General features: G+C 69.2%; 63 protein-coding genes (2 of these 63 running past the window's edge). 39 read left to right on the top strand and 24 right to left on the bottom strand.

Going from position 1 to position 55,238, the window contains the following annotated elements; genetic code table 11:
* The 3 genes from ABFX45_RS10365 to ABFX45_RS10355 form a co-directional block, all read left to right on the top strand.
* A protein-coding gene (locus ABFX45_RS10365; RefSeq protein ID WP_346129630.1) for a DHA2 family efflux MFS transporter permease subunit crosses the window boundary here: on the top strand, positions 1-1,402 show its 3' portion. The gene continues 41 nt to the left of window position 1, outside the view; 1,402 of the gene's 1,443 nt are visible here — the last part of the coding sequence; its start codon lies beyond the left edge, outside the window; the stop codon is at positions 1,400-1,402.
* Complete coding sequence (locus ABFX45_RS10360) at positions 1,362-1,961, top strand: Maf family protein (protein ID WP_112226896.1); 600 nt, start codon at positions 1,362-1,364, stop codon at positions 1,959-1,961. The genes ABFX45_RS10365 and ABFX45_RS10360 overlap by 41 nt, the downstream gene beginning before the upstream one ends.
* 180 nt (positions 1,962-2,141) lie before the next feature.
* Complete coding sequence (locus ABFX45_RS10355; RefSeq protein ID WP_109639165.1) at positions 2,142-3,422, top strand: dicarboxylate/amino acid:cation symporter; 1,281 nt, start codon at positions 2,142-2,144, stop codon at positions 3,420-3,422.
* Between the two features lie 99 nt (positions 3,423-3,521).
* Here the strand turns inward: ABFX45_RS10355 and ABFX45_RS10350 are convergent, their stop codons facing one another.
* Positions 3,522-4,178, bottom strand: a complete 657-nt coding sequence (locus tag ABFX45_RS10350; protein WP_346129251.1) for a hypothetical protein — start codon at positions 4,176-4,178, stop codon at positions 3,522-3,524.
* A gap of 133 nt (positions 4,179-4,311) precedes the next feature.
* Here ABFX45_RS10350 and ABFX45_RS10345 point away from each other — a divergent pair, with 133 nt between their 5' ends.
* From ABFX45_RS10345 to ABFX45_RS10310, 8 genes are all read left to right on the top strand, one after another.
* Positions 4,312-6,078 (top strand): acetyl/propionyl/methylcrotonyl-CoA carboxylase subunit alpha, encoded by a 1,767-nt coding sequence (locus ABFX45_RS10345; RefSeq protein WP_109639163.1) that lies wholly within the window; start codon positions 4,312-4,314, stop codon positions 6,076-6,078.
* Positions 6,079-6,108: 30 nt separating this feature from the next.
* On the top strand, positions 6,109-6,492 hold the full coding sequence (locus ABFX45_RS10340; protein ID WP_211337513.1) for a DUF1707 SHOCT-like domain-containing protein: 384 nt from the start codon (positions 6,109-6,111) through the stop codon (positions 6,490-6,492).
* A complete protein-coding gene (locus tag ABFX45_RS10335) occupies positions 6,471-7,247 on the top strand; it encodes an HAD-IA family hydrolase (protein ID WP_146231708.1) in 777 nt (258 codons plus the stop codon). Before ABFX45_RS10340 ends, ABFX45_RS10335 begins: the two co-directional genes overlap by 22 nt.
* Positions 7,248-7,258: 11 nt before the next feature.
* Positions 7,259-7,825 carry a GNAT family N-acetyltransferase gene (locus tag ABFX45_RS10330; protein ID WP_109639161.1) on the top strand — a complete coding sequence of 189 codons (567 nt, stop codon included), beginning with the start codon at positions 7,259-7,261 and terminating at the stop codon, positions 7,823-7,825.
* Between the two features lie 6 nt (positions 7,826-7,831).
* Complete coding sequence (locus ABFX45_RS10325; RefSeq protein WP_112226890.1) at positions 7,832-8,419, top strand: DUF3558 domain-containing protein; 588 nt, start codon at positions 7,832-7,834, stop codon at positions 8,417-8,419.
* Between the two features lie 157 nt (positions 8,420-8,576).
* Complete coding sequence (locus ABFX45_RS10320) at positions 8,577-8,882, top strand: transcriptional regulator (protein WP_233439982.1); 306 nt, start codon at positions 8,577-8,579, stop codon at positions 8,880-8,882.
* A gap of 1 nt (position 8,883) precedes the next feature.
* Positions 8,884-10,074: a PPE domain-containing protein gene (locus ABFX45_RS10315; protein ID WP_346129246.1), complete on the top strand. Its 1,191-nt coding sequence runs from the start codon at positions 8,884-8,886 to the stop codon at positions 10,072-10,074.
* Entirely contained in the window at positions 10,074-10,883 is an 810-nt protein-coding gene (locus ABFX45_RS10310; RefSeq protein ID WP_109639157.1) for an ESX secretion-associated protein EspG, read from the top strand. The genes ABFX45_RS10315 and ABFX45_RS10310 overlap by 1 nt, the downstream gene beginning before the upstream one ends.
* Here the strand turns inward: ABFX45_RS10310 and ABFX45_RS10305 are convergent, their stop codons facing one another.
* Positions 10,884-11,333, bottom strand: coding sequence for a gamma-glutamylcyclotransferase family protein (locus tag ABFX45_RS10305; protein ID WP_109639156.1), 450 nt, complete (start codon positions 11,331-11,333; stop codon positions 10,884-10,886).
* 110 nt (positions 11,334-11,443) lie between these two features.
* Between ABFX45_RS10305 and ABFX45_RS10300 the strand changes: the two genes are divergently transcribed.
* The 5 genes from ABFX45_RS10300 to ABFX45_RS10280 all read left to right on the top strand — a co-directional run bounded on the left by ABFX45_RS10300 (position 11,444) and on the right by ABFX45_RS10280 (position 15,544).
* Entirely contained in the window at positions 11,444-12,847 is a 1,404-nt protein-coding gene (locus ABFX45_RS10300; RefSeq protein WP_109639347.1) for an NAD(P)H-quinone dehydrogenase, read from the top strand.
* A 52-nt stretch (positions 12,848-12,899) separates the two neighbouring features.
* A complete protein-coding gene (locus ABFX45_RS10295; RefSeq protein WP_346129243.1) occupies positions 12,900-13,487 on the top strand; it encodes a class F sortase in 588 nt (195 codons plus the stop codon).
* 13 nt (positions 13,488-13,500) lie between these two features.
* On the top strand, positions 13,501-14,211 hold the full coding sequence (locus tag ABFX45_RS10290) for a hypothetical protein (RefSeq protein WP_346129241.1): 711 nt from the start codon (positions 13,501-13,503) through the stop codon (positions 14,209-14,211).
* A gap of 21 nt (positions 14,212-14,232) precedes the next feature.
* Complete coding sequence (locus tag ABFX45_RS10285) at positions 14,233-14,937, top strand: hypothetical protein (RefSeq protein WP_346129238.1); 705 nt, start codon at positions 14,233-14,235, stop codon at positions 14,935-14,937.
* Positions 14,938-15,007: 70 nt separating this feature from the next.
* Positions 15,008-15,544, top strand: a complete 537-nt coding sequence (locus ABFX45_RS10280) for a sortase domain-containing protein (RefSeq protein ID WP_346129236.1) — start codon at positions 15,008-15,010, stop codon at positions 15,542-15,544.
* A 29-nt stretch (positions 15,545-15,573) separates the two neighbouring features.
* On the opposite strand, the gene glpK is transcribed toward ABFX45_RS10280, so the two are convergent.
* A complete protein-coding gene (glpK, locus tag ABFX45_RS10275; RefSeq protein WP_109639151.1) occupies positions 15,574-17,082 on the bottom strand; it encodes a glycerol kinase GlpK in 1,509 nt (502 codons plus the stop codon).
* A gap of 13 nt (positions 17,083-17,095) precedes the next feature.
* Entirely contained in the window at positions 17,096-17,839 is a 744-nt protein-coding gene (locus ABFX45_RS10270; protein WP_109639150.1) for an MIP/aquaporin family protein, read from the bottom strand.
* A gap of 284 nt (positions 17,840-18,123) precedes the next feature.
* Here ABFX45_RS10270 and ABFX45_RS10265 point away from each other — a divergent pair, with 284 nt between their 5' ends.
* Positions 18,124-19,833 carry a glycerol-3-phosphate dehydrogenase/oxidase gene (locus ABFX45_RS10265; RefSeq protein ID WP_109639346.1) on the top strand — a complete coding sequence of 570 codons (1,710 nt, stop codon included), beginning with the start codon at positions 18,124-18,126 and terminating at the stop codon, positions 19,831-19,833.
* Here the strand turns inward: ABFX45_RS10265 and ABFX45_RS10260 are convergent, their stop codons facing one another.
* The 7 genes from ABFX45_RS10260 to ABFX45_RS10230 all read right to left on the bottom strand — a co-directional run bounded on the left by ABFX45_RS10260 (position 19,834) and on the right by ABFX45_RS10230 (position 28,324).
* Positions 19,834-20,235: a hypothetical protein gene (locus ABFX45_RS10260; protein ID WP_346129233.1), complete on the bottom strand. Its 402-nt coding sequence runs from the start codon at positions 20,233-20,235 to the stop codon at positions 19,834-19,836.
* A 137-nt stretch (positions 20,236-20,372) separates the two neighbouring features.
* Positions 20,373-21,650, bottom strand: a complete 1,278-nt coding sequence (locus tag ABFX45_RS10255; protein WP_109639148.1) for a M20 family metallopeptidase — start codon at positions 21,648-21,650, stop codon at positions 20,373-20,375.
* Complete coding sequence (locus ABFX45_RS10250) at positions 21,647-22,819, bottom strand: M20 family metallopeptidase (protein WP_109639147.1); 1,173 nt, start codon at positions 22,817-22,819, stop codon at positions 21,647-21,649. The genes ABFX45_RS10255 and ABFX45_RS10250 overlap by 4 nt, the downstream gene beginning before the upstream one ends.
* Positions 22,820-23,035: 216 nt before the next feature.
* Entirely contained in the window at positions 23,036-23,329 is a 294-nt protein-coding gene (locus ABFX45_RS10245; protein WP_109639146.1) for a hypothetical protein, read from the bottom strand.
* 57 nt (positions 23,330-23,386) lie between these two features.
* Positions 23,387-24,379, bottom strand: coding sequence for a methylmalonyl Co-A mutase-associated GTPase MeaB (meaB, locus tag ABFX45_RS10240; protein ID WP_346129230.1), 993 nt, complete (start codon positions 24,377-24,379; stop codon positions 23,387-23,389).
* Positions 24,372-26,507, bottom strand: coding sequence for a methylmalonyl-CoA mutase (scpA, locus tag ABFX45_RS10235; RefSeq protein ID WP_346129227.1), 2,136 nt, complete (start codon positions 26,505-26,507; stop codon positions 24,372-24,374). The genes meaB and scpA overlap by 8 nt, the downstream gene beginning before the upstream one ends.
* On the bottom strand, positions 26,504-28,324 hold the full coding sequence (locus ABFX45_RS10230) for a methylmalonyl-CoA mutase family protein (protein ID WP_346129225.1): 1,821 nt from the start codon (positions 28,322-28,324) through the stop codon (positions 26,504-26,506). The genes scpA and ABFX45_RS10230 overlap by 4 nt, the downstream gene beginning before the upstream one ends.
* 90 nt (positions 28,325-28,414) lie before the next feature.
* On the opposite strand from ABFX45_RS10230, the gene ABFX45_RS10225 reads away from it, so the two are divergent.
* The 3 genes from ABFX45_RS10225 (at position 28,415) to ABFX45_RS10215 (ending at position 32,631) form a co-directional block, all read left to right on the top strand.
* A complete protein-coding gene (locus ABFX45_RS10225; RefSeq protein ID WP_346129223.1) occupies positions 28,415-30,052 on the top strand; it encodes a serine/threonine-protein kinase in 1,638 nt (545 codons plus the stop codon).
* Positions 30,053-30,241: 189 nt separating this feature from the next.
* The gene (locus ABFX45_RS10220) at positions 30,242-31,033 is read left to right on the top strand and encodes a purine-nucleoside phosphorylase (RefSeq protein ID WP_112226878.1); all 792 of its coding nucleotides are present in this window, start codon (positions 30,242-30,244) and stop codon (positions 31,031-31,033) included.
* A complete protein-coding gene (locus ABFX45_RS10215; protein ID WP_346129221.1) occupies positions 31,030-32,631 on the top strand; it encodes a phospho-sugar mutase in 1,602 nt (533 codons plus the stop codon). The genes ABFX45_RS10220 and ABFX45_RS10215 overlap by 4 nt, the downstream gene beginning before the upstream one ends.
* Here the strand turns inward: ABFX45_RS10215 and ABFX45_RS10210 are convergent.
* Together ABFX45_RS10210 and ABFX45_RS10205 are read right to left on the bottom strand one after the other, a co-directional pair.
* Entirely contained in the window at positions 32,624-32,959 is a 336-nt protein-coding gene (locus ABFX45_RS10210) for a hypothetical protein (protein WP_233439981.1), read from the bottom strand. The two genes, ABFX45_RS10215 and ABFX45_RS10210, sit on opposite strands and share 8 nt — an antisense overlap.
* 21 nt (positions 32,960-32,980) lie before the next feature.
* Positions 32,981-33,607 carry a class I SAM-dependent methyltransferase gene (locus ABFX45_RS10205; RefSeq protein WP_346129218.1) on the bottom strand — a complete coding sequence of 209 codons (627 nt, stop codon included), beginning with the start codon at positions 33,605-33,607 and terminating at the stop codon, positions 32,981-32,983.
* Positions 33,608-33,627: 20 nt separating this feature from the next.
* Between ABFX45_RS10205 and ABFX45_RS10200 the strand changes: the two genes are divergently transcribed.
* Entirely contained in the window at positions 33,628-34,095 is a 468-nt protein-coding gene (locus tag ABFX45_RS10200; protein WP_346129216.1) for a hypothetical protein, read from the top strand.
* Positions 34,095-34,547: a flavodoxin family protein gene (locus tag ABFX45_RS10195; RefSeq protein WP_109639138.1), complete on the top strand. Its 453-nt coding sequence runs from the start codon at positions 34,095-34,097 to the stop codon at positions 34,545-34,547. Before ABFX45_RS10200 ends, ABFX45_RS10195 begins: the two co-directional genes overlap by 1 nt.
* Positions 34,548-34,550: 3 nt before the next feature.
* On the opposite strand, the gene ABFX45_RS10190 is transcribed toward ABFX45_RS10195, so the two are convergent.
* From ABFX45_RS10190 to ABFX45_RS10170, 5 genes are all read right to left on the bottom strand, one after another.
* Positions 34,551-34,955 carry a hypothetical protein gene (locus ABFX45_RS10190; protein WP_346129214.1) on the bottom strand — a complete coding sequence of 135 codons (405 nt, stop codon included), beginning with the start codon at positions 34,953-34,955 and terminating at the stop codon, positions 34,551-34,553.
* 101 nt (positions 34,956-35,056) lie between these two features.
* On the bottom strand, positions 35,057-35,974 hold the full coding sequence (locus ABFX45_RS10185; protein WP_346129627.1) for an aldo/keto reductase: 918 nt from the start codon (positions 35,972-35,974) through the stop codon (positions 35,057-35,059).
* Positions 35,975-36,021: 47 nt separating this feature from the next.
* Complete coding sequence (locus tag ABFX45_RS10180; RefSeq protein ID WP_109639136.1) at positions 36,022-36,399, bottom strand: MerR family transcriptional regulator; 378 nt, start codon at positions 36,397-36,399, stop codon at positions 36,022-36,024.
* A gap of 34 nt (positions 36,400-36,433) precedes the next feature.
* On the bottom strand, positions 36,434-36,820 hold the full coding sequence (locus ABFX45_RS10175; RefSeq protein ID WP_109639135.1) for a type II toxin-antitoxin system death-on-curing family toxin: 387 nt from the start codon (positions 36,818-36,820) through the stop codon (positions 36,434-36,436).
* 32 nt (positions 36,821-36,852) lie between these two features.
* Positions 36,853-37,059: a ribbon-helix-helix protein, CopG family gene (locus ABFX45_RS10170; RefSeq protein WP_030470728.1), complete on the bottom strand. Its 207-nt coding sequence runs from the start codon at positions 37,057-37,059 to the stop codon at positions 36,853-36,855.
* Positions 37,060-37,115: 56 nt separating this feature from the next.
* Here ABFX45_RS10170 and ABFX45_RS10165 point away from each other — a divergent pair, with 56 nt between their 5' ends.
* On the top strand, positions 37,116-37,739 hold the full coding sequence (locus ABFX45_RS10165; protein ID WP_109639134.1) for a TetR/AcrR family transcriptional regulator: 624 nt from the start codon (positions 37,116-37,118) through the stop codon (positions 37,737-37,739).
* Positions 37,740-37,763: 24 nt separating this feature from the next.
* On the opposite strand, the gene ABFX45_RS10160 is transcribed toward ABFX45_RS10165, so the two are convergent.
* Together ABFX45_RS10160 and upp are read right to left on the bottom strand one after the other, a co-directional pair.
* Positions 37,764-39,056 (bottom strand): glycoside hydrolase family 18 protein, encoded by a 1,293-nt coding sequence (locus ABFX45_RS10160; RefSeq protein WP_109639133.1) that lies wholly within the window; start codon positions 39,054-39,056, stop codon positions 37,764-37,766.
* A 95-nt stretch (positions 39,057-39,151) separates the two neighbouring features.
* Entirely contained in the window at positions 39,152-39,775 is a 624-nt protein-coding gene (upp, locus tag ABFX45_RS10155) for a uracil phosphoribosyltransferase (protein WP_109639342.1), read from the bottom strand.
* A gap of 33 nt (positions 39,776-39,808) precedes the next feature.
* Here upp and ABFX45_RS10150 point away from each other — a divergent pair, with 33 nt between their 5' ends.
* From ABFX45_RS10150 to ABFX45_RS10100, 11 genes are all read left to right on the top strand, one after another.
* Positions 39,809-40,411 carry a maleylpyruvate isomerase N-terminal domain-containing protein gene (locus tag ABFX45_RS10150; protein ID WP_346129210.1) on the top strand — a complete coding sequence of 201 codons (603 nt, stop codon included), beginning with the start codon at positions 39,809-39,811 and terminating at the stop codon, positions 40,409-40,411.
* Positions 40,412-40,443: 32 nt separating this feature from the next.
* Positions 40,444-41,436, top strand: a complete 993-nt coding sequence (locus ABFX45_RS10145) for a Gfo/Idh/MocA family protein (RefSeq protein WP_109639131.1) — start codon at positions 40,444-40,446, stop codon at positions 41,434-41,436.
* Positions 41,437-41,509: 73 nt separating this feature from the next.
* Positions 41,510-41,872, top strand: coding sequence for a hypothetical protein (locus ABFX45_RS10140; RefSeq protein ID WP_346129208.1), 363 nt, complete (start codon positions 41,510-41,512; stop codon positions 41,870-41,872).
* Positions 41,865-42,344 (top strand): SigE family RNA polymerase sigma factor, encoded by a 480-nt coding sequence (locus ABFX45_RS10135; RefSeq protein WP_346129206.1) that lies wholly within the window; start codon positions 41,865-41,867, stop codon positions 42,342-42,344. The genes ABFX45_RS10140 and ABFX45_RS10135 overlap by 8 nt, the downstream gene beginning before the upstream one ends.
* On the top strand, positions 42,344-43,105 hold the full coding sequence (locus ABFX45_RS10130; protein ID WP_109639128.1) for a hypothetical protein: 762 nt from the start codon (positions 42,344-42,346) through the stop codon (positions 43,103-43,105). The genes ABFX45_RS10135 and ABFX45_RS10130 overlap by 1 nt, the downstream gene beginning before the upstream one ends.
* Positions 43,106-43,207: 102 nt before the next feature.
* Complete coding sequence (locus ABFX45_RS10125; RefSeq protein WP_109639127.1) at positions 43,208-43,405, top strand: hypothetical protein; 198 nt, start codon at positions 43,208-43,210, stop codon at positions 43,403-43,405.
* A 19-nt stretch (positions 43,406-43,424) separates the two neighbouring features.
* Positions 43,425-44,069 carry a DUF1707 SHOCT-like domain-containing protein gene (locus ABFX45_RS10120; protein ID WP_112226866.1) on the top strand — a complete coding sequence of 215 codons (645 nt, stop codon included), beginning with the start codon at positions 43,425-43,427 and terminating at the stop codon, positions 44,067-44,069.
* Entirely contained in the window at positions 44,069-44,278 is a 210-nt protein-coding gene (locus tag ABFX45_RS10115) for a hypothetical protein (protein WP_346129203.1), read from the top strand. The genes ABFX45_RS10120 and ABFX45_RS10115 overlap by 1 nt, the downstream gene beginning before the upstream one ends.
* Before the next feature lie 789 nt (positions 44,279-45,067).
* Positions 45,068-46,024, top strand: coding sequence for a deoxyribose-phosphate aldolase (deoC, locus tag ABFX45_RS10110; protein WP_112226864.1), 957 nt, complete (start codon positions 45,068-45,070; stop codon positions 46,022-46,024).
* Positions 46,025-46,028: 4 nt separating this feature from the next.
* On the top strand, positions 46,029-47,456 hold the full coding sequence (locus ABFX45_RS10105; protein WP_109639124.1) for an aldehyde dehydrogenase family protein: 1,428 nt from the start codon (positions 46,029-46,031) through the stop codon (positions 47,454-47,456).
* Positions 47,449-48,312, top strand: a complete 864-nt coding sequence (locus ABFX45_RS10100) for an aldehyde dehydrogenase family protein (protein ID WP_109639123.1) — start codon at positions 47,449-47,451, stop codon at positions 48,310-48,312. Before ABFX45_RS10105 ends, ABFX45_RS10100 begins: the two co-directional genes overlap by 8 nt.
* A 3-nt stretch (positions 48,313-48,315) precedes the next feature.
* Here the strand turns inward: ABFX45_RS10100 and ABFX45_RS10095 are convergent, their stop codons facing one another.
* Genes ABFX45_RS10095 through ABFX45_RS10085 form a run of 3 tightly spaced genes read right to left on the bottom strand, consistent with a single transcriptional unit; the run spans position 48,316 to position 50,278 of the window.
* Positions 48,316-48,522, bottom strand: a complete 207-nt coding sequence (locus ABFX45_RS10095; RefSeq protein ID WP_109639122.1) for a helix-hairpin-helix domain-containing protein — start codon at positions 48,520-48,522, stop codon at positions 48,316-48,318.
* 2 nt (positions 48,523-48,524) lie between these two features.
* Positions 48,525-49,151, bottom strand: a complete 627-nt coding sequence (locus tag ABFX45_RS10090) for a response regulator (protein ID WP_109639121.1) — start codon at positions 49,149-49,151, stop codon at positions 48,525-48,527.
* A complete protein-coding gene (locus ABFX45_RS10085) occupies positions 49,148-50,278 on the bottom strand; it encodes a sensor histidine kinase (RefSeq protein ID WP_146231704.1) in 1,131 nt (376 codons plus the stop codon). The genes ABFX45_RS10090 and ABFX45_RS10085 overlap by 4 nt, the downstream gene beginning before the upstream one ends.
* A 109-nt stretch (positions 50,279-50,387) precedes the next feature.
* Between ABFX45_RS10085 and ABFX45_RS10080 the strand changes: the two genes are divergently transcribed.
* The 4 genes from ABFX45_RS10080 to ABFX45_RS10065 all read left to right on the top strand — a co-directional run bounded on the left by ABFX45_RS10080 (position 50,388) and on the right by ABFX45_RS10065 (position 54,478).
* Positions 50,388-51,062, top strand: a complete 675-nt coding sequence (locus ABFX45_RS10080) for an ABC transporter ATP-binding protein (protein WP_346129198.1) — start codon at positions 50,388-50,390, stop codon at positions 51,060-51,062.
* Positions 51,059-53,245, top strand: a complete 2,187-nt coding sequence (locus tag ABFX45_RS10075) for an FtsX-like permease family protein (protein ID WP_346129196.1) — start codon at positions 51,059-51,061, stop codon at positions 53,243-53,245. Before ABFX45_RS10080 ends, ABFX45_RS10075 begins: the two co-directional genes overlap by 4 nt.
* Positions 53,246-53,322: 77 nt before the next feature.
* Positions 53,323-53,844 (top strand): VanZ family protein, encoded by a 522-nt coding sequence (locus tag ABFX45_RS10070; protein WP_109639117.1) that lies wholly within the window; start codon positions 53,323-53,325, stop codon positions 53,842-53,844.
* A gap of 37 nt (positions 53,845-53,881) precedes the next feature.
* The gene (locus ABFX45_RS10065; protein ID WP_170155126.1) at positions 53,882-54,478 is read left to right on the top strand and encodes a MarC family protein; all 597 of its coding nucleotides are present in this window, start codon (positions 53,882-53,884) and stop codon (positions 54,476-54,478) included.
* On the opposite strand, the gene ABFX45_RS10060 is transcribed toward ABFX45_RS10065, so the two are convergent.
* The gene (locus ABFX45_RS10060) at positions 54,471-55,007 is read right to left on the bottom strand and encodes an SMI1/KNR4 family protein (protein WP_109639115.1); all 537 of its coding nucleotides are present in this window, start codon (positions 55,005-55,007) and stop codon (positions 54,471-54,473) included. The genes ABFX45_RS10065 and ABFX45_RS10060 overlap by 8 nt on opposite strands.
* 91 nt (positions 55,008-55,098) lie before the next feature.
* Here ABFX45_RS10060 and ABFX45_RS10055 point away from each other — a divergent pair, with 91 nt between their 5' ends.
* Positions 55,099-55,238, top strand: partial view of a type VII secretion target gene (locus tag ABFX45_RS10055; RefSeq protein WP_346129193.1) — the 5' portion only. It continues 187 nt past the right edge of the window; the window shows 140 of its 327 coding nt (coding positions 1-140); the start codon lies at positions 55,099-55,101; its stop codon lies beyond the right edge, outside the window.

Here is a 55,238-nt window from a genome sequence, read left to right as displayed (position 1 = left end):
GATCGCAGCCCTCTGCGTCGGTTTCTTCATGATCCTGCTGGACACGACCATCGTGAACGTGGCGATGCCGGCGATGATCGAGGGCCTGCGGGCGTCGCTCAACGACATCATCTGGGTCAACAGCGCGTACCTGCTGACGTTCGCCGTGCCGTTGCTGCTGACCGGGCGGCTCGGCGACCGGTTCGGGCCGAAGCGCGTCTACCTCACCGGCCTCACGATCTTCGTGCTGGCCTCGCTGGTCTGCGGACTCGCCGGCAGCGCCGAGGTGCTCATCGCCGCGCGCGCCGTGCAGGGCCTGGGTGCCGCGGCCATGACACCGCAGACGATGGCGTTCATCACCCACCTGTTCCCGCCGCACCGGCGTGGGGCGGCGCTGGGCGTGTGGGGATCGGTCGCAGGTTTCGCGACCGTGTCAGGGCCCCTGCTCGGTGGTGTGCTCGTCACCCAGCTCGGCTGGGAGTGGATCTTCTTCGTCAACATCCCGATCGGCGTGCTCGCGCTGGCGCTGGTGGTGCGCCGTGTGCCGGACTGGCGGCCTGGCCGGTCGCACCGGTTCGACGTGCTCGGCGTCGTGCTGTGCTGCCTCGGGCTCGGCCTGGTCGTGTTCGGCGTGCAGAACGGCGAGCACTACGGGTGGGGCAGGGTCGCGGGACCGATCACGATCGCCGAGATCATCGTCGCGGGAGTGGTGCTGCTGGTCGTGTTCGTGCTGTGGCAGGCGGCGCGGCGCAACCCCGAGCCGTTGCTGCCGTTGCGCATCTTCGGCAACCGGAACTTCTCGCTGGGCAACGTCGCCAACGTGATCATCGGCTTCTCGGTCACCGGGCTGTTCGTGCCGCTCGTGCTGTTCGTGCAGACGGTGCCGAAGCTGACGGCGTTCGAGGCGGGCATGCTCACCGCGCCGACCTCGCTGATGTCCGGCGTCGTGGCGTTCTTCGCGGGCCGGTGGTCCAACGGGCCGCGCGCGAAGTTCCTGCCGATCACCGGCTTCGCGCTGCTCGGGCTGGGCATCGGCGTGATGACGCTGCAGCTCGGCGGGTCGCCGTGGGTGCTGCTGCCCGCTCTCGTGGTGGTCGGCGGCGGCATGGGCATGGTCTATTCGCCGCTCACCAACATCGCCACGAAGACGCTCGACCCGCAGCTGATGGGTGCGGGCGCAGGCATCTACAACACCTCGCGGCAGTTCGGCGGCGTGCTCGGCAGCGCGGGCACCGGTGCCGTCCTGCAGATCGTGCTGGCGGCGACGGGCGACTTCACCACGGCGACGCGGGCCGCGTTGCTGATGCTGGTCGTGTCCACGGTCGTCGGGGTGACCGCGGCGGTGCTGATGAGGCGCGAAACGGGCATGCGAGACTCCGGGCGTGCGTCTGATCCTGGCCTCCCAGTCACCCGCCCGTCTTAGCGTCCTGCGGTCCGCGGGCGTCGAGCCCGTCGTCCGCGTGTCCGGTGTCGACGAGGACGCGCTGGTCGCGTCGCTCACCAACCCCACGCCGGAGGAGACCGTCGTCGCCCTGTCTGCGGCGAAGGCGGAGGCGATCGAGCACGACGACGAGTGCGTCGTGATCGGCTGCGACTCGATGCTGCTGTTCGAGGGCGAGCTCGTGGGCAAGCCCGGCACGGCGGAGGTCGCGCGGGAGCGGTGGCGGCGGGTCGCGGGCAAGAGCGGCGTGCTGATCACCGGGCACACCGTGCTGAGGGTCTCCCGGGGCGAGATCGTCGGCCGCGCGTCGGCCGCCGAGTCGACGACCGTGCGGTTCGGCACGCCGTCGGACGAGGAGCTGGAGGCGTACCTCGCGACGGGTGAGCCACTTCACGTCGCGGGCGGCTTCACGATCGACGGGCTCGGCGGCTGGTTCATCGACGGCATCGACGGCGACCACACGTCCGTCATCGGCATCAGCCTGCCGCTGACCCGCCGGCTGCTCGGCGAGGTGGGCGTCTCGGTGTCCACACTCTGGTAGTCCTGGTCACACTTGGCTTGATCAGGGAAGACTGTCCCCAACGGCCGCGTTGGGGGTAGCGGTGAACGAGTACTTGACGCGTCGCAGGCGCATCGACCTGGCACGCAGGACGAGCACGGGCTGTCGGAGCTGACCGCTCCCAGTCCTGTTCCGCTCATCCCTGCAAACGGAGATGTCCCAGTGTCGTTCGTCCAGACCTACCGCAAGCCCAAGGTCTTCGGCCTGACCGTGCTCGCCGGGCTCGTCCTCGGCGCGCTCGCCGGCTGGCTCGGCAAGGGCACGTGGCTCGCGCCCGTGCTCGCCAAGATCGGTTCCACCTTCACGGCGCTGCTGCAGCTGACCGTGATCCCACTCGTGTTCACCGCGATCGTCGTCGGCATCGCGTCGCTGCGGAACCTCGGCGGCGGTCGCACCGCCGCCCGCCTCGGCGGCAAGACGTTCCTGTGGTTCGCCATCACGTCGTTCATCGCCGTGCTGATCGGCCTCGCCGTCGCCGCGATCATCAAGCCCGGCCAGGGCGTGCAGATCGAACCCGCCGCCGGTGCCGTCGACAAGCTGGCCAAGCGCGCGTCCGGCTCGTGGAACGCGCTGCTCGACAACCTGGTGCCCACCAACATCTTCAGCGCCTTCACCGAGGGCGAGGTGCTGCAGGTCGTCTTCATCGCGGTGCTCGTCGGTTTCGCCGCCTACGCGCTCGGTGAGAAGGCCGCGCCGTTCACGAACCTGGTCCGCTCGTTCTTCGACATCGTGCAGAAGGTCGTCGGCTGGATCATCCTGCTGGCGCCGATCGGCATCTTCGGCCTGATCGGCAACGCCGTCGCGTCGTACGGCAACTCGTTCGTGCGACCGCTGTTCTCGCTGATCGTGGCCGTGTACCTGGGTACGGCGATCGTGCTGTTCGCGGTCTACCCGATCCTGCTGAAGTTCGTCGGCAAGACCTCGCCGGCCGAGTTCTTCCGCAAGTCGTGGACGGCGATCCAGTTCGCGTTCGTCTCGCGTTCGTCCGGTGCCACGCTTCCGTTGTCCCGCAAGGCCGCCACGGATCTCGGCGTCTCACCGGAGTACGCGAACTTCGCCGTGCCGCTGGGCACCACGACCAAGATGGACGGTTGCGCCGCGGTCTACCCGGCCGTCGCGACGATCTTCATCGCGAACCTGTTCGGCATCCAGCTCTCGGTGTGGCAGTACGTCGGCATCGTGCTGGTCGCCGTGTTCGGCGCGCTCGCCACGGCGGGCACGACCGGCTGGTACACGATGCTGACGCTGACGCTGAGCGTCGTCGGCCTGCCGCCGCAGGTCATCGCGACCGGTGTGGCCGTGGTCTACGCGATCGACCCGATCCTCGACATGATGCGCACCGCGACCAACGTGGCGGGCCAGATCACCGTGCCGGTGCTGGTGGCGCGCAGTGAGGGTCTGATCGAGGAGCCCGCCGAGGAACGAGAGCTCGTCAACGCCTAGTGCCGTGGCAGTCAGCTTTTGCCCCGTGTTCGGCGGTCAGACGGCCGCGAGGTGGCCCGCTGAGCGGTGAAGACGCGGCGAAGGCTGGCTGTCACGGCACTAGGAGTCAGCGCACGGGCGAAGCTGCGACATCTTCGGCACCGGTGTGGGCCAGCCGGGGAGCTGGTCTCGCGCCGGTGCCGCTGTCGTACAGCCGATGTTCGGCCCCAGCGCGGAGAACACCTGCACGAACGCACTGCTGCACTGCCCGTCGCATGCGAGCTGGGCGGTGACGATGTCCGCGGTGCCGTCCTCGTTGACGTCGTGCAGGCCGAGGTACCCGGCGTTGGCGAGGTAGGCCGCCTGCGCGCGCGACCAAGTGCCGTCCTTGCGGATCAGCACCTCGCCGAGCCAGTTGCCGCCGTGCGACCCGCGCACCAGGCAGACGCTGACCGTCGCCTCCGCGCACTGCAGCGACTTGTCGTTGACGGTTGCGCCGGACTCGGCGATGGTCATCTCGAAGATGAACGGGCCCGACTCGCCGGTCACCCTGATCCGCCCGCCGCCGGTGCCGCCGAGCAGTTCGACCAGGTCCTTGCCGACCGATTTGCCCACGATGGATTGGCAGACGGTGGTGCCGCAGCGCATTCCGGGGTCGGTGCCGGACTGACCTGAATCGGTGTTGTCCGGCCGCCGGAGGAAGGCGAACGTCAGCCCTGCGACCACCACGACGGCGGCCGCGGCCGCGGTCACCAGCACAGACCTGGATCCACCCACATCGCAGATTGTGGCCGATGGCCTCACGATGGATGTGAAGTGAGCCGTCTCTCCCTCTCCGAGTTCACCGATTTCCGTAGACTGCGGCACCAGCCAGAGCCGTAATTGCCGGTCCAGCAGGAGGTACGACGCCGTGTCGCTGCGCAAGGTCCTCATCGCCAACCGCGGTGAGATCGCCGTCCGGGTCATCCGCGCCTGCCGAGACGCCGGCCTGGCCAGTGTCGCCATCTACGCGGACCCCGACCGCGACGCGCCGTTCGTCCGGCTCGCCGACGAGGCGTTCGCGCTCGGCGGCAACACGCCCGGCGAGAGCTACCTGTCGTTCGAGAAGGTGCTGGCGGCCGCAGCGCAGTCCGGTGCCGACTCGGTGCACCCAGGTTACGGCTTCCTGTCCGAGAACGCGGACTTCGCGCAGGCCGTGATCGACGCCGGCCTGACCTGGATCGGCCCGACCCCGCAGGCGATCCGCGACCTCGGCGACAAGGTGACCGCGCGGCACATCGCGATGCGCGCCGGCGCGCCGCTGGTGCCCGGCACCAAGGACCCGGTCGGCGGTCCGGACGAGATCGTGGCGTTCGCGCAGGAGCACGGCCTGCCGGTCGCGATCAAGGCCGCGTTCGGTGGTGGCGGCCGCGGCCTGAAGGTCGCCCGCACGATCGAGGAGATCCCCGAGCTCTTCGACTCCGCCGTCCGCGAGGCCGTCACGGCGTTCGGCCGCGGCGAGTGCTTCGTCGAGCGGTACCTGGACAAGCCGCGCCACGTCGAGGCGCAGGTTCTCGCCGACCAGCACGGCAACGTGATCGTCGTCGGCACCCGCGACTGCTCGCTGCAGCGCCGCCACCAGAAGCTGGTCGAGGAGGCGCCCGCGCCGTTCCTGACCGACGAGCAGCGCGCCACGATCCACAGCTCCGCCAAGGCCATCTGCCTCGAAGCCGGCTACCACGGTGCCGGCACCGTCGAGTACCTCGTCGGCCTGGACGGGTCGATCTCGTTCCTGGAGGTCAACACCCGCCTGCAGGTCGAACACCCGGTGTCGGAGGAGACGACCGGCATCGACCTCGTGCGCGAGCAGTTCCGCATCGCCGCCGGGGAGAAGCTCAAGCACCTCGAAGACCCGACGCCGCGCGCGCACTCCATCGAGTTCCGCATCAACGGCGAGGATGCCGGTCGTGGCTTCCTGCCCGCGCCGGGCACCGTGACGTCCTTCGTGGCGCCGTCCGGTCCGGGTGTGCGCGTGGACGCCGGTGTCGAGAGCGGCTCGGTGATCGGCGGCCAGTTCGACTCGTTGCTGGCCAAGCTGATCGTGACCGGTGAGAACCGCGAGGAGGCGCTCGCGCGTGCCCGCCGGGCGCTGGACGAGATGGTCGTCGACGGCATGGCGACCGTGCTGCCGTTCCACCGCGCGATCGTGCGGGACGCGGCGTTCACCGCCGAGAAGCCCGAGGGCTTCACCGTCCACACGCGCTGGATCGAGACCGAGTTCGACAACCAGATCGCGCCGTTCACGGGTGGCGCCGAGGCGTCCGACGAGGAGACGCCGCGCCAGACCGTCGTCGTCGAGGTCGGTGGCCGCCGCCTCGAGGTGTCGCTGCCGGGTGATCTCGCGGTGGGTTCGGCCCGCCCGGCCGCCGCGGCCAAGAAGCCGAAGGCGAAGCGCGCCGGTGGCGGGTCCGCCGCGGTGTCAGGTGACGCGGTGGCCGCGCCGATGCAGGGCACGATCGTGAAGGTGGCCGTCGAGGACGGGCAGACCGTCGAGGCGGGCGACCTGATCGTGGTCCTCGAGGCGATGAAGATGGAGAACCCGGTGACGGCGCACAAGGCCGGCACCGTGACGGGTCTCGCGGCCGCGCCCGGTGACCCGATCACCCAGGGCACCGTGATCTGCGAGCTGAAGGACTGACCGGTCGGGTCGCTCACCTACGATTGCGTTGTGAGCGACCCGTCGAGGGACATCCGCATCGGTGACACCGAGCGCCAGCAGGCGTTGCAGGTGCTCGGTGAGCACATGAGCGCGGGCCGCATCGACGTCCACGAGTACGGCGAGCGGTCCGCGAAGATCACCATCGCGAAGACCCGCGGCGAGCTCATGGCGTTGTTCCACGACCTGCCGGACCCGCGTCCGCAGTTCGCCACGCCGATGCCGATGTTCCCGGAGCCGACCAAGCCGCCCGCGCGCTGGGAGGGCGCGGTCGTGCCGGCGGTCGGCGTGGCCGTGGTGATCGCGTTCTTCGTGCTCGTGCGGAACCCGCTGATCTTCCTGCTCATCCCCGCGGTCGCGATCCTGTGGGCACAGTGGAACGGACGCCGGCGCTGAAACCGTTGCTGCTGCTCGATCTCGACGGCGTGCTGCGCCGGTTTCCTCCCCTGCCGACGGAGATCGCCGAGATCGCTTTCGAACCGTCGCTGCTGCGCCGCGCCGTCACCGGTGAGATCACCGACGAGCAGTGGCGGCACGAGGTCGGGCAGGCCTGGGTCGCCTCGACCGGTGAGGTGATCACCGAGGCGCTGGCGTTGGTGCGGACCGCGCGCAAGCAGTGCTTCGTGGCGTTGCTGTCCAACGCGACCACCCGGCTGGAGGCGGACCTCGCCCAGCTCGGCCTGGACGCGGAGTTCGACGCGATCTTCAACTCCGCGCGGCTCGGGGTCGCGAAACCGGATCCGGAGATCTTCCGGCGGGTGCTGGCCGAGCTCGGCCACTCGACCGCGGTGTTCTGCGACGACACCGAGGAGAACGTGGCCGCCGCCCGCGCGGTGGGGCTCGACGGCGTGCACGTGCCGGACACGGCGGCGTTGCGGACGGCGCTGGCGGTGCGCGGGCTGATCCCGCCGACGGTGCTGCTGATCCTCCCGGACCGCGACGAGGCCGAGGAGCTGGCGGCGGAGCTGCTGGAGGACGGCTGGGGTCCGTGCGCGGTGCACCGGGACATGCTGGCGGGCGAGGACGACGCCGAGGACGTGGACTGGGTGATCGAGCTCACCACCGCCCCGGACGGCACGCCCGCGTCCGCGCATCGTGACGAGCTCGACGAACTGGCGGAGCGTCACGACGGGTTCACCGGGGACCATTAGCCTCTGAGCTCGTGGAGCCAGTCGAGATCAACGCGGGTGAGTACTACCTGCGCGCCTTCCGCAACGACGACCGCGTCAACGACGTGCCTGCGCTCGTCGAGACCTACGCGGACGAGGAGACCAGGCGGTACATGCACCGCCTGACCATGGAGGACGTCACGGCGGCCGAGTTGTTCATCGTGCTGATGAACAACGGCTGGCCGAAGGACTACCGGTGGTCGTGGGCGGTGTGCGACGCGGTCACCGCGGACGTGGCGGCCGGCATCGTGCTCCACAGCATCGACCGCAAGTTCGGCTCGGCGGAGGTGACCTGCTGGGCCCACCCGGCGCACCGCGGCAAGGGCGTCGTGCCGACCGCGCTCAACGCCGTGCTGGGCTGGGCGTTCGGCGCGGCCGACATGCACCGGATCGTCTACAAGCACTCGGTGTCGAACCTGGCGTCTCAGCGGGTCGCGGAGAAGTGCGGGTTCACCCTGGAGGGCCGGCTTCGCGACGAGTCGATCGTCGACGACCAGCGCGTCGACGAGCTGCTGTGGTCGAGGCTCGCGACAGACCCCTACCCGGAACAGCTACGGTGAGCGCCCATGCGGATCACGGCGCTCCTCATCGTTGCGGTGGCGCTGGCCGGATGCACGGCCGGGCCTGCCCCCAGCGCACTCGACAGCCAGGCCCCACCCCCTCCCGCGACGCCGACGACGTCGGCCTCGCAGATGGACTTCCCGCCGCGGCCGCGTGAGGTACCGCTCGACAACGTCGACCCGTGCGCGGTGCTGACCCCCGAGCAGCGCGTTCAGCTGAGCCTCGACAACCCGCCCAGCGCCTACGTCGAGACGAGCTTCGGCGGTGCGAAGGCGTGCACGATTCGCAGCACGACCAGCGGCAACGTCGCCAGGCTCGCGCTGGTGCTGGTCTCCGGTGCCGACGTGTGGCTCTCCGAGAACGCCCAGGTGGATTACACGGTCAGCTCGATCGAGGGGTTCGCGGCGATTACCGTCCGCACACCCGACCTGAACGACGTCTGCCACGTGGAGATCGACATCGCAGAGGGTCAGTTCCTCGACGTCATGTTCCGCGACGGTGGGAATTCCCGTGCGGTACAACAAGATCATCTTTGCCTGGGAGCACAGCGCGTGGCCGAGGCGGCGGTGGCCAGTTTGCTCCAGAAGCGCTGACCCACACGGGCGGATGTCACTGATCCCACTCCCCAGCGTTACTTTCGGTGGTTAGAGTGTCGACGCGCTTGTACGCACAACCGCCGGAGGTCTCACCATGCCGCCAGGGGGACGCAGCGGGGCTGACTCCTCGCCACCCGTCAGCCACGAGCTGAGTGTGGAACCAGGGGCGATCCCGGCGTTGCGGAACACGTTCTCCGCCGCTCTGACCAAGCTCGACAAGCAGATCGAGATGGCGATCACCGAGTTCCGCGTCCGGCCGTGGGCGGGCGATCCGGTGAGCAAGGAGGCCGCGGAGAAGTTCAACGACCGGTCGATCTCCGACGGCGACTCGGCGCTGCAGGCCCTGCTGAACTACCAGAAGCAGCTCAAGACGGCGATGGACAACCTGAACCAGATCGAGCGCCAGTACCAGGTGGTCGAGGGCGACAACACCGGCATGATGAACAAGAGCGGGTGCTGATATGGCAGAACACCGCTGGCAGGGCTACAGCCACAAGGAGCTGTACGAGCGCATCCACGCAGGTCCCGGCCCCTCCGCGTCGTTCGCGTCGATGGAGCGCTGGGCGGGCGTGTCGGCCGCGTTGAGCGAGATCAACGACGACCTGCACAACGGCATCACGCTGTCGGGCGCGAAGTGGAAGGGCAAGGCCTCCGAGATCGCGCAGGCCGGCCTCAACCCGATCGCCACCTGGGCGGACGGCGCGCGCACCGGCGCGGACGTGATGCGTTACTCGGCGGAACTGCAGGCCGGCCACATCTCGAAGGCCCGCGCGGACATGCCGAAACCGGTCCAGGTGACCGCGGAGCAGCCGGGCGCGCTGATCACCGGTCTCACCCACCTCTTCGGCGGCCAGACCGACCACGAGAAGCAGGAGGCGGCCCAGGACGCCGCCGAGCGCCGCGCCCGTGAGGTCATGTCCACCTACGCGTCGTCCACGGTCTCGAACACCTCGACCCTGGGCCAGTTCAGCCAGCCACCGCAGCTGCAGATCAGCGGCACCGGCCTCGTGCACGGTGGCGGTGCCCAGATCGGCACGGCGGGAGCCTGGGTCGTCGGCCCGCAGGGCGCGACCGGTGGCGTCACGCGAGGTCGCACGGGTTCCGGCTCACGTGTCTCCGCTGCTCCGCCGCCTCGTGGCGCCACTCCTCCCCCCAGTTCGCCGACGCGCACCTCCGGGGTGTCGGCGCCTGCCGCAGCTACCTCGAAGGGCTCCACGACCTCGCTGTCGTCGGCCGGCACGTCCGGTCCCTCCGGCACGGGCGTCGCGGGTGTCGGTGTGCCCGGCCAGCGCTCGGGCCGTTCGTCGTCGTCGACGGAGCCCAAGGAGATGGAAGAGGGCGCGACCGCGGCTTCCTCGGCCGCCGTGGGCCCGCTGATGGGTCACGGTGGTGCCGCCGGTGTGGCCTCGGCTTCCGGCTCCGCCATGGGTCCGATGGGCACGGTGGGCGCGTCGTCGAACAACGACCAGCTCCACCGCAGGGCCGTGCCGATGCCCCAGTCGTTCGACCCGTTCGGCGGCATGGGCCCGCGCAAGGGCGAGGAAGAGGAGGACATGGAGCACAAGGCTGCCGACTACCTCCGTGAACGCGACGACATCTACGGCGTCGGCAGCTACTCGCTGCCGGTGATCGGGGAGAGCACGACCGACTGATGACTCTGTTCGGCTTGGACATGGGGACGAGCGACACGCGCGACCCGGTGATCATCTCCACGCTGGAGTTCGACGTCCTCTGGGAACACCTGGGCCTGGAGACGATGCCGCTCGTCCTGAAGGTGCCCTCACCGGGCAAGACCCGTGAGGAACGCAGGGGCATCGAGGACCAGGTGTGGCGCCAGCTGGGCGCGCGCGGCCTGGGCGGCCCGCGTTCCCTGGACCCGACCCTGGAAGACCTCCTGCACGTCCTGAACCGCCCGCAGCAGGAGATCGACGCCCGGATGTGGCTGCAGGAACGCAGCGTCCGCGTCCTGGCCGCCGGCAAGGGCCAGGCGGGAGTCCTGGCCGTCCTGGACGGCGGGCAGCTGATCCTGCGCCCCGCCGAGGCCGACGGACTGCCGCGCGAAGCCCTGACCGCCCTCCCCCCGGCTCCGGCGGGCGAGGGTCACTCGATCACCCTGCCGTCTGCGGACCTGGACGCAGCGGCCGCCTCAGCGGCTTCGCCAGAGGACCTGGAGGAGGCGCTGCGCTCGCGCGGGTTGCGGAGTGACGACGCCCACACCCTGGCGGAGATGGTCCGGGACGCCTCGAACCGCGGGCAGTTCGGTGCTGCCGCGCGGGACAAGTGGGGCAAGCGGGTGCGGCCGGACCGGGTGGTGGCGTTCTACGACACGCCGAAGGGGCGCTACCTGCAGATGCGCCGGGCCTCGGAGGGCCAGGCGCCCTGGTCGACCATCACGCCGATCGACTACCGCCGCATGCACCACCACCTGGTGGAGCTGCTGGCGGAGGCCGCCGGCGCCTGATCAGGGCCCGATGCCCTGGCAGGGCCGCGTCCGCAGGTCGTTCACGTAGTCGTCCGGTGCCCCGGCAGCCTCCGCCGCGTCCGCCACCACGCCGATGTACCGGGCGGACGGCAGCCCGCCCTCGTAGGCGTCCAGCACGTACAGCCAGGCCACCACAGATCCCTCCAGGGTCTGCACCCGCAGCCGGATCTTCTTGTAGAGCCCGAGCGCGCCCTCCCACCTGTCCAGCCGCGACTCGTCGCGCGGTGAGACGTCGTAGAGCACGCAGAACGTCTGGGAGTCGGGGTCCTCGACGATGGTCGCGAGAGCGCCCTCCCAGCCGAGGTCCTCGCCACCGAACGTCAGACGCCAACCGACGAGCCAGCCGGTCCCCGCGAGCGGGGAGTACGGGGCTCGCTCCATCATCTGGTTCGGATCCATGTTCGACCCGTACGCGGCATAGAGCGGCACGTCCGACAGCGTAGCGACCCAACGATCAGCTTTCGGTACTGACGACACGGGCGATTCGGCCAACGCGTACGGTTGTGCCCGGCCAGCAAGCGCGCAGAAGGGGAATGATCGTGACCCGCATCGTCATCATGGGCGGCGGACCCGCAGGTTACGAGGCAGCCCTGGTCGCGGCACAGCACGGCGCCGACGTGACCGTGGTGGAGAACGACGGGGCCGGTGGCGCGTGCGTGTTGTACGACTGCGTGCCGTCCAAGACGTTCATCGCCTCGGCGGGGGCCCGCAGCGCCTTCCGCAACGCCGGTGAGCTGGGGATTCAGACCAACAACGACCAGGCGGCCGTCGACCTGCCGGTGGTGCACGGACGGGTGAAGGGCCTCGCGCTCGCGCAGTCCGCGGACGTCCGGGCACGGCTGCAGCGCGAGGGCGTGCGACTGATCAACGGGCGCGCGAAGTTCGCGGACGACTCGCGCGGGCTGGCCCAGCACCAGGTCATCGCCACCAAGGCGGACGGCGAGGACGAGCTCCTCAACGCCGATGTGGTGCTCATCGCAACGGGCGCCACGCCGCGGGTGCTGCAGGGCGCCGAGCCGGACGGCAAGCGCGTCCTCACCTGGCGCCAGATCTACGACCTGCCCGAACTGCCGGAGCACCTCGCCGTCATCGGCTCCGGTGTGACCGGTGTCGAGTTCGCCTCCGCCTACACCGAGATGGGTGTCAAGGTGACGATGGTCTCGAGCCGGGACCGGGTGCTCCCCCACGAGGACGCCGACGCGGCCGCGGTGCTGGAGGACGTGTTCGCCGAGCGCGGCACGGCCGTCGTCAAGCACGCCCGCGCCGACCGGGTCGAGAACGTCGGCGACGGCGTGATGATCCATTTGGAAGACGGTCGCACGATCGAGGCGTCGCACGCCCTGATGACCGTCGGTTCGGTGCCCAACACCAACGACATCGGCCTGGAGAAGATCGGCATCGAACTCGGCCGCGGCGGGTACATCCCCGTCGACCGGGTCAGCCGCACCAACGTCAGCGGCGTCTACGCGGCCGGCGACTGCACCGGTGTGCTGCTGCTCGCGTCCGTGGCCGCCATGCAGGGCCGCATCGCGATGTGGCACGCGCTGGGAGAGGGCGTCAGCCCGATCAAGCTCAAGACCGTCGCCGCGAACGTCTTCACCAACCCCGAGATCGCGAGCGTCGGCATCAGCCAGCAGGCGATCGACTCGGGTGAGGTGCCCGCGCGCACGATCATGCTGCCGCTCGCCACGAACCCCCGCGCCAAGATGGAGGGCCTGCGCCGCGGTTTCGTGAAGCTCTTCTGCCGCCCGGCGACCGGTGTGGTCATCGGCGGTGTGGTCGTCGCTCCGAACGCGAGCGAGCTGATCCTCCCGATCGCGCTGGCCGTGCAGAACCAGCTGACCGTCGAGCACCTCGCCACGACCTTCTCGGTCTACCCGTCGCTCTCCGGTTCGATCACGGAGTCCGGCCGCCAGCTCATGCGGCACGACGATCTCGATTAGGTAACGCCCCGCCCCAAGGCAACCGTGCCCCGGACACCCGCGTGTTCGGGGCATGCGTGTGTTCTGGGGGATGTTCGCGGCGCTGGCGTTGCTCACCGGCTGCGCCTCGGCGCCTGACGTCACGCTGCCCACCGCTCCGACGCAACAGCAGACCACCACCACCCCGACCGCCGGGGTGGCCAGGGGCCTGCCGCCGTCGGAGCCGACTGAGGTGCGCATCCCGAAGATCGGCGCGAAGTCCTCGCTCGTCCCGCTCGGGCTCAACCCGGACGAGACGATCGAGGTGCCGCCGGTCGAGCAGCCGATGCAGGCGGGCTGGTACAAGCTCGCGCGCACGCCCGGCGAGCCAGGACCCGCCGTGCTGCTGGGCCACGTCGACGGCAACAAGCAGCCGGGAATCTTCTTCCGGCTCAAGGAGCTCGCCGAGGGCGACGAGGTCGAAGTGTCCAGAAAGGACGGCACGACGGCGAAGTTCCGCGTGCGCAGAACCGAGCAGATCGCCAAGAACAGCTTCCCCACCGAGGCCGTCTACGGCGAGACCGACGAACCCGAGCTGCGGCTGATCACCTGCGGGGGCAGCTACGACCAGTCCGCCCGCAGCTACCGGGACAACATCATCGTCTACGCAACGCTGATCTGAGGGGGACGGCCAGGTGAGAAGCAGAGGGACTCCGGCCATCGCGGTCGCGCTGTCGGCCGCGGTGGTGTTCGCGCCGCTCGCGGTGGCGCAACAGCAGAAACCGACCTTGCAGGTGACCGCCACCGTGAAGAACGGCGGCCTCGTCCGCGCGGAGACCGGTCCGTGCGCGACGTACTCCACGGTCACGTCACGGGGCTTCAAAGAGCCGATCACGCTCAGCGGCGACGCGAACCGCCTGTCCGGCAACGGATGGGCCACCATCGAAGCGGGCAGCCACACCGCGACCGTCCAGTGCGACGGCAAGACGCTGACGGCACAGTTCACCGTGCTCCCGCTGGAGATCAACTGGCAGCTGCACCCGGCCGAGGTCGAGCCGGGCGGCACGATCACCGCGGAACAGAACATGAGCACCGGCTGCTACGCGACTGGGCCGCTCACGTCGCCCGGTTTCGCCGCGCCGCTGAAGTTCACGCGCGGCGGGAACTTCGGCCGCTTGAGCGGTGACACGACGGTGATCACCACGCCGGGCACGTACGAGGTGGTCTTCCAGTGCGCGGAACGCCCGGAGCGCAGCGTGAAGACGTTCCGGATCCTCGGCACACCGCCGACCACCGCGCCGACGACCCCGCCACCGGCGGGCAACCCGGCTCCGAAGCCCAAGCCCAAGCCGATCGTCAAGCCCAAGGGCGCGCCGGAAACCGGCGGCGGCACAGCGAGGGGCTGACCACTACAAGGGGGTAGAAAGATGAAGAGATCAATTGCTCTGCTGAGCGCGCTGAGCGTGCTCACGCTCCTGCCGGCCACCGCGCTGGCACAGGACGGGCTCACCGTCTCACCGTCCACCGTGCGCGCGGCCGGAGTGGTCGGCGTGGAACTGCTCGGCTGCGCCGCGGCGGACGCCGTCGCCACGTCCCCCGGCTTCCCCGCACCGCTGAAGCTGGAGCCGAACGGCCCGGCCAGGGTCACGGGAAGCACCCACGTGGTCGCGGTCGCCGGCACCTATCCGGTGACGGCGACGTGCGGGGGCCGCACCTACACGGCCTCGTTCACCGTGGAAGAGCCGAGGCCGCTCCAGTGGTACCTCCACCCGGCCGAGGTCGAGCCGGGCGGGACGGTGACCGGCGGCGGAGACATGAACACCGGCTGCAGCGGCGCCGAGATCACGTCGCCGGGATTCGCCGCGCCGCTCAAGTTCACGAGGGGCGGCAACTTCGGCCGGTTCTCCGGCGACACCACGGTGATCACGACGCCGGGCACCTACACCGCCACCTTCCACTGTCAGGGCGGCACGCGCACCGACACCAGGACGTTCACGATCAAGGGCACTCCGCCGACGACGCCGACGACGACCACGCCGCCGGCGGCCGGTCCGGCTCCGAAGCCCAAGCCGAAGCCGGTCGTCAAGCCCAAGGGCGCGCCGGAGACGGGCGGTGGTGGCACCACGCGCTAAAAATGATCACGGTTCGGCTCCGTCCCGATCGGACGAGCAACTAACCCACCAGATGTGCGTCAATGGGTTCGTGGGGACTCGTGTCTTAATCGCGGTGCTGTGTGTGGCGCTGGCCACGGCCTGCTCATCGGGGCCGGCACCGAAGCCGACGGCGGCGACGAGCGACAGCGCGGCGCCGCCGGTGGTGTCGCCTCTCGGCAAATCCGATCCCATGGAGCTGCGGATCGAGCGGATCGGCGTGCGGTCGTCGCTGGTCGAGCTCGGCCTCGACCCGCAGGGCATCGTCGAGATGCCGCCCGCCAACGAGGGCATGCAGGCCGGTTGGCGCCAAACGCATCCCCAGCAGTGGATCATCGTCGGGCGCATCGAGAGCAACAAGGCCAGGGGCGTCTTCTACCGCCTGAACGACCTGCAGCAGGGCGACACCGTCGAAGTGTCCAAGAAGGACGGTTCGGTGGCCAGGTTCACGGTGACGCGCTCGGAGCGGATCATCCGTGACGACTTCTTCGCGGAGGCCGTCGCCAGGGACGCGGACGAGCAGGGGCTGCGGCTGATCACGTGCGGCACCCGCGACAACGTGATCGTGCACGCAGCCCCAGCTCAGTAGCGCCGTCTGCAGAGCAGCGGCGATCAAACTCAGTCCTGCACCCAGTCGAAGGTCTTGGTGACGGCCTTCTTCCAGTTGGCGTACTCGGAGTCGCGGCGGGCGTCGTCCATCTGCGGCTCCCACCTCTTGTCCTCAGCCCAGTTGTCGCGGATGTCGTCCTCCGACTTCCAGAACCCGACCGCGAGACCGGCGGCGTAGGCGGCACCCAGCGCGGTGGTCTCGGCCACGACCGGCCGGATCACCGGCACGCCGAGGATGTCCGCCTGAAACTGCATCAGCAGCTCGTTCACGACCATGCCGCCGTCGACCTTCAACGCCGTCAGGTCCACGCCGGAGTCGGCGTTCATCGCGTCGAGCACCTCGCGGGTCTGGAAGGCGGTCGCCTCCAGCACGGCTCGCGCGAGGTGGCCCTTGTTGACGAACCGGGTCAGGCCGACGATCGCGCCACGGGCGTCGGAACGCCAGTACGGCGCGAAAAGGCCGGAGAACGCGGGCACGAAGTACGCGCCACCGTTGTCCTCCACCGAACGGGCGTGCTCCTCGATCTCGGCCGCGCTGGAGATCATGCCGAGGTTGTCGCGCAGCCACTGCACCAGTGAACCGGTGACCGCGATCGAACCCTCCAGCGCGTAGACCGGAGCCGTGTCACCGATCTTGTAGCAGATGGTGGTGAGCAGCCCGTTCTCGCTCATCACCTTCTCGGTGCCGGTGTTGAGCAGCATGAAGTTGCCGGTGCCGTAGGTGTTCTTGGCTTCACCGGGCGACAGGCAGGCCTGGCCGAACGTCGCGGCCTGCTGGTCGCCGAGGATGCCGGCGATCGGCACACCGGCCAGCGCTCCCCGTTCGCGCACCTGACCGTAGACCTCCGACGAGGACCGGATCTCCGGCAGCATCGACATCGGGATGCCCATGTCGGCGGCGATGGTCTCGTCCCACTGCAACGTGTCGAGGTCCATCAGCATGGTGCGCGACGCGTTCGTCGGGTCGGTGACGTGCACACCGCCGTCGGTGCCGCCCGTCATGTTCCACAGCACCCACGTGTCCATGTTGCCGAACAGCAGGTCGCCGGCCTCAGCGCGGTCCCGTGCGCCCTCGACGTTGTCGAGGATCCAGCGGACCTTGGGGCCGGAGAAGTAGGTCGCCAGCGGCAGGCCGACCTTGGCCCGGTACCGCTCCTGCCCGCCACCGAGCGCACCCAGCTCGTTGACGATCCTGTCGGTGCGGGTGTCCTGCCAGACGATGGCGTTGTAGACGGGCTCGCCGGTGTTCTTGTCCCACACCACCGCGGTCTCGCGCTGGTTGGTGATGCCGACCGCTGCGATGTCCGAAGTGGACAGATCGGCCTTCGCGAGCGCGCCCGCGGCGACCTGGCGGGTGTTCTGCCAGACCTCCATCGGGTCGTGCTCGACCCAGCCCGCCTTCGGGAAGATCTGCTCGTGCTCCTTCTGGTCGACCGACACCACCCGACCCGAGTGGTCGAAGATCATGCAACGGGTCGACGTGGTGCCCTGGTCGATCGCGGCCACGTACTGCGTCATGCGAGAAGTCCTTTCAGACCGGGAGAACCAGGTAGAGCAGCGCGGCGAGCGCGCCACCCACGAGCGGTCCTGCGACTGGGATCCACGAGTAGCCCCAGTTGGCGTTGCCCTTGTTCCGAATCGGCATGAGGAACGCGTAGGCGATGCGCGGACCGAGGTCACGCGCCGGGTTGATGGCGTAGCCCGTCGGGCCACCGAGCGACGTACCGATCACCAGCACGACGAACGCGACACCCGCGTACCCGAGCGCCGAGTTGCCGAACTGAGGCAACCCTCCCTCCGCGACCTTCGCGGGCGGGGACAGCAGGATCCACGCCACCAGGACGAACGTGCCGATGATCTCGGACACGAGGTTCCACGGCGCGTTGGGCACGGTCGGGCCGGTGGAGAAGATGCCCAGGGTGTTCTGCGGCTCGTCGTGCGTGTCGAACTGAAGCTTGTACGTCGCCCAGCACAACATCGCACCGATGATCGCGCCGACCATCTGCCCGAGGATGTAGACCGGGACGTCTCCCCACGGCGTCTTGTCCGCGATCGCGAGCCCGAGCGTCACGGCCGGGTTCAGGTGAGCCCCGCTCGGGTTGGCGATGCTGGCGCCGGTGAAGACGGCGAACGCCCAGCCGACGTTGACGAACAGGAACCCCGTGCTGTTGCCGAGCGTGTTCTTGAGCACCTGGTTCGCGACGACACCGGTACCCAGGAGGATGAGGACCGCGGTCCCCAGCAACTCCCAAACGAAGATCGAGCCTGCACTCATCGTCGACCTCCCTCGTTTGCGGCAAGGAGGGAGCGCCACCCCAGGAGGTCAGGCCGCGCCGCCCGCCCACAACGTGCTGGGACGCTATTACCGCACTGATCAGTTGTCTACGCCAACTACCTGTGGTCAGGCCATTTTCAGGCCATAGGGTTCTGGGCCTCGCGCCCATGGGCGAACCGCGGTACCTGCAGGTAACGTGATTCGCGAGTCGTCACAGGGAGGCGTCCGTCGTGGCCACGCGCAAGAACGCAGCTGCAGCACCGCAAACCCATGCCGCCCCTCCGATCACCGGCAGGCTCGGGCCCGCCGAACGCGAGGAGTCGTGGCACCGACTGGGGGCGGAGACGTTCGACGTCGTCGTGATCGGCGGTGGTGTGGTCGGTGTCGGCGCCGCACTGGACGCGGCCACCAGAGGGCTGCGGGTGGCGCTCGTCGAGGCCCGTGACCTGGCGTCCGGCACGTCGAGCCGGTCCTCCAAGCTCTTCCACGGCGGCCTGCGGTACCTGGAGCAGCTGGAGTTCGGCCTGGTCCGGGAAGCACTGCGCGAGCGCGAGCTGATGCTGACGCGCATCGCACCCCACCTGGTGAAGCCGGTGAGCTTCCTCTACCCGCTGACCAACAGGGTCTGGGAGCGCCCGTACACGGCGGCCGGCCTGTTCATGTACGACACGATGGGCGGCGCCCGGTCCGTGCCGGGCCAGAAGCACCTGACCCGAGCCGGTGCGCTCAGGCTGGTCCCCGCGTTGAAGCGCGACGCGTTGATCGGCGGCATCCGCTACTACGACGCCCAGGCCGACGACGCACGGCACACGATGATGGTGGGCCGCACCGCCGCGCACTACGGCGCCGTCGTGCGCACGTCGACGCAGGTGGTCGGCTTCCTGCGCGAGGCGGACCGTGTGTCCGGTGTGCGCGTCCGTGACGTCGAGGACGGCCGCGAGGTCGACGTGCGGGCACACGCGGTGATCAACGCGACGGGCGTGTGGACGGACGAGCTGCAGCGGCTTTCGGGTTCGCGCGGCCGGTTCCGGGTGCGGGCGTCGAAGGGCGTGCACATCGTCGTTCCGCGCGACCGCATCGTCGCCGAGTCCGGCATGATCCTGCGCACCGAGAAGTCCGTGCTGTTCGTGATCCCGTGGCGCAACCACTGGATCGTCGGCACCACCGACACCGACTGGAACCTCGACCTGGCGCACCCGGCGGCGACCAAACACGACATCGACTACATCCTCGAACACGTCAACTCCGTGCTCGCGACCCCGTTGACGCACGACGACATCGAGGGCGTCTACGCCGGTCTTCGTCCACTGCTGGCGGGCGAGTCCGATTCGACCTCAAAGCTTTCCCGTGAACACGCCGTGGCTCGCGTCGCACCAGGACTGGTCGCGATCGCGGGCGGCAAGTACACGACGTACCGCGTGATGGGCGCGGACGCCGTGGACGCGGCCCACGTGGACCTGCCCGGCCGGATCCAGCCGTCCATCACGGACAAGGTGCCGCTGGTCGGCGCCGACGGCTACCACGCGCTGGTCAACCAGGCCGACCAGCTGGCGGCCAAGCACGGCCTGCACCCGTACCGCGTGCGGCACCTGCTGGACCGCTACGGCTCGCTCGTGCACGAGGTCCTGCTGCTGGCCGCGGACAACCCGGAACTGCTGAAGCCGATCCCGGCTTCCCCCGACTACCTGCAGGTCGAGGCCGTCTACGCGGCGTCGCACGAGGGCGCGATGCACCTGGAGGACGTGCTGACCCGGCGCACCCGCATCTCCATCGAGTACGCCCACCGCGGCGTCGAGTCGGCGGAGGCGGTGGCGCGGCTGATCGCGCCGGTGCTCGGGTGGGACGAGGACGCCATCAAGCGCGAGATCGAGATCTACAACGCGCGGGTGGAGGCTGAGCGGGCTTCCCAGACCAAACCGGACGACCAGGCGGCGGACGCGGTTCGTGCCTCGGCGCCGGAAGCGCGTCCCCAGCTGGAAGAGCCGGTGAGCTGATCAGGTGTCCTCAGGCTCCTCGAACACGACCACGTGGTCGTCATCGCGATAGGGCCTGAAGAACCGCCACTCCTCGTGGCGCACCGAACCTGTCCGCAACACATCGATCCGGAAGTCGTCCGAGAGCGAAATGGTCAGGTCACCCCACGCGGTGACCTCGGCCGACGTCACGACAACGGGTTCGGCTGCCAGATACGCGGTCAGCTTCCCGGCTCGCGCGTCGAACCTGTTGGCGCCCTGCACGTCCCAGTCGAACTCACCGTCGCCGGTCCAGCCCGGTCCCGGTTGGTGGACGTCGTACGACCCGGTGACGAGCTGATCCCCGTCGAGCACCCGCCACGGGCACTGGACGTGCAGCGCGTACTCGGCGACCTCACGGGTCTTGCCGTTGTGGTCCGCCACGACGCGGGACGGGCCGAACCCTGCCCAGACGAGGCCGGCGGCACGACCGATGTACTGCCACCGCTCACCGATCAGGTGCGCGAGAGAGCGGCGCGCTGCCTCGATCTCGGGCAGCGCGCCTCCGGCCGAATCGCTGCTCAGGCCAACGCTGCCAGCGCCGTGTGGACCATGACGCGGACACCCACGAGCAGGGCGCGCTCGTCCAGGTCGAACGTCGGCTGGTGCAGGTCGCGCTGCTTCTCGTGGCCGTTCCACACGCCGAGGCGCGCGAACGAGCCGGGCACGTGCTCCAGGTACCAGCCGAAGTCCTCGCCGCCGGACGACTGCTCGGTACCGGCCAGGGCGTCGTCGCCCAGGGCGGCCTCGATGCCGGCGCGCAGGATCTGGGTGGACTCGCGCTCGTTCACCACCGGGGGCACCCCGCGGCGGTGGTGCAGGTCGAAGCCGACGCCGGTCGGCAGCAGCAGGCCCGTGACCAGGTCCTTGACCAGCGGTTCGAGCTCGGCCCAGATGTCGCGGTCGCCGGTGCGCAGCGTGCCGCGCAGCAGGCCGTCCTGCGGGACGGCGTTGGGCGCCTCACCCGCGTGGACGGCGCCCCACACCAGGACGGTGCCGGAACGCGGGTCGACGCGGCGGGACAGCATCGTCGGCAGGCCGGTGATGACCGTGCCGAGGGCGTGCACCAGGTCCGCGGTGAGGTGCGGGCGCGAGGTGTGGCCACCCGGCGAGTTCAGCCGCAGCTCCAGCAGGTCCGACGCCGACGTGATGGCGCCGATCCGCGTGCCGATGCGGCCGACCTGCAGACGCGGGTCGCAGTGCAGGCCGAAGATCCGCTCCACACCGTCGAGGCCACCGGCGGCCAGCACGTCCAGCGCACCGCCCGGCATGACCTCCTCGGCCGGCTGGAACACCATGCGGACGCGGCCGGGCAGCTCCGTCGCCGACGCGAGCGCCAGTGCCGTGCCGAGCAGGACCGTCGTGTGGGCGTCGTGGCCACACGCGTGCGACACACCGTCCACAGTGGACGCGAACGGCAGGCCCGTGTTCTCGGGCAGCGGCAGCGCGTCCATGTCGGCGCGCAGGGCCACACAGCGAGGGCCGTTGCCGACGTCGCAGATCAGGCCGGTGCCGCCGGGGAGGATGCGGGGCTTGAGGCCGACCTCGCGGAGCAGCTTCGCCACCAGCTCGGTGGTGTTGTACTCGCGGCGGGACAGCTCGGGGTTGGCGTGGATGTGGCGGCGCCAGGCGACGACGTCGGCGGCGTGCGCCTTCAGCCAGTCGTCCAGCCACGCGGGGCCGCGGCCCTCTCCCAGATCATCCACAGGAGACATGCTCACCCCGGTGGGGTCGACGAGCATCTCGGTGGACGTCTTCACGGAGGAAGAGCCGGAGGGGCGTGAGTCCAGAACCGTCATGCCGCACCTCCGCGGGCCAGCAGCCGTGCGCGCTGCTGGGAATCGGTGGCTGTCGCGATCGTCGTCCAGGCCATGGCAAGTGCTCCATCGAGCAATGCACGGTCCGCCGACGCCGAGGCACAGGCGGTCGCGAACTCTTGTTGGTGGTTCACCGCGTCTCCGCAGTCAATGGCAATGGTCGGGTGGATAGCGGGCAACACTCTTGTGACGTTGCCCATGTCGGTGCTCCCGATCTTCTCTCGCTGTTCCTGCTCGGGCGAGAGCGGGCGTCGTCCCAGGTCAGTGGCAGCACGCCGGTAGGCGTCCGCGAGCCACGGGTCGGGAGTCAGCTCGGCGTAGATCGGTGAGACCTGCACGACCTCATGGGTGCAGCCGGTCGCGAGCGCGCCGGCTTGGAAACAGTCCCGGATCCGGTTCTCCAGGCGCTGCAACGATTCCAAGTTCTCCGCCCTCACATCGAACATCGCGGAGGCGCGGGCGGGTATTACGTTCGGCACGGTGCCGCCGTTGGTGACGATGCCCGTGACCATCTGACCGGGTTCGAGGTGCTGACGCAGCAGGCTGATCGAGATCTGCGCGACGGTCACCGCGTCCGCGGCGTTGATCCCCAGGTGAGGGGCGGCGGCCGCGTGTGACGGCTTGCCCTTGTAGTGCACCTCGAGGTCGGTGATGGCGAGCGATCGGGCGGCACACGACTCGTACGGCGCCGGATGCACCATCATCGAGAACGAGACGTCGTCGAACACGCCTCGTTCCAGCATGAGCACCTTGCCGCCGCCGACCTCCTCCGCCGGCGTCCCGATCACCTTCACGGTGATACCCAGACGGTCGGCGATGTCACGCAGGGCGAGTGCCGTGCCGACCGAAGCTGCGGCGATGACGTTGTGCCCGCACGCGTGCCCGACCTCGGGCAACGCGTCGTACTCAGCGCAAAGTCCCAGCACCAGCTCGCCGTCGCCGTAGGTCGCGACGAACGCGGTGTCGAGGTCTGCCACACCGCGGTCGATCTTGAAACCCTCGCGGGCCAGCAGGGAGGTGATCTTCTCGACGCTGCGGTGCTCGGCGAACGCGAGCTCGGGCTCGGCGTGCAGAGAGTGCGAGAGGTCCAGCAGCGCGTCGGAGTACCGCTCGACGGTCGAGCGTGTGCTGATCTTCAAGTCGGTACCCATTTGCCACCATCCTGCATCACCACCTCTGGGACGCGGCGCGCTGATGATGATCAACCGGCTGGCCGGTCGCAGCGCTGCGCCAAGCGGCGAGCGAGTTTCGGTCTGACCGATCAACGATGACGCAAATGGTCGAGAAGCACGCTTAATTTTGACTATTACGTCCCACCATCTGGGACGAGTCGCCGCAGCTCGAACGACCGCTCGGCGGCCGCCGGGTCAGCCCTTCTTGGCCGCCCGCTCCTTGCGCCACTTCACCCACCGCTTCTTGTTGCGGTAGTAGACCAGCGCGAACAGGCCCAGCGCGATCGCGCCGATCCACAGCTTGCGCTTGGTCTCCTGCCGTACCTCTGGCGACGGCTCCTGCGGCGCGTTCACGTCGGGAGCCGGGTTCACGGCCGTCGTCTGCTGCGCTGCCACGACAACGTTCGCGCCCTCCTCAGCAATGGATGTCCCGGCGATCCCGAAGACGCCCATCAGCGCGAACACGCAGGCCAGCAGCAACCTCGACATGGCCTGAACTCTACCTCGAATACCACGATCGAAGGTCACCCAAACTAGTTACAACGCCTACCGAGAGTCCGATTGGAACGCCTTCAAAATCTGCTCCGCGGCCAGCGTCGCGGTCAGCTCGCCCGACCTGACCTTCTCCTCCAGTGAGGGGGCCAACGCGCGCACGGCGGTGCTCTCCCGCACCTGCCGCCACAGTTCGTCGTGAACCATCATCCAGGTCCATTCGACCTGTTGGCGCCGTCGACGCTCGTCCAGTTCGCCCGCGTCCCTCAAGGTGGCCCGGTGTTCCAGCACGCGGGACCACAGCTCTTCGAGCCCGTTCCCGGTGAGGCCCGAACACGTCAGCACCGGCGGGTGCCACAACGCGTCCGGCGCGCGCAGCAACTTCAACGCCCCGGCCAGCTCCCGCGCGGCCTTGCGGGCGTCCAGTTCGTGCTCACCGTCGGCCTTGTTGACCGCGATGACGTCCGCGAGCTCCAGGATGCCCTTCTTGATGCCCTGCAGCTGGTCACCGGTGCGCGCGAGGGTCAGGAACAGCGAGCAGTCCGTCATGTTCGCGACGGCCACCTCCGACTGCCCGACGCCGACGGTCTCGACCAGCACGACGTCGTAGCCGGCGGCCTCGACCAGCACGATCGTCTCGCGGGTGGCCTGTGCCACACCGCCGAGCGTGCCGGACGTCGGCGAGGGCCTGATGAACGCCTCCCGGTTCACCGACAGCCGCTGCATGCGCGTCTTGTCACCAAGAATGCTGCCGCCGGTGCGAGTGGACGACGGGTCGACGGCGAGCACCGCGACCCGGTGCCCCTTCTCGGTCAGCATCGTGCCGAGCGCGTCGATGAACGTCGACTTGCCCACGCCGGGCACGCCGGTGATGCCGACGCGGATCGCGTTGCCCGACTTGGGCAACAGCTCGATCAGCAGCTCCTGCGCCTTCGCGCGGTGGTCCGCCCGCTTCGACTCGACGAGCGTGATCGCTCTCGCGAGCACCCCGCGCTGACCCTCGAGGACACCTCTGGTCAGCTCGGCGACGTCGATCACCCTAGCCATGATGGCCGAGCTGATCTGCGAGTTTCACCAGTAGATCCTTCGCCGCGTCCGCGATGACCGTGCCGGGCGGGAAGATCGCCGCCGCACCTGCCGCGTACAGCTCGTCGAAGTCCTGCGGCGGGATCACGCCACCGACGACGATCATGATGTCCTCGCGGCCGAGCTTGGCGAGTTCCGCCCGCAGCGCCGGAACCAGCGTGAGGTGGCCGGCCGCCAGCGAGGACACGCCGACGATGTGCACGTCGGCCTCGACGGCCTGCCGCGCGACCTCCTCCGGCGTCTGGAACAGCGGACCGACGTCGACGTCGAAGCCGAGGTCCGCGAACGCCGTCGCGATCACCTTCTGGCCGCGGTCGTGGCCGTCCTGCCCCATCTTGGCGACCAGGATGCGCGGACGGCGGCCTTCTTCCTCCGCGAACGCCTCGACGACCTCGCGGCAGGCGTCCACGTTGGACACTTGGCCGACCTCCTGGCGGTAGACACCGGTGATGGTGCGGATCTGCGCAGAGTGCCGGCCCCACACCTTGCCGAGCGACTCGGAGATCTCGCCGACCGTGGCCTTGGCACGGGCCGCTTTGATGGCGAGCTCGAGCAGGTTGCCGTGGCCGCCCGCCGCGTTCGTGAGCGCGTCGAGCGCACTGTCCACAGCGGACTGGTCGCGTTCTTCCCTGAGCCTGCGCAGCTTCTCGAGCTGCTGCGCGCGCACGCCGGCGTTGTCGACCTTGAGGACCTCGATCTGCTCGTCGTTGGTCACCAGGTACTTGTTGACGCCGATGACGGGCTGACGACCGGAGTCGATGCGCGCCTGCGTGCGGGCGGCGGCCTCTTCGATGCGCAGCTTGGGGATGCCCTCGTCGATCGCGCGGGCCATGCCGCCGGCCTTCTCGACCTCGGTGATGTGCTCCCAGGCCTTCGCGGCGAGCTCGTTGGTCAGACGTTCCACGTACGCGCTGCCGCCCCACGGGTCGATCACACGCGTCGTGCCGGACTCCTGCTGGAGCAACAGCTGTGTGTTGCGAGCGATGCGCGCGGAGAAGTCGGTGGGGAGGGCGAGCGCCTCGTCGAGTGCGTTGGTGTGCAACGACTGCGTGTGCCCCTGCGTCGCCGCCATGGCCTCGATGCACGTGCGCGCGACGTTGTTGAACACGTCCTGCGCGGTGAGCGACCACCCGGACGTCTGGCAGTGGGTGCGCAGGCTCAGCGACTTGGGCGACTTCGGGTCGAAGCCCTTGACCAGCTTCGCCCAGAGCAGGCGCGCGGCCCGCATCTTGGCGATCTCCATGAAGAAGTTCATGCCGATCGCCCAGAAGAAGCTGAGTCGCGGCGCGAACGCGTCGACGTCCAGCCCGGCTTCCCGGCCGGCGCGGAGGTACTCGACGCCGTCCGCGAGCGTGTAGGCGAGCTCCAGGTCGGCGGTCGCCCCCGCCTCCTGCATGTGGTAGCCGGAGATCGAGATGGAGTTGAACTTCGGCATGTGCTGGGACGTGAAGCTGAAGATGTCGGAAATGATCCGCATCGACGGCTGCGGCGGGTAGATGTAGGTGTTGCGGACCATGAACTCCTTGAGGATGTCGTTCTGGATCGTCCCCATGAGCTGCTCCGGCTTCACCCCCTGCTCCTCGGCCGCGACCACGAACAGGGCCAGGACCGGCAGCACTGCGCCGTTCATCGTCATCGACACGGACATCTTGTCCAGCGGGATGCCGTCGAACAGCGTGCGCATGTCGTAGATCGAGTCGATCGCCACGCCCGCCATGCCGACGTCACCCGCGACGCGCGGGTGGTCCGAGTCGTAGCCGCGGTGGGTGGCGAGGTCGAAGGCGACGCTCAGGCCCTTCTGCCCGGCCGCGAGATTGCGGCGGTAGAAGGCGTTCGACTCCTCGGCCGTCGAGAAGCCCGCGTACTGCCTGATGGTCCACGGCTGGTTGACGTACATCGTCGGGTACGGGCCGCGCAGGAACGGCGCGATGCCGGGGTACGTCTCCAGGAAGTCCAGTCCGTCCACATCGGACGGGCCGTAGACCGGCTTGACCGCGATGCCCTCCGGCGTCTCCCACACGGGCAGGTCGGTCTCGTACTTCGCCGACGGGAGCGGGCCGAGGTCGATGTCCGCGAAGTTGGGGATCATCGCCTGACTCCAAGGAACTCGAAGGTGTCGTTGAGGATTTGCAGTGCCGGGCAACCCATGTAGACGTGGCCGTCGACATCCGCGTCGCTCTTGCGTCCTGCCAGGAGTACCCGTTCCGCACCCGCCGCACGCAACGCCTCGACGGTCGGGACGGCGAGGTCGGCGTAGCTGCTGTCGCTGCCGCACACGACCGCGATGCGCGCGCCGGACGCCTTGAACTTCTCCACGACGTCCTCGGCGGTCCTGGTCGGACCCGCGTTCGGGGTGGCGAAACCGCCGGCGTTGAACAGGTTCGCGGCGAACGTGGCACGGGCCGTGTGCGCGGCGACCGGGCCGAGGGTGGCCAGGAAGACCTGCGGGCGTTCCGGCTGGGCGTCGGCCAGGTCGCGCAGCTCCTCGAAGGCCTGGGCGTACCGGACTCGCGGCAGCCCGAAACTGTCAGACCCGCCTGAGAAACTTGGGATGGGGGGTGCATCCCCCCTGGGGGCCTGCGAATCGGGATCGATTCCGACTGCGTGATCCCGGGCGGAGCCCTGCTCGACAGCGGGTTCGTGAGCGGAGGCCTGCTCGACAGCCGGTTCGCGGACGACCGGCTTCTCGGTCAGGTTCGGGAACTCGCTGACCCCGGTGATCGGGTCGCTCCGATCAGCGAGCCGCGCCGACCGCTTCTCCCAGGTGGAGGCGATCCGCGAGGCCACCAGAGACCCCGCCGCAGGCAGCCCGCCCGCCCGTTCGATCTCCTGGAACCACGCCCAGGCCTTGCCGGCCAGCTCGTCGGTGAGCTTCTCCACGTACCAGGACCCGGCCGCGGGGTCGATCACCTCACCGAGGTGCGACTCCTCCAGCAGCAGGTTCTGCGTGTTGCGCGCGATCCGGCGGGCGAACTCGTCCGGCAGCCCGATGGCCGCGTCGAACGGCTGCACCGTCACCGAGTCGGCGCCACCGAGGCCGGCGGCCAGGGTGGCCACCGTGGTGCGCAGCATGTTCACCCACGGGTCACGGCGGGTCATCATCGCTGACGACGTCACCGCGTGCTGCACCTGCGGCGCATCGGCACCGGACACCTCGGCCACGCGCGCCCACAGGCGGCGGGCGGCGCGCAGCTTCGCGATGGTCATGAACTGGTCGGCGGTCGCGGCGTAGCGGAACTCCAGCTGCGCGAACGCTTGCGCGACGTCCAGGCCCGCGTCGGTCAGCGCGCGCAGGTACGAGACGGCCAGCGCGATCGACGCGCCCAGCTCCTCGGAGTCCGAGCCGCCCGCGTCGTGGAACGGCAACGCGTCCACCACCACGGTCCGCAACGACGGGAACTGCCGGCAAGCCTGCTTGATGACGTCGAGCGAGGGGCCGTGGGGCTTCAGCGCCAGGTTGCCCCGCACCTGCTCGGCCAGCAGCGGGGCCTGGTCGTAGATCCGCAGCATCGTGCGCGCGGCCTCGACGTCGCCGTCCAGCACGATCGGCGCGAGGTCGAGGTACACGCCGTCCAGCACGCGCTCGAGGGAGGACGCAGGGAGCGCGAGCCACAAGGAGGTGACGCCACCCTCCAGATCGTTCATCACAGCGACCGGATCGGGCACGGTGTGGCGCTGGCGGACGTCCCAGCCCTGCTTGGCGGGCACCAGCGCATAGGGAGGCAGCGCGTCGTCGAGCGTGTAGAGCGGCTGCAGCTCGATGCCGTCATAAGTCCTGGTGACCAGCGATTCGAAGCTCGCCCCGGTCTTCGCGAGGACGGCGTCGACCAGCTCACGCCACTGTTCCCTCGACGCTGAGGGGAACTCGTTCGGGCGGAATCCGGCGGGCAAGGCCAACTCCATCATGCGTTGCAGTGTTACCGACCAGTACCGACACGGCTATGTGAGGTTCACCGCCGTTAACGATGCAGTCAGTGTCTCAGGAACAATGGTCCAGTGGAGAACCTTGAGCAGGAGCGCTTGATCGCGGCTCGGTACCGGCTGCTGCACCTGCTCGGACGGGGCTCGATGGGCACCGTCTGGGCCGCCCACGACGAGGTGCTGCGCAGGCAGGTCGCGCTGAAGGAGATCCTGCGACCGCCGGGCATGACGGACGTGGCCGCCGATGAGCTGCGCGAACGGACGATGCGCGAGGCACGGGCCGTCGCCGCCCTCTCCCACCCGAACCTCGTGACGCTCTACGACGTCGTTCAGCACGACGGCGACCCGTACGTGGTCATGGAACTGGTGCCGTCCCGCAGTCTCGGCGAGGTGCTGCAGGAGCAAGGCTGCCTCACCGAGAAGCAGGGCGCCGCGGTGATGGACGCCGTCGCGGCCGCGCTGGCTGCGGCGCACCGGGCCGGCATCACGCACCGCGACGTCAAACCCGGCAACGTGCTGATCGCCGACGACGGCAGGGTGAAGCTCACGGACTTCGGCATCGCGCGCAACGTCGCCGAAGCCACCATGACGGCACGCGGCATCACGCTGGGCACGCCCGCCTACATCGCGCCGGAGGTCGCCCAGGGCGGTGACGTCTCGGAGGCCGCCGACCGGTGGTCGCTGGGCGCGACGATGTGGGCGGCGATGGCCGGCGAGCCGCCGTACGTCGGCAAGAACGTCATGCTGACGATCAACGCGGTGATCAACGGCGACGTGCCGGTGCCGGCGGGTGCCGGACGGCTCGCGCCGGTGATCAGCGGGTTGATGCAGAAGGATCCGGCCGAGCGGCTCTCGCTGGTCGACGTGCGCAAGCAGGTCTACCCGCTGCTGCCGGAGCCGGGCACCGACGCGTTCGAGGTTCGCGAGTCCGTGCCGCTGCCGGTGGTCGTGCGGCCGAAGCCGAGGATCGAACCGGACGCGCCGCTGGCCGACGATCCTGGCCCGCTGCCGTTCATGGTCACCAAGCCGATCGCGCCGCAGCGGCCGCGCGGACGGGTCGCCACCACGTTCCTGCTGGTCGCGGCCATCCTGCTGTTCGTGGTGGGCTCCGGTGGCGGGTTCGCGCTGACGCGGCTGGCCGCGGGTGTGCCGTTGCTGCCGCCGACCCAGCAGACGTTGCAGACCCTGCCTACCCTCCCCACGGCACCGAGGCTCGAGCCGAGGACCGCGTCGGCGGTGACGGCGATCGGCGACCAGGGCGGCAAGTTCACGCTGAACGTCGAGGCGAGCTGGACGATGTACGCCGAGCAGCGCGCGGCCGACAAGCTGATGCCCGCCTCCGCGGTGGTGCACTTCGTGTCGCCGAGCGGCGCGTACGAGGTCGCGGTGCAGCGCTACCCCGACTACTACCCGAGGCGCGACATCAGCGCGTACACGGCGAGCGTGCAGGCACGGTGGCCGGGCAGGTTCTTCGGCGGCGAGAAGGTGCTCACGCCGAACCTCGCGGGGCCGCACAGCGAGGACGGCATCCAGTTCATCTACCGGACCGTCGAGGGTGACGAACCCAACGCGTTGCGGAGGTCGCACTTCTCCCGCGTGCTGCCGTACGGCAACGATCTGTGGGTGGTCGAAGTGGTGGTGCCCACAGAGCAGGAGGACGAGGCCCGTGTCCGCTTGTTCGACGCGATCGCCTCGACGTTCGCCCCGGTGTAGGCCGTGTCCTGCGGGTCACGTCCGCGATAGCCGCGCCCGAGAGGGTCCCTGGCGGCACCGCCGCGTCTCCCAAATACGCACGGTATGAGGGAGACGCGGCGGCACCACCATGAACTCCGCCCAGAGCCCGATCTGCACAGTCACGACTCTCAACGGACAGATCCACAGGACACGGCTTACGCTCTCGCGGTGACTCCAGAAGAGCTGGCCGGCAAGGCCGCGGAAGAGATCCAGAGCCGCACCGGCGTGGCGAAGCACGACATCGCGATCGTGCTCGGCTCCGGCTGGCGGCCCGCCGCCGACGTGATCGGCGAGCCGGCCACCGAGATCGGTGTCGGCGAGCTGACGGGCTTCGAGGCGCCGACCGCGCTCGGCCACGGCGGCACCATCCGTTCCGTCGAGGTGGGCGGCAAGAAGGTCCTCGTCGTCCTCGGCCGCACCCACGGTTACGAGGGCAAGGGCGTGCAGAAGGTCGTCCACGGCGTGCGCACCGCCGCTGCCGCGGGCGTGTCGACGATCGTGCTGACCAACGCTGCCGGTGGCCTGCGGCAGGGCATGACCGTCGGGCAGCCGGTGCTGATCTCCGACCACCTCAACCTGACCTCGCTGTCGCCGCTGGTCGGCGCGCGGTTCGTGGACCTCACGGACCTGTACTCGCCGCGGCTGCGCAAGCTGGCGCAGGAGATCGACCCGTCGCTCGAGGAGGGCGTGTACGCCGGTCTGCCCGGCCCGCACTTCGAGACGCCCGCCGAGATCCGGATGCTGCGCACGCTGGGCGCGGACCTGGTCGGCATGTCGACCGTGCACGAGGCCATCGCCGCGCGCGCCGAAGGCGTCGAGGTGTTCGGTCTGTCGCTGGTCACGAACCTCGCGGCGGGCATCACCGGTGAGCCGCTGAACCACCAGGAGGTGCTGGACGCCGGTGCCGCCGCCGCTCAGCGCATGGGCACGCTGCTGCGTGAGCTGGTGGACCGGGCATGAGTTTGACGCCGGCACTGCGTGACGCGACGTTCCGGTGGATCGCTGACGACCCGTCGGACGCGACTCGAACTGAGCTGCAGGGCGTGTTGGCACGGGCGATGGGTGGCGACTCCGCCGCCCTGGCCGACCTGCAGGACCGGATGGCCGGGCCGCTGACGTTCGGCACCGCCGGTCTGCGCGGGCCGGTGCGAGCAGGGACCAACGGCATGAACGTCGCCGCGGTCGTGCGCACCACCGCTGGTCTGGCGTCGTGGCTGGGCACTTCCGGCCTGGTGTTCGTGGGCCGCGATGCCCGGCACGGGTCGGAGGAGTTCGCCACCGCGGCGGCCGAGGTGATGGCGGCCGCGGGCTTCGACGTCCGGGTGCTGCCGGGTCCGCTGCCCACGCCGGTGCTGGCCTTCCTGGTGCGCAAGCACGGTGCGGTGGCGGGGATCCAGATCACCGCGTCGCACAACCCGCCAGCGGACAACGGCTACAAGCTCTACCTGGCCGGTGGCTCGCAGATCGTGCCGCCGTCGGACGGCGAGATCGAGAAGGCGATCGAGGCCGTGCCGGCGGCGGTGTCGGTGCCCCGGTCCCCCTCGTACTCAACGGTTTCCGAGGCCGAGATCGACGCCTACCTGGAGAGGGTGGCGTCGTTGCCGCGTGGTCAGTCGCGTTCGTTGAAGATCGCACTGACGCCGATGCACGGCGTTGGCGGCGCATTCGCCGTGGAAGCGCTGCGGCGCGCGGGCTTCACCGACGTGCACGTGGTGCGGTCGCAGGCGGTGCCGGACCCGGACTTCCCGACGGTGGTGTTCCCGAACCCCGAGGAGCCCGGCGCATCCGACGAGCTGCTTTCCCTTGCGGCGTCGGTGGAGGCGGACCTGGCGATCGCGCTGGACCCGGATGCCGACCGGTGCGCACTGGGCGTGCGCGACGGTGACACGTGGCGGATGTTGCGCGGCGACGAGACGGGCGTGCTGCTCGGGTCGCTCGTGCTGTCCACCACCGAGTCCGCGGATCCGCTGGTGGCGACGACGATCGTGTCGTCCTCGCTGCTGAAGTCGATCGCCGCCGCGCACGGTGCTCGTTACGCGGAGACCCTGACCGGCTTCAAGTGGCTGGCGCGGGCGGGCGAGGGCCTGGTGTTCGCCTACGAGGAAGCGCTCGGCAACTGCGTCGACCCCGAGCACGTGGCCGACAAGGACGGCATCTCGGCCGCGGTCGTCGCCGCCGACCTCGCCGCCGGGCTGAAGGCCTCCGGTCGCACGCTGCTGGACGCACTGGACCAGCTGGCGCTCGACCACGGCCTGCACCTGACCGACCAGGTTTCCTTGCGCTACACCGACTTGTCGCTGATCGGCGCGACGATGGCACGGCTGCGCGCCGAGCCTCCCGCCGACTTCGAGTCGGAGGACCTGCTGCCCGGCGCGGACGTGCTGCGCTGGACGGCGGACGGCGTGCGCGTGATCGTGCGGCCGTCGGGCACCGAGCCGAAGCTCAAGGCGTACCTGGAGGTCGTCGAGCCCGTCACGGACGGACTGGAGTCCGCCCGTGCCGCTGGTAGGGCTCGTCTGGCCGAGTTGCGCGAACGGGTTACCGCACTGGTCAGCTAGACAGCGCGATCATCAGGCAGATCGCGGCGAGAGCGAAGCCCCCGCCGGCCACCAGGTAGGCCCTTCTGGTCGGCGGGGTCACCGCGTTGCGGCGCCCCTCGGTGACCGCCGCGACGGCGATCCGCCCGAAGATGTACGCGATCGTGCAGAGCCCCACGCCGAGTCCGAGCAACATCGTGTTGACGTCCCACGGGCTGTGGTCGAACCCCGGCCACAGCGACGCGAAGAGGGGCCCGATCCCGATCATCCCGATGCCGATCGCAAGGCCGAAACCCCAGGTGATGCGACGCTGACGAGGACTGGTGGTCATAAGGGCGGTGGTCTTCATGGTCCCTCCTGTGTACACCCACTAGGACGTCTGACCGGCCGCGGGGTTCCGTTTGCAGAACAACAAGAACGCCTGCGGTCCGGCTTCGCCCACGCCCTTCTGACGTTGCAGGCGTGCCACCTCGTTGAAGCCGGCTTCGGTCGCGTTGCGCACGGTCTCGTCGATGTCGTGCCAGTACACCTCCAGATCGACGTCGTGGCCGTACGCGTGGGTCAGGTGCCGCTTCTGGTCACCCAGCTTGAAGGCGTGCAACAGGTAGCCGCCAGGCTCGACGACGCGGTGGAACTCCTGCCAGGGCACGGACTCCGCTGGCATGTGCACCGTGGAGTACCAGACGACCGCGCCGCCGAGGCTGTCGTCCTCCAGGTCCAGCTTCGTGATGTCGCCCTGCGTGAAGGTGAGGTGCGGGTACAGCTCGCGCGCCTGCGTGAGCATGCCTTCGGACAGGTCGACGCCGAACGCCTCCTTGCCGAGCTCGTGCAGGTGCTGCGTGATGCGTCCGGTGCCGCAGCCGAGGTCGCCGATCGGGTCGCCGGCCAGCTCGGCGAACGCGCGCATGATCGCGGCGTCGAGCGGTCGGCCGTCGTGCGCGTCCGGAATCAGGCGGGCATAGTCGGCGGCAACAAGGTCGTAGGAGGCGCTGGTCATGGTCATCTATGTTGCCGCCCATGGAGTACACGCGGCGTGACCTCGCACAGGCCGTGCTCGACGCACATCCCGACAGCAGTCGCGGCCTCAACATGTTCTACGGCGCGTTCAGCGACGACATGAAGGCGTTCCAGATCCGCCTGCGTGACGGCCTGCTGAGGGCGTTCGGCGTCGACCTCAACGCGCACATGCCGCTGAAGATGATGCTGAAGAGCACCGTCGACTCGAACGCCGCGATCACCTCACCGGGCAGCGGCTTCGGCGAGTTCAGCGCCATCGCCCGCAAACTGGAGGGCAGCGGCGTCATCGACCGGATGATGGAGATCGCCAGGCTGAACGACGAGTCGCAGAAGATCCACCTCGACATCGTCGAGGAGCTGCTGGGCCTCATGCGGCCGACGGCCGAGGTGGTCACCTCCGAGGACCTGAAGGCGCTCGGTGTGGACGACGATCCGCCGGACGTCAACGACTACGAGATGGACTACTGATGGCGCGGTTGCTGATCGTCCACCATACGCCGTCGCCCGCGCTGCAGGCGATGTTCGAGGCAGTCGTCGCCGGCGCCACCACGCCGGAGATCGAGGGCGTCGAGGTCGTGCGCCGGGCCGCGTTGTCCACAACTGCTGTGGATGTCCTGGAGGCCGACGGCTACCTGCTGGGCACGCCCGCCAACCTCGGCTACATGAGCGGTGCGTTGAAGCACTTCTTCGACACCATCTACTACCCGTGCCTCGATTCCACGCGCGGCAGGCCGTTCGGGCTCTACGTGCACGGCAACAACGACACGACGGGTGCGGTGCGGAGCGTCGAGACGGCCACGAACGGGTTGGGCTGGGAGAAGGCGGCGCAGCACGTGCTCGTCACGGGCGAGCCGGCGAAGGCCGACGTGGAGGCGTGCTGGGAGCTCGGCGCCACGGTTGCGGCGACCCTCGCGGGCTAGCCGCTACTGCCGGCGGGGCGTCAACTGCCCCGTCATGACGGCGTAGTTGGTGGGCAGGTAGGTGCCGTCCTCGCAGGCGACCAGCAGGCTGTCCCTCACGAGCAAGTCGACGTACTCCTCCAGGGTGTACCCGAGAAACCATGCGGCATCGGCGATCGAGCAGTTCTCGTCGTCGGCGACGCCCGGGGCGTGGTACCAGCAGATCTCGGCCTCACCGAACATCATGTTCGGGTCCTGCCGCATCTGCCGGTGGACCAGCCGGGCATCCAGTGCGGCCACGGCGGCCTGCACCGGCAGGTACAACTCATCGGTCTCCCGCACGAGCGGTGACCGGTAGACGAACACCTTCCCGCCAGCGCGTCGTGCCCACAGAAACGTCGATCGGTCGACGATGGTCTCGCGAACCACGGCGGCCCCCTCAGGCGAGTTGTCCACATGAACCCAGGGTTGTCCACAGCTTCTTGTCCCCAATCTGTGGACAACCCTGGGGATTATCTCGAACACATGTTCTAGCGACCCACAGCGCTCATGTCCGGGTACCGCTCCCCGGCGACAGCCGAAGCAGGCACAGCAGCTTCGATCGCGGCGAGATCGTCGGCCGACAGCTCCAAAGCGGCCGCCGCCACGTTCTCCTCCAGGTACTTGATCCGCTTCGTCCCCGGAATCGGCACGACGTCGGACCCGCGGTGCTGCACCCAGGCCAGCGCCAGCTGACCGGCCGTCACCCCGCGGTCCGCGGCCAGCGCCCGCAGCTCGGAGACCATCTTCAGGTTCGCGTCGAGGTTGGCACCGGAGAAGCGGGGCTGCGCGACGGCGCGGTAGTCGTCGGAAGAGAAGTCGGCGGAGGAGGTGAAGCGCCCGGTCAGCACGCCGCGGCCCAGCGGCGAGTAGGGCACCAGGCCGATGCCCAGCTCACGTGCGGTGGGCACGATCTCCGCCTCGATGTCGCGCGACCACAGCGACCACTCGCTCTGCAGCGCCGTGATCGGGTGGACGGCGTGAGCGCGGCGCAGCGTCGAAGCGCCCGCCTCGGACAGGCCCAGGAACCGCACCTTGCCCTCGGTCACCAGCTCGGCCATCGCCCCGACGGTTTCCTCGATGGGCGTGTCCTCCGGGACGCGGTGCAGGTAGTAGAGGTCGATCACGTCGGTGCCGAGGCGCTTCAGCGAACCCTCCACCGACGACCGCACGTAGTCTCGGTCGCCGCGGATGCCACGACGTTCGCCGTCGCGGACGATGCCGAACTTCGTGGCCAGGACGACCGAGGAACGGCGATCCGCGATCGCGCGGCCCACCAGCTCCTCGTTGACGTACGGGCCGTACATGTCGGCGGTGTCGAGCAGGGTGACGCCGAGCTCCAGGGCCCGGTGGATCACCGCGATCGACTCCGACTCGTCGCCGGCGCCGTAGAACTCCGACATTCCCATGCAGCCGAGACCCTGCGGCCCGACCTCCAGCTCTCCCAAGAAACGGCTCACGCCGTGGCCTCCAAGTCCCGCTCGACCACCGCGTAGTGGTCGATCTTGTAGTCGAGCACCTCCAGGCAGGTCTGCAGCTCCGCGATGCGGGCGCGGACGTCCGCGCGGTGGTCGACGAGGATTTGCTTGCGGCGGCCTGCTGTCAGGTCGCCCTTGTGCCTGAGCTGCGCGAACTCGCGCATCATGCGGATCGGCATGCCGGTCGTGCGCAGGCGCGTCACGAAGGCCAGCCAGCCGAGGTCCTCCTCCGAGTAGCTGCGGCGACCACCCGAGTCACGCGCGGGCGGGTCGACGAGCCCGATTCGTTCGTAGTAGCGCAGGGTGTCGATGGACAACCCGCTGCGCTGCGCGGCTTGGGCTATCGAGTAACTCACGAACTCGACGCTATGACCTAGAGCGCGCTCTAGGTCAAGCGGAATCCTTGGGAAGTCCCCACGCTTCGAGATGGCCCGCCATCTCCGGGACGTCGATCTTGTCGCGGCCCAGCGAGCGCACGAGGTCGAGTGCGTCGTCCTCGTCCGCGTCGATCCAGTAGCCGTTGATGTCACACATCGTGACGGCGGCTACCCAGCCGAGGCGCCAGTTGCCCTCGACGAGAGGGCGGGTTCGCACGATGGAGTCGAGTAAGGCGGAGGACTTCAACCACAGCGTGTCGTAAGCCTCCACGCCGAGAACGGTGGCGCGGGGACGGTACGCCGCCGTGTCCAGCAGACCGATGTCCCGGACGACGAGGTCGCCACCGGTCACGGCCGTGGCCAGCACTAAGAGGTCCCCGGCGTCGAGGTAGGAGATCACGGCACCCAGTTGATCACAGAGGTCTGACAGTTTCAGGAAGATCCGAGCCTATCCAAAAGACCTCGGTACTTGGGCAGGACTCGCCCGAGGACCTCCCCGAGCTTCTCCTCCTGCTGCATGCGCTGGTAGCGGTCCGCGATCGCGAGACGCACGACCTCCTGCTTGGAGCGACCCTCGGCCTGCGCCAGCTCAGCGAGCCGCAGGTTCTCCTCTTCGGTCAACCGCAAGGTCATCGCCATTCCACGGACGGTACCAATCTGATACCACGCAGACCAGCGGCCGTTAGGATTGCGTGATGCCCAGGCCCAAGATCCACGACGACGCTCTGCGACGGCGTCTGCTCGAGCGGGCGGGCGAGCTGCTCAGCACCGAGGGCCCTGCCGCGGTGAGCCTGCGCAAGATCGCCACCGACGTCAACACCTCGACGACGGCGGTCTATTCCCTCTTCGGCGGGAAGCCGGCGCTGCTCGAAGCGCTCTACGACGAGGCGTTCAGCCGGTTCGGCGCGCACCTGGCGGCCGTGCCCGTCACCGACGACCCCGTGGAGGACCTGCTCCGGATCGGACTCGCGTACCGGCGCAGCGCGCTGGAGGACCCGCGGTTCTACTCGGTGCTCTACTCGAAGGTCGTCGAACCTACGAAGGAGATGAGCCGCGCGGCCGGCCGGACGTTCGCGCCGGTGATCAAGGCTGTGCGCCGCGCGGTGGAGCAGGGCCTCTACCGGGCGGAGGACCCGGAGCAGATCGCCATGTCGATGTGGGGCATCGCGCACGGCCTGGTGAGCCTGGAGCTCAACGGCAACCTGCCGCCTGGCATCGATCCCGCCGCCACCTACGAGGTGGCGTTGCGCGCGCACAGCAGGGGCTGGCTGGCGGAATCCGGGGAGGCGGCCGCCGCGAAACCTCCCCGGACCCGCTGAACTGTCCGATCCGGACAGCCCGTCCTACTTCAAGGTCCCGTCCAGGGCCTTGATCAACTCAGCGTCCGCGGTGTCACCGTCGAGCGACCAGATCATCGCGCCGCCGAGGCGGTGGGCGTTGATGAAGCGAGCCTTGCGCTTCATCTCGGTCGCGTCGTCGAAGGTCCACCACGTCGTGCCGTCGTAGATCCACGCGAAGCCGGCGCGCTCGTCGCGGTAGATCTTGTACTTGGGGTCGGCGAGCTTGGGCTTGATGGTGTGGAAGTCCTCGTAGCCCGCCTCGTACGTGGCCGGCGCGGGCGTGCCCGTGCCGAACAGGCCGTTGCGGTCACCGGGTGCGACACCGGTCCAGCCGCGTCCGTAGAACGGCACACCGAGCACGGTCTTGGAGCGCGGCGCACCCCGCGAGAGCCACGCCTTGACCGTCACCTCGGAGCTGAACTCGAACTCCGACGGGTCGCCCTTGGGCACGCGCAGCGCGGACTGCTGGTTCGCCACCGGGTCCCAGGCACCGTGGTAGTCGTAGCCCTGCAACGTGCCGAACGTCAGGTAGCAGAACACCTTCCTGACCTCGAAGCCCCTGTCCACCTGCACCGGGTCGGCCGGGAGGAACGCCGTCAGGTCGCGGTTCCAGCCCATCTGCTTGCGATACTCGGCGAGCAGCAGGGTGAAGTTCTGCTTGTCCTCGGGACGCACGACGTTGGGCGGGTCCATGTTGCCGTTGCTGGCAGGCCACTCCCAGTCGAGGTCGACGCCGTCGAAGACGCCCTTCGCGGCACCCTCCGGCAGACCCGGCAGGTTGCCCTTGATCCACATGTCGGTGCACGACTTGACGTGCGCGGCGCGCGACTCGGGGGTCAGCGCGGCGTTGGAGAAGTAGCGCGAGCCCGTCCAGCCACCCAGCGAGATGTTGACCTTCAGCTTGGGGAACTTGGCCTTGAGCTGCTTGAGCTGGTTGAGGTTGCCCATGAGGGCCTGACCCGGCTCGTCGGCCTTGCCGCTGACGGACTGCTCCGCCGTGTACGGCATCTGCCAGTCGGCCCACGGGTCGGAGCTGATGCACCTGCCCGACTCGTCGAGGAACCCGAAGGCGTAGTTCAGGTGCGTGAGCCGCGCGGCGGCCCCGCTGTCGACGAGGTTCTTGACCCGGAAGTTCCGGCCGTACACGCCCCACTGGATGAAGTACCCGACCGTGCGGGTCTTCGAATAACCGTGGTGCCCATTGGTCTCGACATCGGCGTTCGCCGGCGCATAAGCCAGCGACGCGGACAGGGCGCCGACCACGAGGGTGGCGACACCCCATCTCCGTCTGGACATGGTTCTCCTCTTGCGGATCGCGGCAGCGGCGATGTGGTCCAGAGCACCATAGGACTGAGGTCTAGACCACTGCTACGTCCGATCGGAGGTATGTCCTAAACCGCCCCGTACAGACGGTCACCGGCATCGCCCAGACCAGGGACGATGAAGCCGGAGTCGTTCAACCGCTCGTCGACGGACGCCGTGACGAGACGCACCGGCAGCTTCGAGTCCTCCAGGTGGTTGATGCCCTCGGGCGCCGCGAGCACGCACACCGCCGTCACGTCGGTCGCACCGCGCTGGGTCAGCAGCCGGATCGTGTACGCCATCGAGCCGCCGGTCGCGAGCATCGGGTCGAGCACGAGCACCGGACGTCCGGCGAGGTCCTCCGGCAGCGACTCCATGTACGGCGTCGGCTGCAGCGTCTCCTCGTCGCGGGCGAGCCCGACGAACCCCATCTGGGCGTCCGGGATCAGCTTGTGCGCCTGGTCGGCCATGCCCAGTCCGGCCCGCAGCACCGGCACGAGCAACGGCGGGTTCGCGAGCTTGTAGCCGGTGGTGCGCGCGACCGGCGTGTGCGTGCGCTCTTCGGTCACCGGGGCCTCACGCATGGCTTCGTAGACCAGCATGACGGTGAGCTCCTGCAGCGCCGCACGGAAAGCTGCGTTGTCCGTGCGCGCATCGCGCATGGTTGTGAGTCTCGCCTTGGCGAGTGGATGATCGACGACGAGGACGTCCATGCCGGACACGGTAACCGCTGTGAGGAGCCACGGGTGTTCGAAGAGATCTACCGCGAGTCCCGCCACCGCACCGTCGGCATCACCATGGGCCTGAGCACCGAGGAGCTCGCGCGACCGGTGCCCGCGTGTCCTGAGTGGACCGTGCACCAGCTGATCGCGCACCTCGCCGGCGTCGCCGCGGACTTCGCCTCGGGCAGGGTGGAGGGCTCACCCGGCGAGGAGTGGACCGCACGGCACGTCGCCGAGCGCGAGGGCGTGCCGGTGCTCGACCTCCTGGAGCAGTGGAACGCCAGCACCGAGCTCCTGGACAAGATCCCCGGCCAGATCGCGATGGACGCGGTCACGCACGAGGCGGATCTGCGCGCCGCCGTCGGCCGCGAGCGTCTCCCCGATCACCCGTGGCAGACGACGCTCACCGGCATCGTCACCCGCTACCTCCCCGACCTGACCGTCACGACCGAATTCGGCGTCATCGGCACCGGTCACGTCGCGCTGGAGGTCGACGGGTACGAGCTGTGGCGGGCGTTCTTCGGGAGGCGCTCCCGCAAGCAGATGGAGGCGTGGCACTGGTCGGAGCCGTATCCGGTCGAGAAGGTGACGTTCTTCCCGCCGCGGGACACCGATCTGACGGAGTGAACGCCGTTAACCAAAGGTGTAGGGTCGGCCGGGTGACAGACCACGTGCGCATCGGGGTGCTCGGCGCGGCCATGATCACGCCGGCCGCCGTCCTCCGCCCCGCCCGCTCCTCGACGGTCGCCGAAGTGGTGGCGGTCGCGGCGAGGTCCACCGGCCGCGCCCAGGCCTTTGCCGACAAGCACGGCATTCCGCGCGTGCACGGCTCCTACGAGGAGCTGCTGGCAGATCCGGCCGTGGACGCCGTGTACAACCCGCTGCCGAACGGTCTGCACGGCAAGTGGACGCTCGCCGCGCTGGAAGCCGGCAAACACGTGCTGTGCGAGAAGCCGTTCACCGCCAACGCGGCCGAGGCTGAGGAGGTCGCCGCCGCGGCCAACGCTTCCGGGCTGGTGGTGATGGAGGCGTTCCACTACCGCTACCACCCGCTGGCCGTCCGGATCGACGAGATCATGCGGTCCGGCGTGCTGGGCCCGCTGCGGCACGTGGAGGCTTCGGTCTGCTTCCCGTTGCCGGTGTTCTCCAACATCCGCTACGACTACTCGCTCGCGGGCGGCGCGATGATGGACGCCGGTTGCTACGCCGTGCACATGGCGCGCCTGCTCGGCGGTGATGAGCCCGAAGTTCGTTCCGCACGGGCGTTGCTGCGCGGTCCCTCGATCGACCGCGCGATGCGCGCGTCGTTGCGTTTTCCCTCTGGTCACACGGGTTCGGTGCACGCGTCGATGTGGTCGTCGACGGTGCTCAAGCTCTCGCTGAAGGCCATCGGGGAGAACGGCACGCTGAGCGTGTTCAACCCGCTCGGTCCTCACACGTTCCACCGGTTGTCGTTGCGGCTCAGGAACAGGAGCTCCGCGGAGACGTTCGGGCGGCGGGCGACCTACGCCTACCAGCTCGACGCGTTCACCGACGCCGTGCTGCACGGCAAGCCGTTCCCGACGACCGCGGACGACGCGGTGAAGAACATGACGGTGATCGACTCGATCTACCGGGCGGCCGGTCTGCCGTTGCGCCAACCCACCGCGTGACCGGAGTGACCTGAGTCACCCAACCCGCCCTCCCCCGCGCCGTGTCTTGAGTGCGGACAGAAGGGGGAGGGCCATGAACCGGGCAGTACTCGTCGCGGTCGTCGGTATCGGCGTGCACGCGTTCAACCACTTCACGATCGGGCTGCAGGACGTGCTGGGCGGGCAGCTGTCGCCGGGCGCGATCTACCACCCGGTCAGCTTCGTGCTCTACACCTGGCTCGCACTCGCCGTGCCGGACGGGAAGAACTGGGCCAGGATCACGATCAGCGTGTTGCTGCTCGGCCAGTTCGCGGGCAGGTTCTTCGTGCTCTTCGCCTATCCGGAGGCGTGGCCGGAACTGGTCGGCGGCTGGGCGGTGTCGCTCGTGGTGGGGTGGCTGCTCTGGGTGCCGCAGGGGGCGCGCGCCTACTTCCGGAAGCGGGAAGCCGTTGGCTGACAACGAGTACACCGAGTACGTCACGGCGGCGCTGCCGTGGTTGCGGCGCACCGCCTACCTGCTCTGCGGTGACGTGCACCGCGCCGACGACGTCGTGCAGGTGGCGATCACCCGGCTGTACACGAACTGGCGCAGGGCCAGAGCCGCCGACAACCTCGACGCGTACGTGCGGGCGATCCTGGTCCGCACGTTCCTCAACGAACGCAGGCGGCCGTGGAGCCGAGTTCGTCTCTTCGAGCGTGTGGACGAGCTGCGGTCGGTCACGAACCCGGACTTCGAGACCCGCGAGGAGATCCGCGTCGCGCTGATGCGGGTGCCGCCCGGCCAGCGCGCGGTGCTCGTCCTGCGATTCCTGTTCGACCTGCCGGTGGCCGAGGCCGCGAAGGCCCTGCGGTGCTCGGAAGGCACGGTGAAGAGCCAGACCGCGGCCGGGCTCGCGGCCCTGCGCACACAGTTGGGAGTGACCCAGTGATGTCCGAAGAGGACGGTGCACGGCTGCTCGGGCCGTTGCGGTCGGTGGACGTGCCCGCTTCCGGCGGTGTCAGCGTGTCGCGGGCGATCAGGTCCGGCAAGCGCACCAAGGCGTTGCGGGTGGCGGCGGCCGGCGTGTTCGTGCTGATCGCGGCGGGTGTGCTGCCAGTGCTGATCCGGCCTGCCCCCGATCCCGTGGCGATGGGCGGGTTCGACCCGTTGGTGCGCACGATCAGCGCCGGTTCGGCGGGCGGGTTCACGCCGGAGGTCTACGTCACCGGGCGGGAGAAGCAGATGATCGTGCTGCGGCCCGAGCGGGGCGGCGACCAGTCCGCCGGCGTCGTGGTGAACGCGGCGGGAACAGCGGGCGTGCCGCAGGGCGAGGCGATGCCGGACGTCGACGGCAAGCGCGCGTTGTGGACGGGCACCTACCTGGCGGTCGAGTGGGCGCGCGATGCGTGGGCGTTCGTGACGGTGGAGGGTTTTCCGGACGATCGCGAGCGGGCACACCGGGTGGCGCAGAGCCTGCGGTTCGACGAGCACGTCCAGATCAAGGTCCCGTACACCGTGGAGACCTCGTGGACGCTGGACGGCGTGCGCGACACCGGCGGTGACATCGAGCTGGTGTTCACCAACGGCGTCCGCCTCGCGCTGCGGTCCGGCGTGGGCCTGGCACAGGGCGAGGCACCTCAGGCGGAACTGGAGGCGCTGGAGAAGTCGGTGCGGCCGGCCGATCCCCCGGTCACCAACCCGTTCCGATGACGCCACCCGATTCGGTGGCCACACAACCCGATCCGGCAATCAAGAATCGACAAAGCGACTCCGAAGTGTCTCGTAACCAGTTGAGACGCGGAGGTACGTGCGGTGACCATCGAGCAGAAGCCCGCCCAGCAGTTGTGTGAATCCCCGCTGGTCATCCTGGGGGTGTCGGCGTCACTGGCAGTGCTGATCGGTGTCCTGCCGATGACGTGGGGCTACAGCCCGGCCCTCGCTTCCGGCCTCGGGGCCCTGCTCGTCGTGGCCTTCGCGATCACCGTCAAGTACGCACCGAACCGCAAGTAGGAGTTCTAGACTCGATCGGGTGAGCGACGAGCTGGTACCAGCCGACCAGAGCCACCTGAGGGCGTCCGACGCGGACCGGGAACGGATCGCGCAGGTCCTGCACAAGGCGACCGCCGAGGGCCGCCTCGACATCCACGAGCTGGACGAGCGGCTCGCGGCCGTCTACGCCGCGAAGACCTACGGCGAACTCGCTCCCATCACCGCCGACCTGGTGCTGAGCGGCCTGCCGCAGCCCTCGGCCGTCCCGCAGTACCAGCCGGTCATGAGCGACCGCATCGGCGGCGAGCCGGGCAGCGCGGTGTCCGTCGCGTTCTGGTCGGGCGTCAACCGCAAGGGCCACTGGGTCGTCCCGCGGATGCACAACGCCGTCGCGGTCATGGGCGGCATCGAGATCGACCTGACCCACGCGAGCTTCGCCGAGGCCGAGGTGACCATCAGCGCGTTCGCGTTCTGGGGCGGGGTCGAGATCCGCGTGCCGGACGACATCAACGTGAAGGTCGACGGGTTCGGGTTCATGGGCGCGTTCGAGGACAGGGCGCCGGGGCGGCGGCACATTCCCGGTGCGCCGACCGTGCGGGTCACCGGGCTCGCGATCATGGGTGGCGTGGAGGTCAAGGGGCCGAAGCGCAAGAAGTCCAGCATCCTGCGCGAGCTCCTCGACTGATGCGCTTCGCCGAACTCGTCGAGGGCACGGTTCGGGAAGGCGTCGGGGTCTGGCTCGAGATGAACGGCGAGCGGTACGCGGACGAACGGGGTCCGTGGACCGTGCTCGTCCGCACGGGCCTGTTGGTGTCCCTCACCCACGACGGGAGCCGGCGCCTCGCGGTCACGGGCCGGACGTGGGCAGTTTTCCCACCCTCGATGATTGTCTGATCTCCGCGGACGCCCTCGCCTGAAACAACGACTTCCGCCGGGCGCGGCGGGCGGTCATCCTCCCGGGACCGCACGCCGTCTTCCCCGCGAAGGTCGTGACGACTCCCTCTGACAGACCCGTTTTCGTCGATCCGAGCTGCCGCCGACGCAAGGTGCCGCGCATCACCATCGGCACTGTCTCCGCTGGTGTCGTGGCATATCTGGTGTTGCTCGTGGTGGTCTCGCCGGTGGCCCGGTGAAGCCCGCAACGCCGTTGCCGATCCCGGAGCACGACGACCCGCCGGCCGCCACGACGGCTGACGCCGACGGCAGGTCCCGCGAACACCGTGCCGCAGACCGTCCACCGGAGCGGGCCGCTGATCGGCGACACATCTCGCGGCACAGTTCGTCCGCTCTCCTCGCCGAGCTCGCGGATGAGCTCGAGCGACTCGGTGAACCGGCCCAGCGCCTTCTCCGCGCCGCCACCGCGTGTGCACCAGCCCGCGCGGATCCCCCGGCAGCACCTCACCCCACAACGCGTCCACGAGCCGGTCCACCGGCACCGCGTTCCCCGCCTCCAGCGCGAGCATCGCGAAGAGCGTTCGCTGCAAGGGCGAGCCGAGCGGAAGCAGCTCACTCCCGGCCCACGCGTCGACCGCCCCAGCAGCGTGATTCTGAGCACGCCGACCACCTCCGTGATCCAGGGGAACGGCGACCGCGCAACGAGGTGCGTTCGCCCCTCAGATGCACCTGAACAGCGCAAACGGCTTCACTTAGGACGGGCGTCCCATTCCGCTTAGACTCCGAGTCATGGCTGCTCCAACGACACTGCCGTCGGCCCTGGCTGACGCCGTGCGCGACGAATCGTCGCTGCGGCGTTTCCTGCACGGGCTCCCCGGCGTCGACCAGGTCGGCGTCGAGCAACGAGCCGCGGGCCTCGGCACGCGGAGCATCAAGAAGGCCTCCAAGCTGCACGCCATCGACCTGGCGATCAGCATGGTCGACCTGACCACGCTGGAAGGCGCCGACACCCACGGCAAGGTGCGCAGCCTCGCCGCCAAGGCGAAGCGGCCCGACCCCGAGCGGCCGGACGTGCCGCGGGTCGCCGCGGTGTGCGTCTACCCGGACATGGTCAAGACCGCGGCCGACGAGCTCAAGGGCACCGGGATCAACGTCGCCAGCGTCGCGACGGCGTTCCCCAGCGGGCGCAGCACGATGGACATCAAGCTTGCCGACACCCGGTTCGCCGTCGAGCAGGGCGCGAGCGAGGTCGACATGGTGATCGACCGCGGCGCGTTCCTCTCCGGCCGGTACGGGCAGGTGTTCGAGGAGATCGTCAAGATCAAGGAAGCCTGCGGGGACGCGCACCTCAAGGTCATCCTGGAGACCGGCGAGCTCGTGACGTACGACAACGTCCGCCGCGCGTCGTGGCTCGCGCTGCTCGCGGGTGGTGACTTCATCAAGACGTCGACCGGCAAGGTGCAGCCCGCCGCGACGTTGCCGGTGACGCACGTGATGCTGCAGGCGGTCAGGGACTGGAAGAACCAGACGGGTGAGCTGCGCGGGGTGAAGCCCGCGGGTGGCATCCGCAGCACCAAGGACGCGATCAAGTACCTGGTGGCCGTGCACGAGGTGGCCGGGCCGGAGTGGCTCGACCCGCACCTCTTCCGGTTCGGCGCGTCGACGTTGCTGAACGACCTGCTCATGCAGCGGCGGACCCAGTTGGACGGCCACTACAGCGGCCCGGACTACGTGACGGTGGACTGAAGACATGTGGGAATACGCCCCCGCGCCCGAGTCGCGGGACATCGCGAACCTCAAGCCGAACTACCGGATGTTCGTCGACGGCAAGTTCGTCGAGGGCACCGGCGAACCGCTCAAGACCATCAACCCGGCCACCGAAGAGGTGCTCGCCGAGGTGTCGACGGCGTCCACGTCCGATGTGGACAATGCCGTCAAGGCGGCACGTCGCGCGTACGACCGCGTGTGGTCGAAGATGCCCGGTTCCGAGCGGGCCAAGTACATCTACCGGATCGCGCGGCAGATCCAGGAACGCGCGCGTGAGCTCGCGGTGCTGGAGTCGCTCGACAACGGCAAGCCGATCAAGGAGTCGCGCGACGTCGACGTGCCGACGGCCGCTGCGCACTTCTTCTACCACGCGGGCTGGGCGGACAAGCTCTCCTACGCGGGCTACGGGCCGGACCCGAAGCCGCTGGGTGTCGCCGGCCAGGTGATCCCGTGGAACTTCCCGCTGCTGATGGCCGCGTGGAAGATCGCTCCGGCGCTCGCGTGCGGCAACACGGTCGTGCTGAAGCCGGCCGAGACGACGCCGCTGACCGCGCTGGTGCTGGCCGACATCATCCAGCAGTGCGACCTGCCGCCGGGTGTCGTCAACATCATCCCCGGCGCCGGTGACGTCGGCGCGACGCTCGTCGAGCACCCGGACGTCAACAAGGTGGCGTTCACGGGCTCGACCGACGTCGGCAAGATCATTCAGCGGCAGCTGGCCGGTACGAACAAGAAGCTGACTCTGGAACTGGGCGGCAAGGCGGCGAACATCGTGTTCGACGACGCGCCGCTCGACCAGGCCGTCGAGGGCATCGTCAACGGCATCTTCTTCAACCAGGGCCACGTCTGCTGCGCCGGATCCCGTTTGCTGGTGCAGGAATCCGTCGCTGACGAGCTGCTGGAGAAGCTGCAGACCCGCATCCAGACGTTGCGCGTCGGCGACCCGCTGGACAAGAACACCGACGTCGGCGCGATCAACTCGGGCGAGCAGCTCGCCAAGATCAAGGAGCTGACCGAGTCGGGCGAGGCCGAGGGCGCCCAGCGGTGGACGTCGTCGTGCCCGTTGCCGGACAAGGGTTTCTTCTTCGCCCCGACGGTGTTCTCCAACGTGTCGCAGGCGATGCGGATCGCCCGCGAGGAGATCTTCGGCCCGGTGCTGTCGGTGCTGACGTTCCGCACGCCGGACGAGGCCGTGGCCAAGGCGAACAACACGCCGTACGGCCTGTCCGCCGGTGTCTGGACGGAGAAGGGCTCGCGGATTCTCTGGATGGCGCAACGCATGCGCGCCGGCGTGGTGTGGTCCAACACGTTCAACCGCTTCGACCCGGCCGCGCCGTTCGGCGGGTACCAGGAGTCGGGCTTCGGCCGTGAGGGCGGCCGCACCGGTCTGGAGGCCTACCTCGATGTCTGATCGCGTCTCGGTCGCGAAGACCTACAAGCTCTACATCGGCGGCGCGTTCCCGCGTTCCGAGTCGGGTCGCAGCTACCCGGTGACCGACTCGAAGGGCGGCTTCCTCGCCAACGCCGCGCAGGGCTCCCGCAAGGACGCCCGTGACGCGGTCGCCGCTGCCCGCAAGGCCTTCCCGGGCTGGTCGGGTGCCACGGCCTACAACCGCGGCCAGGTGCTGTACCGCGTGGCCGAGGTGCTGGAGGGCCGCCGCGAGCAGTTCATCACCGAGGTCGCGGCCTCCGAGGGCGTTCCGGTGAAGAAGGCGCAGTCCCTGGTGGACGCGGCGATCGACCGCTGGGTCTGGTACGCGGGCTGGACGGACAAGATCGCGGCGGTGCTGGGTTCCTCGAACCCGGTCGCCGGCCCGTACTTCTCGTTCTCCACGCCGGAACCGACCGGTGTCGTCGCGGTGCTCGCGCCGCAGCAGTCGTCGTTGCTGGGCCTGGTGTCCGTGATCGCGCCGGTGATCGCGTCCGGCAACACCTGCGTGGTCATCACCTCGCAGGACCGCCCGCTGCCCGCGATCACGCTGTCCGAGGTGCTCGCCACGTCGGACGTGCCGGGTGGCGTCGTCAACATCATCACCGGCCGCACCGCGGAGATCGCGCCGTGGCTCGCCTCGCACGGCGACGTGAACGCGCTCGACCTCACCGGCGCGCCAGAATCGTTGCGCGCCGACCTGGAGCGCTCGGCGGCCGGCACGGTGAAGCGCGTGCTGCGCAACAAGGCCGGCGAGGACTTCACGGTCACGCCGGACATGTCGCGGCTGCGCGCCTACCTGGAGACGAAGACGGTCTGGCACCCGATGGGTGTCTGATGCTCAGCCGGCGGCGTAGGCCTTGCCCTGCGCCGCCAGCTCCTCTCCGAGGATCCTGATCGACTTCGGGCCTACGCCGTGGATCTTCAGCAGTTCCTTCGCGGACACCTTCGTGAGCGAGTCGAACGTCGTGTAGCCGTTCAGCGCCAGCTCACGGTTCGCGACCTTGCCGATGCTGCGCGGGAACTCGGTTTCCGGGTGCTCGGACATGCTCAGGAGTTCACCAGACCGGCGCGCCACGCCCAAGAGGCGATCCCCACCCGGTTGCGCACGTTCAGCTTCGTCTGCACGGACGCGAGGTGCGTCTTCACCGTCGACAGCGACAGGTAGAGCGTCGACGCGATCTCCTGGTTGCTGAGCCCGCGCGCCACCTCCCGCACGACGTCCTGCTCGCGCGCGGTCAGCAGGCTGAGGTCTGGCTTGTCCGCGGGGCGGGAGAAGTGCTCCAGCATCCGGACGGTGACCTGGGGCGAGATCAGCGCGTTGCCCTGAGCCGCCGCCCGCACCGCCTCGACCAGCAACGCCGGTCCCGCGTCCTTGGTCAGGAAACCCGAGGCGCCGTTCTCCAGCGCCGTGTGCACGTACTCGTCCAGGTCGAAGGTGGTCACCACGACCACCTTGGTCGAGCCGGAGATCTTCTTGGTGACCTCCAGGCCGTCCAGGCCGGGCATGCGGATGTCGAGCAACGCCACGTCCGGGTTGTGCTCGCGGACCGCGGTCACGGCGCTGATGCCGTCCGCGACGTCGGCGACCACCGTGATGTCCGGTTGCTTCTCGAGGATCATCCTGAAACCGACGCGGACCATCTCCTGGTCGTCGGCGATGAGAACCGAGATCACTTCTTCCCTTCCAGGGGTAGCTCGGCGAGCACCTGCCAGCCGTTCTCACGCGGGCCCGCCGAGAACAGGCCGCCGAGCAGGTCGACCCGCTCACGCATGCCTACGAGACCGTATCCACCCTGGTTCAGCTCGTGCGGCTGACCGTCGTCGGCAACGACCACCCGCAGCGCGCCGCCCGGGGTCCTGGAGATCTCCACGTCGATCATCGTCGGGGACTGCGCGTGTTTGTGCACGTTGGTCAGCGACTCCTGGACCAGGCGCAACACCGAGCGGCCGAGCTCCGGCGGCACCTCGTCGGGCAGGTCGATGCGCAGCCGGGTCTCGAAGCCCAGCTCGCGGGTGCGCTCGACGGTCGAGATGACGTCGGCGGCCAGGTCGGTCGTGGCGAAGTCGTCCTCGCCCTGGCGCAGCGTGCCGACCAGGCGCCGCATCGCGCCGAGGGCTTCCGTGCCCGATCGGACGATGCCGGGCAGCAGGCGGTGGGCGGCGTGCGGGTCGTCGTCGGAGACCTCCAGCGCGGCCTGGGCCTGCACGAGCATGCCCGTCACGTGGTGGGCGACCACGTCGTGCAGCTCGCGGGCCAGTGCGATCCGCTCCTCCTTCTGCGCGTCGGTGACGGCGGCGGCGATCAGCCGGCCGCTCTCGGTGTCGCGGGCACGGAAGTACAGGCCGGTGCCGACGGCCGCGAAGCCCAGGACCAGCGAGCCGAGCATCTCGTTGTAGTTGGAGGAGGAGAGCCAGTTGTCGCGGACGATGGCGGCGAAGAAGCTCACGGCCATCAGTGCGCTCACCGACCACGTGGCGGGGCGCCGCGGCTCCTCACGCACGATGACGGCGGTGAGCACCAGGCACGCGGCGGTCTCGGCCACGGTCAGCGGGCTCAGCAGCGTGGGCAGGTCGACGTTGAACATCCGGAAGACGAACGACGACACGAAGATCGACGCCACGGTCACCGGGATCGTGAAGGCGCGTGACTTGAACGAGGCGACGGCCGCGATGCACGGTGGCACGCTGAGCAGCCACACCAGTGCCTCCGCGCTGCCCGGCCCGTTCATCAGAATCAGCTCGCCGAGCATGAGCAGCGCGAGCAAGGCTGCGATCGGCCATTGGCCCCGATGACTCTCCACGGCAGACAACGGTAGGACCACCACACCTTTCCGGCCTCGGTCATCCGGCTGATCCGGTGTGTCGTTAAGGCCGAGGTTTTACCGGCCCTCACCCGGCACCTTGAGATGCATGAATTCGGTTCTGGCCGCTCGTGGCCTGGTCAAGACCTACGGCGACGTGCACGCGCTCGCCGGGGTGGACATCGACATCAAGGCCGGGGACGTGCTGGCGGTCGTCGGTCCGTCCGGCTCCGGCAAGACGACGCTGCTGCACGTGCTGTCCGGCATCCTGCGCGCGGACGGCGGCGAGGTGTTCCTCGACGGGCGCGCGATCGGCGAGCTGAACGAGACCGGCCGCAGCGAGCTCCGGCGCACGGCGTTCGGGTTCGTGTTCCAGTCGGGCATGCTCGTCGCCGAGCTCACCGCCGAGGAGAACGCCGCGCTGCCGATGCTGCTCGCCGGTGGTGCGCGTGAGGAGTCGCTGGGCGCGGCCAGGCTGTGGCTGGGACGGCTCGGGCTGCAGGGCATGGAGAAGCGGCGGCCGGGTGAGCTGTCCGGCGGGCAGGCGCAACGGGTGGCGATCGCGCGCGCCCTCGCGCACCGGCCGCGGGTGATCTTCGCGGACGAGCCGACGGGTGCCCTCGACACCCGCACCGGCCAGGAGATGATGACCGCCCTGCTGGCCGCGGCGGAGGAGACCAACGCGGCCGTTGTGATCGTCACGCACGACAAGGCGATCGCGGACAGGGCGCTCCGGGTCGTGGAGATCCAGGACGGCCGCATCGCCGCGGGGGTGTCCGCGTGAGGATCGCGCTCGCGGTGCTGCGCAGGGACCGGCGCAGCCAGGTGGCCACGGTGCTGGTCGCGCTCGGCGTGATGATCGCGGTGTCGCTGGTGCTGTGGCTCGTCGCCGCACCGAACGGGCTGCAGGCACGGGCGGACCGCACGGCGTGGCGCGAGGTCTTCACGCAGAACGAGGACCGCACGATTTCCGTTGCGGTGAACAAGGATTCGTTCGACGGCAAGCTCATCGAACGGTTCGACGTCGCACGGCTCAAGACCGGCAACGTGCCGGTGGCAGCGGGAATCGCGAAGTTCCCGGAAGCGGGCGAGGTGCTGCTGTCGCCCGCACTGGCCGACCTCGTGCGCGACACACCGGCCGAGAAGCTCGGGAATCGCTTTCCCGGCAAGCAGATCGGCGTGCTCGGACCGGAAGCGCTGAAGTTCCCGGGTGAGCTCGTCGCGATCGTCGGTCACGACAAGATCGAGAACGGTTATCCGGCGCCAGGGCTGGCCGGTGGCAACGGCTCGTACCGCGACGACTACCACGGCATGCTCTACCTGCTCACCCGTGTCGGGCTCGTGGTGCTCGTCGTGCCGTGTCTGGTGCTCGTCGCCTCGGCCGCGCGGCTGACCGCGGCGAAACGGGAACGGCGCCTGGCCGCGCTCCGGCTCGCCGGTGCCAGTCCGCGGCAAGTCGTGATCATGACCGCCGTGGAGACCGCGGTCGGCGGGGTCGTCGGCAGCGTGCTCGGCGTGCTGCTGGCACAGCCGTTCAGCCACATCACGGCGAAGATCCCGTGGGAGGGCGGCACCTGGTATCCGGGTGACTTCGTGCCCTCGCCCGCGGTGGTGGCGGCGGTGGCCGTGCTGGCTCCGGTGCTGGTCATCGCGGCGGCGATCATGGGGCTGCGCCGCGTGGTGAAGCGGCCGCTGGCGGCGGAGGAACAGCGCAAGGTCCGGTCCTGGCGGCTGATGACGATCGCCGGCGCGCTGGGAGTGTTCTTCCTGGGCATCCTCTACGCCCAGGAGGCAGGCGGCGACAACCAGTTCACCGTGGTGCTCCTCGGTCTCGGCGCGGTGGCGGTCGCGCTGGTGCTGGCCGGACCGGTGGTCACGGCGTGGGTCGGCAGGTTCTTCGTCGGGCGGTGGCGCAAGCCGTCGACGCTGCTGGCGGGGCGGCGGCTGGCGGGTGACCCGGTGGCGGCGTTCCGCGGTTCCGCCGGTGTGGTGATCGCCGTCTTCACCGGCTCGATGGCGCTGACCATGCTGCCCGGCCTGGAAAGTCAGGTGCCGTTCCGCGACGACACGTGGAAGACGGACGCGATCGTCGCGGAGCAGGTGACGCACGACCTCACGCCGTTGCGCCTGCAGACCTCGGCGCCGATCGTCACGATGCTGGACGGCACCGTGAGCGCGGGCGCGGACGGCAGCTACGGGTCGTACGTGATCGTCGGCAAGTGCGCTGACGTCGCGAAGGTCCTGAACGGTCTGTCGTGTCAGCCAGGACCTGCTGTGTACGCGTACTCGCAGCTCAACGGCGACCACTTCAAGTCGAGCGGCACGAAGGACGACGTGACCGCGAAGCTGCCCGCGCAGTACGAGACCCGGCCGTTCAACGGTTCCGGCCGGATCAGCGGGGTCATCGATCCCGAGCTGCTGCCGGGCGTCGAGGGCAAGGTGTCGATGGTCGGCGTGCCGACCACGCGGGAGAACCGCGACGCCGTGCACACCGCGCTGGTCGGCACGCTGCCGGGCGTGCAGCTGGTGGACGGCGAGCAGCGGGGCCTGTACGGCGACACGTTGATGGCGGACCTGCAGCGGGCCACGGTCATCGGGCTGTCGATCGCGGCGGTGCTCGGCGGCATCGGCGCGGCGGTGGCAGCGGCCGGGTCGGTGATCGACCGGAGGCGCACTTTCGGTGCGTTGATCGCGGCCGGGACTCCGATTCGTGTGCTGGCTCACGCATTGCGCCGCGAAGTGATGCTGCCGGTGTTCGCGGTCACAATCGGGGCGTGCGGTGCGGGCATTGTTGTGGGAATCGGACTGCTCACTCTCGCACGCGGACTGGTGGGCCGCGGAGAAATGCCGATCACGCCGTGGGTGCTCGCCCCTGTGGCGGTCGGCATGGTGGTCGCGCTGGTAGCAGCCCTGTCGTGCGGTCCGGTACTACGCGGCATCAGCCCGCGGGATTACGCGGCCGAGTAACACTCGACCGGAAGTACGAGGTCGGAACTGGCCCTCAGCGCGATGTGCGCCGAGGGCCATTTTCCTAGCTTTGAACCATGACGAATGCAATGCTCGCGAGCATCCAGTGGGGATTTTTCCTGTCGGTCGTCTTCCTGCTGCCGCAGCTGTTCTTCCGTCAGCTGACCTTCCGCGGCGCGACCGTCACCGTCTACGCGAGCATGCTGTTCGCGGCGACGTTCCTGCCGATGCAGACGGTGCCGCCGCGTCAGTCGGTGCAGCTGGTGCCGTTCCAGTGGATCGCCGACACGTTCCGGGACGGGCAGATCGCGTTCGACCAGATGACGTTGAACGTGCTGCTGTTCGTGCCGCTGGGCGCGATGCTGATGTTCTGGGGCCGTCGCACGGCCGGGCAGGCCGCGCTCATCGGGTACGGCGTCTCGCTGCTGATCGAGGGCTCGCAGCTGCTGTGGGCCAACCGGATCTTCGACGTCGACGACCTGATCACGAACACGACCGGCACCGCGCTCGGCTGGCTCGGCGCGCTGGCAGCGGTGAAGGTGTACGCCCGCGTGAAGACCACCGCCGTGCCGCAGCGTTCACTCGCCCGCGTGAGGTAACGCGCGCGGCCGGCGTCCCGGCTCGACGATGGCCGCCATGAAGTTCGTGGAGGCGTTCAGCATCCTCGTCGCCGTGGTCGGCCCGCCGAAGATCATCCTGGCGTTCCTGATGGACACCGAGGGCGCCGACTCCCGGACCCGGTGGCGGGTGGCGCTCACCTCCACCGCGATCGCGCTGGGCGTGGGGTTCTTCGTGGTGGTGGCCGGGCGCACGCTGCTCTCGATCTTCCACATCAGCGAGGGCGGGCTGTACCTGGCCAGCGGCGTGATCCTCTTCGTGCACGCACTGGACCTCGTCCTCGGGCGCAAGCAGGAACCGACGCACGACGAGACGCGCGGCACCCACGAGCTGGCCACCGCCTACTACGCGAACCCGGTGGCGCTCGCCTACCTGTTCCTGCTCTCGGACACGAAGTCGATCGAGACGACGTTCGTGCTGGCCGGAGGGTTCGCCGCGGTGATCGCACTCGATCTGGCCGCGATCGCGCTGCTCGGCATCGTGATGCGCTGGGTGAAGATGACCTACGCCTGGGTGCTCGTGCGGGTCCTCGGCGTCCTGCTCGCGGCGCTGGGCGTCGACCAGATCATCGAGGGCCTGATCTCGCTGGGCATCCTGGAACGCGCCGTCAGCTAGTGCGCCAGCCGAGCTCGCCGGCCGAGTTGACCATCGGGTAGCAGTGCCCGACCGCGCTGCGCGTCTCGAGAGACGTCGCGACCTGGTCGAACATCTCCACGATCGACGTCCACTCCGGTTTGATCATCTCGTTGCGCTCCTGGTCCCACTCGACCACGCAACCGCGCAGCACACCGGGCCGCAGGTCCACCGCGAGCACGTCACCCGTGCCGTCGAAGGCGATCGGCAGCCACTCGGGGTGGAATCCGGCCGTGGCCGAACCGGCCTCCGACGCGTCCACCGGCTTGCTCGTGTGCGTCTCCCTGAGCACGAACGCGCGATCGGCGCCCAGCGGCGTGTAGAAGGGCGGCAGAATCTCGGCGTAGAGGCCTTCCTCGGTACCGCCGTAGACGCTCCACCACATCTGGAGCTCGATCGGAACCCGAAGCTCCGGCAGCGCGTCGTACCTCGGCCGCAGCACGGCGCGGGTGGCAGGAGCGTGCTCCGCCAGCCATGCCAGGATCCGGTCCCAGTGCTCGATGACGCCCACAGTTCCATGATCTTGGCGGAACGACGGGCGAGGTACCGCTCATCGGGGCAGGATCAACGCGAACAGGTCACGACTGGGGGAAGAGCTTCACATGGCGGAACAGGGTCTCAAGGTCGACCTCGACGCCTTGACCGGATACGCGTCGGCGGTGAGCGGTCTGGCGAGCGAGGTGGGCGCGGTCGGCACCGGCACGCTGAACGGCACCACGTCCCTGCCGGGCGACTGCTTCGG

The organism is Lentzea roselyniae (genome assembly GCF_039537795.1).
GTDB lineage: Bacteria > Actinomycetota > Actinomycetes > Mycobacteriales > Pseudonocardiaceae > Lentzea > Lentzea atacamensis.
This window is presented reverse-complemented; position numbering and strand designations above follow the sequence as displayed.

Excerpts from the sequence above, each read along its gene's own strand:
- ABFX45_RS10070 (WP_109639117.1), top strand. The coding sequence starts at position 53,323 with ATGACGAATGCAATGCTCGCGAGCATCCAGTGGGGATTTTTCCTGTCG.
- ABFX45_RS10160 (WP_109639133.1), bottom strand. The coding sequence starts at position 39,056 with ATGTCCAGACGGAGATGGGGTGTCGCCACCCTCGTGGTCGGCGCCCTG.
- ABFX45_RS10315 (WP_346129246.1), top strand. The coding sequence starts at position 8,884 with ATGGCAGAACACCGCTGGCAGGGCTACAGCCACAAGGAGCTGTACGAG.
- ABFX45_RS10170 (WP_030470728.1), bottom strand. The coding sequence starts at position 37,059 with ATGGCGATGACCTTGCGGTTGACCGAAGAGGAGAACCTGCGGCTCGCT.
- meaB (WP_346129230.1), bottom strand. The coding sequence starts at position 24,379 with ATGGCTAGGGTGATCGACGTCGCCGAGCTGACCAGAGGTGTCCTCGAG.
- ABFX45_RS10250 (WP_109639147.1), bottom strand. The coding sequence starts at position 22,819 with ATGGGTACCGACTTGAAGATCAGCACACGCTCGACCGTCGAGCGGTAC.
- ABFX45_RS10195 (WP_109639138.1), top strand. The coding sequence starts at position 34,095 with ATGGCGCGGTTGCTGATCGTCCACCATACGCCGTCGCCCGCGCTGCAG.
- ABFX45_RS10185 (WP_346129627.1), bottom strand. The coding sequence starts at position 35,974 with ATGGGAATGTCGGAGTTCTACGGCGCCGGCGACGAGTCGGAGTCGATC.
- ABFX45_RS10270 (WP_109639150.1), bottom strand. The coding sequence starts at position 17,839 with ATGAGTGCAGGCTCGATCTTCGTTTGGGAGTTGCTGGGGACCGCGGTC.
- ABFX45_RS10200 (WP_346129216.1), top strand. The coding sequence starts at position 33,628 with ATGGAGTACACGCGGCGTGACCTCGCACAGGCCGTGCTCGACGCACAT.
- ABFX45_RS10100 (WP_109639123.1), top strand. The coding sequence starts at position 47,449 with ATGTCTGATCGCGTCTCGGTCGCGAAGACCTACAAGCTCTACATCGGC.
- deoC (WP_112226864.1), top strand. The coding sequence starts at position 45,068 with ATGGCTGCTCCAACGACACTGCCGTCGGCCCTGGCTGACGCCGTGCGC.
- ABFX45_RS10140 (WP_346129208.1), top strand. The coding sequence starts at position 41,510 with ATGAACCGGGCAGTACTCGTCGCGGTCGTCGGTATCGGCGTGCACGCG.
- ABFX45_RS10115 (WP_346129203.1), top strand. The coding sequence starts at position 44,069 with ATGCGCTTCGCCGAACTCGTCGAGGGCACGGTTCGGGAAGGCGTCGGG.
- ABFX45_RS10310 (WP_109639157.1), top strand. The coding sequence starts at position 10,074 with ATGACTCTGTTCGGCTTGGACATGGGGACGAGCGACACGCGCGACCCG.
- ABFX45_RS10285 (WP_346129238.1), top strand. The coding sequence starts at position 14,233 with ATGAAGAGATCAATTGCTCTGCTGAGCGCGCTGAGCGTGCTCACGCTC.
- ABFX45_RS10065 (WP_170155126.1), top strand. The coding sequence starts at position 53,882 with ATGAAGTTCGTGGAGGCGTTCAGCATCCTCGTCGCCGTGGTCGGCCCG.
- ABFX45_RS10080 (WP_346129198.1), top strand. The coding sequence starts at position 50,388 with ATGAATTCGGTTCTGGCCGCTCGTGGCCTGGTCAAGACCTACGGCGAC.
- upp (WP_109639342.1), bottom strand. The coding sequence starts at position 39,775 with ATGGACGTCCTCGTCGTCGATCATCCACTCGCCAAGGCGAGACTCACA.
- glpK (WP_109639151.1), bottom strand. The coding sequence starts at position 17,082 with ATGACGCAGTACGTGGCCGCGATCGACCAGGGCACCACGTCGACCCGT.
- ABFX45_RS10210 (WP_233439981.1), bottom strand. The coding sequence starts at position 32,959 with ATGAAGACCACCGCCCTTATGACCACCAGTCCTCGTCAGCGTCGCATC.
- scpA (WP_346129227.1), bottom strand. The coding sequence starts at position 26,507 with ATGATCCCCAACTTCGCGGACATCGACCTCGGCCCGCTCCCGTCGGCG.
- ABFX45_RS10245 (WP_109639146.1), bottom strand. The coding sequence starts at position 23,329 with ATGTCGAGGTTGCTGCTGGCCTGCGTGTTCGCGCTGATGGGCGTCTTC.
- ABFX45_RS10325 (WP_112226890.1), top strand. The coding sequence starts at position 7,832 with ATGCGGATCACGGCGCTCCTCATCGTTGCGGTGGCGCTGGCCGGATGC.
- ABFX45_RS10205 (WP_346129218.1), bottom strand. The coding sequence starts at position 33,607 with ATGACCAGCGCCTCCTACGACCTTGTTGCCGCCGACTATGCCCGCCTG.
- ABFX45_RS10095 (WP_109639122.1), bottom strand. The coding sequence starts at position 48,522 with ATGTCCGAGCACCCGGAAACCGAGTTCCCGCGCAGCATCGGCAAGGTC.
- ABFX45_RS10105 (WP_109639124.1), top strand. The coding sequence starts at position 46,029 with ATGTGGGAATACGCCCCCGCGCCCGAGTCGCGGGACATCGCGAACCTC.
- ABFX45_RS10215 (WP_346129221.1), top strand. The coding sequence starts at position 31,030 with ATGAGTTTGACGCCGGCACTGCGTGACGCGACGTTCCGGTGGATCGCT.
- ABFX45_RS10255 (WP_109639148.1), bottom strand. The coding sequence starts at position 21,650 with ATGACGGTTCTGGACTCACGCCCCTCCGGCTCTTCCTCCGTGAAGACG.
- ABFX45_RS10165 (WP_109639134.1), top strand. The coding sequence starts at position 37,116 with ATGCCCAGGCCCAAGATCCACGACGACGCTCTGCGACGGCGTCTGCTC.
- ABFX45_RS10230 (WP_346129225.1), bottom strand. The coding sequence starts at position 28,324 with ATGATGGAGTTGGCCTTGCCCGCCGGATTCCGCCCGAACGAGTTCCCC.
- ABFX45_RS10130 (WP_109639128.1), top strand. The coding sequence starts at position 42,344 with ATGTCCGAAGAGGACGGTGCACGGCTGCTCGGGCCGTTGCGGTCGGTG.
- ABFX45_RS10295 (WP_346129243.1), top strand. The coding sequence starts at position 12,900 with ATGCGTGTGTTCTGGGGGATGTTCGCGGCGCTGGCGTTGCTCACCGGC.